At 71.8% G+C, this 57,107-nt stretch carries 51 protein-coding genes (1 of these 51 running past the window's edge); 9 read left to right on the top strand and 42 right to left on the bottom strand.

Annotated elements, in window-relative coordinates; all coding sequences use genetic code 11:
- From ACXJKB_RS01040 to ligD (ACXJKB_RS01135), 20 genes are all read right to left on the bottom strand, one after another.
- Positions 1–270: hypothetical protein (locus ACXJKB_RS01040; RefSeq protein ID WP_457184645.1), on the bottom strand; the 270-nt coding region annotated here is incomplete at its 3' end.
- Positions 267–1,316 carry a hypothetical protein gene (locus ACXJKB_RS01045; protein WP_457184646.1) on the bottom strand — a complete coding sequence of 350 codons (1,050 nt, stop codon included), beginning with the start codon at positions 1,314–1,316 and terminating at the stop codon, positions 267–269. The genes ACXJKB_RS01040 and ACXJKB_RS01045, both read right to left, overlap by 4 nt.
- The gene (locus ACXJKB_RS01050; protein ID WP_457184647.1) at positions 1,316–1,618 is read right to left on the bottom strand and encodes a hypothetical protein; all 303 of its coding nucleotides are present in this window, start codon (positions 1,616–1,618) and stop codon (positions 1,316–1,318) included. Before ACXJKB_RS01050 ends, ACXJKB_RS01045 begins: the two co-directional genes overlap by 1 nt.
- Before the next feature lie 65 nt (positions 1,619–1,683).
- Positions 1,684–2,799, bottom strand: a complete 1,116-nt coding sequence (prfB, locus tag ACXJKB_RS01055) for a peptide chain release factor 2 (protein WP_457184648.1) — start codon at positions 2,797–2,799, stop codon at positions 1,684–1,686.
- Positions 2,800–2,920: 121 nt separating this feature from the next.
- Positions 2,921–3,712 (bottom strand): hypothetical protein, encoded by a 792-nt coding sequence (locus ACXJKB_RS01060; protein ID WP_457184649.1) that lies wholly within the window; start codon positions 3,710–3,712, stop codon positions 2,921–2,923.
- A 60-nt stretch (positions 3,713–3,772) separates the two neighbouring features.
- Positions 3,773–5,539, bottom strand: coding sequence for a malto-oligosyltrehalose trehalohydrolase (gene treZ / locus ACXJKB_RS01065; protein WP_457184650.1), 1,767 nt, complete (start codon positions 5,537–5,539; stop codon positions 3,773–3,775).
- A 12-nt stretch (positions 5,540–5,551) separates the two neighbouring features.
- On the bottom strand, positions 5,552–7,858 hold the full coding sequence (gene treY, locus ACXJKB_RS01070) for a malto-oligosyltrehalose synthase (protein ID WP_457184651.1): 2,307 nt from the start codon (positions 7,856–7,858) through the stop codon (positions 5,552–5,554).
- Positions 7,855–10,035 (bottom strand): glycogen debranching protein GlgX, encoded by a 2,181-nt coding sequence (gene glgX / locus ACXJKB_RS01075; RefSeq protein ID WP_457184652.1) that lies wholly within the window; start codon positions 10,033–10,035, stop codon positions 7,855–7,857. Before glgX ends, treY begins: the two co-directional genes overlap by 4 nt.
- A gap of 88 nt (positions 10,036–10,123) precedes the next feature.
- Entirely contained in the window at positions 10,124–10,534 is a 411-nt protein-coding gene (locus ACXJKB_RS01080) for a pilus assembly protein TadG-related protein (protein ID WP_457184653.1), read from the bottom strand.
- Between the two features lie 23 nt (positions 10,535–10,557).
- Positions 10,558–11,040, bottom strand: a complete 483-nt coding sequence (locus tag ACXJKB_RS01085) for a hypothetical protein (RefSeq protein ID WP_457184654.1) — start codon at positions 11,038–11,040, stop codon at positions 10,558–10,560.
- Complete coding sequence (locus ACXJKB_RS01090) at positions 11,037–11,432, bottom strand: TadE/TadG family type IV pilus assembly protein (protein WP_300046324.1); 396 nt, start codon at positions 11,430–11,432, stop codon at positions 11,037–11,039. Before ACXJKB_RS01090 ends, ACXJKB_RS01085 begins: the two co-directional genes overlap by 4 nt.
- A gap of 226 nt (positions 11,433–11,658) precedes the next feature.
- Complete coding sequence (locus ACXJKB_RS01095) at positions 11,659–12,600, bottom strand: type II secretion system F family protein (RefSeq protein WP_457184655.1); 942 nt, start codon at positions 12,598–12,600, stop codon at positions 11,659–11,661.
- A complete protein-coding gene (locus tag ACXJKB_RS01100) occupies positions 12,597–13,451 on the bottom strand; it encodes a type II secretion system F family protein (RefSeq protein WP_457184656.1) in 855 nt (284 codons plus the stop codon). The genes ACXJKB_RS01095 and ACXJKB_RS01100 overlap by 4 nt, the downstream gene beginning before the upstream one ends.
- Positions 13,451–14,719, bottom strand: a complete 1,269-nt coding sequence (locus ACXJKB_RS01105; protein WP_457184657.1) for a CpaF family protein — start codon at positions 14,717–14,719, stop codon at positions 13,451–13,453. The genes ACXJKB_RS01100 and ACXJKB_RS01105 overlap by 1 nt, the downstream gene beginning before the upstream one ends.
- A gap of 192 nt (positions 14,720–14,911) precedes the next feature.
- Positions 14,912–21,100 carry a carboxypeptidase regulatory-like domain-containing protein gene (locus ACXJKB_RS01110; protein ID WP_457184658.1) on the bottom strand — a complete coding sequence of 2,063 codons (6,189 nt, stop codon included), beginning with the start codon at positions 21,098–21,100 and terminating at the stop codon, positions 14,912–14,914.
- Positions 21,101–21,378: 278 nt separating this feature from the next.
- A complete protein-coding gene (locus ACXJKB_RS01115) occupies positions 21,379–22,569 on the bottom strand; it encodes an FAD-dependent oxidoreductase (RefSeq protein ID WP_457184659.1) in 1,191 nt (396 codons plus the stop codon).
- Between the two features lie 23 nt (positions 22,570–22,592).
- Positions 22,593–23,285 carry a response regulator transcription factor gene (locus tag ACXJKB_RS01120; protein ID WP_191196348.1) on the bottom strand — a complete coding sequence of 231 codons (693 nt, stop codon included), beginning with the start codon at positions 23,283–23,285 and terminating at the stop codon, positions 22,593–22,595.
- 80 nt (positions 23,286–23,365) lie between these two features.
- A complete protein-coding gene (gene ligD / locus ACXJKB_RS01125; protein WP_457184660.1) occupies positions 23,366–24,268 on the bottom strand; it encodes a non-homologous end-joining DNA ligase in 903 nt (300 codons plus the stop codon).
- Between the two features lie 13 nt (positions 24,269–24,281).
- Positions 24,282–24,977, bottom strand: coding sequence for a L,D-transpeptidase family protein (locus tag ACXJKB_RS01130; protein ID WP_457184661.1), 696 nt, complete (start codon positions 24,975–24,977; stop codon positions 24,282–24,284).
- A 62-nt stretch (positions 24,978–25,039) separates the two neighbouring features.
- Positions 25,040–25,954: a non-homologous end-joining DNA ligase gene (gene ligD / locus ACXJKB_RS01135; protein ID WP_191196704.1), complete on the bottom strand. Its 915-nt coding sequence runs from the start codon at positions 25,952–25,954 to the stop codon at positions 25,040–25,042.
- A gap of 94 nt (positions 25,955–26,048) precedes the next feature.
- On the opposite strand from ligD (ACXJKB_RS01135), the gene ku reads away from it, so the two are divergent.
- Positions 26,049–27,008, top strand: coding sequence for a non-homologous end joining protein Ku (gene ku, locus ACXJKB_RS01140; protein WP_457184662.1), 960 nt, complete (start codon positions 26,049–26,051; stop codon positions 27,006–27,008).
- Positions 27,009–27,105: 97 nt separating this feature from the next.
- On the opposite strand, the gene ACXJKB_RS01145 is transcribed toward ku, so the two are convergent.
- Genes ACXJKB_RS01145 through ACXJKB_RS01155 form a run of 3 tightly spaced genes read right to left on the bottom strand, consistent with a single transcriptional unit; the run spans position 27,106 to position 31,093 of the window.
- A complete protein-coding gene (locus ACXJKB_RS01145) occupies positions 27,106–28,569 on the bottom strand; it encodes a carboxyl transferase domain-containing protein (protein ID WP_457184663.1) in 1,464 nt (487 codons plus the stop codon).
- Complete coding sequence (locus ACXJKB_RS01150) at positions 28,566–29,765, bottom strand: CaiB/BaiF CoA transferase family protein (protein ID WP_457184664.1); 1,200 nt, start codon at positions 29,763–29,765, stop codon at positions 28,566–28,568. The genes ACXJKB_RS01145 and ACXJKB_RS01150 overlap by 4 nt, the downstream gene beginning before the upstream one ends.
- 8 nt (positions 29,766–29,773) lie before the next feature.
- Positions 29,774–31,093, bottom strand: a complete 1,320-nt coding sequence (locus tag ACXJKB_RS01155; protein WP_457184665.1) for an SLC13 family permease — start codon at positions 31,091–31,093, stop codon at positions 29,774–29,776.
- A gap of 121 nt (positions 31,094–31,214) precedes the next feature.
- Between ACXJKB_RS01155 and ACXJKB_RS01160 the strand changes: the two genes are divergently transcribed.
- The gene (locus tag ACXJKB_RS01160; protein WP_457184666.1) at positions 31,215–31,922 is read left to right on the top strand and encodes a FadR/GntR family transcriptional regulator; all 708 of its coding nucleotides are present in this window, start codon (positions 31,215–31,217) and stop codon (positions 31,920–31,922) included.
- On the top strand, positions 31,919–32,689 hold the full coding sequence (locus ACXJKB_RS01165; RefSeq protein ID WP_457184667.1) for a sulfite exporter TauE/SafE family protein: 771 nt from the start codon (positions 31,919–31,921) through the stop codon (positions 32,687–32,689). Before ACXJKB_RS01160 ends, ACXJKB_RS01165 begins: the two co-directional genes overlap by 4 nt.
- Before the next feature lie 36 nt (positions 32,690–32,725).
- Here the strand turns inward: ACXJKB_RS01165 and ACXJKB_RS01170 are convergent, their stop codons facing one another.
- The gene (locus ACXJKB_RS01170; RefSeq protein ID WP_457184668.1) at positions 32,726–37,615 is read right to left on the bottom strand and encodes an NAD-glutamate dehydrogenase; all 4,890 of its coding nucleotides are present in this window, start codon (positions 37,613–37,615) and stop codon (positions 32,726–32,728) included.
- Between the two features lie 75 nt (positions 37,616–37,690).
- Between ACXJKB_RS01170 and ACXJKB_RS01175 the strand changes: the two genes are divergently transcribed.
- A complete protein-coding gene (locus ACXJKB_RS01175) occupies positions 37,691–38,272 on the top strand; it encodes a DUF2505 domain-containing protein (protein WP_457184669.1) in 582 nt (193 codons plus the stop codon).
- Between the two features lie 54 nt (positions 38,273–38,326).
- On the opposite strand, the gene ACXJKB_RS01180 is transcribed toward ACXJKB_RS01175, so the two are convergent.
- Genes ACXJKB_RS01180 through ACXJKB_RS01195 form a run of 4 tightly spaced genes read right to left on the bottom strand, consistent with a single transcriptional unit; the run spans position 38,327 to position 42,002 of the window.
- A complete protein-coding gene (locus tag ACXJKB_RS01180) occupies positions 38,327–38,485 on the bottom strand; it encodes a hypothetical protein (RefSeq protein WP_300046351.1) in 159 nt (52 codons plus the stop codon).
- Between the two features lie 37 nt (positions 38,486–38,522).
- On the bottom strand, positions 38,523–40,151 hold the full coding sequence (pruA, locus tag ACXJKB_RS01185; RefSeq protein ID WP_457184670.1) for an L-glutamate gamma-semialdehyde dehydrogenase: 1,629 nt from the start codon (positions 40,149–40,151) through the stop codon (positions 38,523–38,525).
- Between the two features lie 58 nt (positions 40,152–40,209).
- Complete coding sequence (locus tag ACXJKB_RS01190) at positions 40,210–40,554, bottom strand: DUF6912 family protein (protein ID WP_457184671.1); 345 nt, start codon at positions 40,552–40,554, stop codon at positions 40,210–40,212.
- Entirely contained in the window at positions 40,551–42,002 is a 1,452-nt protein-coding gene (locus ACXJKB_RS01195) for a WS/DGAT/MGAT family O-acyltransferase (RefSeq protein ID WP_457184672.1), read from the bottom strand. Before ACXJKB_RS01195 ends, ACXJKB_RS01190 begins: the two co-directional genes overlap by 4 nt.
- 86 nt (positions 42,003–42,088) lie before the next feature.
- Between ACXJKB_RS01195 and ACXJKB_RS01200 the strand changes: the two genes are divergently transcribed.
- Both ACXJKB_RS01200 and ACXJKB_RS01205 read left to right on the top strand, forming a co-directional pair.
- Positions 42,089–42,547: a hypothetical protein gene (locus tag ACXJKB_RS01200; RefSeq protein WP_457184673.1), complete on the top strand. Its 459-nt coding sequence runs from the start codon at positions 42,089–42,091 to the stop codon at positions 42,545–42,547.
- Entirely contained in the window at positions 42,544–43,881 is a 1,338-nt protein-coding gene (locus tag ACXJKB_RS01205) for a hypothetical protein (RefSeq protein WP_457184674.1), read from the top strand. The genes ACXJKB_RS01200 and ACXJKB_RS01205 overlap by 4 nt, the downstream gene beginning before the upstream one ends.
- On the opposite strand, the gene ACXJKB_RS01210 is transcribed toward ACXJKB_RS01205, so the two are convergent.
- The 3 genes from ACXJKB_RS01210 to ACXJKB_RS01220 form a co-directional block, all read right to left on the bottom strand.
- Positions 43,844–44,740 carry a calcium-binding protein gene (locus ACXJKB_RS01210; protein ID WP_457184675.1) on the bottom strand — a complete coding sequence of 299 codons (897 nt, stop codon included), beginning with the start codon at positions 44,738–44,740 and terminating at the stop codon, positions 43,844–43,846. The genes ACXJKB_RS01205 and ACXJKB_RS01210 overlap by 38 nt on opposite strands.
- Positions 44,741–44,818: 78 nt before the next feature.
- The gene (locus ACXJKB_RS01215) at positions 44,819–46,123 is read right to left on the bottom strand and encodes an AAA family ATPase (protein WP_457184676.1); all 1,305 of its coding nucleotides are present in this window, start codon (positions 46,121–46,123) and stop codon (positions 44,819–44,821) included.
- A 4-nt stretch (positions 46,124–46,127) separates the two neighbouring features.
- The gene (locus ACXJKB_RS01220) at positions 46,128–46,766 is read right to left on the bottom strand and encodes an SAF domain-containing protein (RefSeq protein ID WP_457184677.1); all 639 of its coding nucleotides are present in this window, start codon (positions 46,764–46,766) and stop codon (positions 46,128–46,130) included.
- A 187-nt stretch (positions 46,767–46,953) separates the two neighbouring features.
- Here ACXJKB_RS01220 and ACXJKB_RS01225 point away from each other — a divergent pair, with 187 nt between their 5' ends.
- Positions 46,954–47,199 (top strand): helix-turn-helix domain-containing protein, encoded by a 246-nt coding sequence (locus ACXJKB_RS01225; protein ID WP_457184678.1) that lies wholly within the window; start codon positions 46,954–46,956, stop codon positions 47,197–47,199.
- Positions 47,200–47,215: 16 nt separating this feature from the next.
- Here the strand turns inward: ACXJKB_RS01225 and ACXJKB_RS01230 are convergent, their stop codons facing one another.
- From ACXJKB_RS01230 to sigE, 3 genes are read right to left on the bottom strand one after another with little or no spacing between them, the layout of a single operon-like run.
- Positions 47,216–48,784, bottom strand: coding sequence for a trypsin-like peptidase domain-containing protein (locus ACXJKB_RS01230; RefSeq protein ID WP_457184679.1), 1,569 nt, complete (start codon positions 48,782–48,784; stop codon positions 47,216–47,218).
- Positions 48,781–49,305, bottom strand: a complete 525-nt coding sequence (locus ACXJKB_RS01235; protein WP_457184680.1) for an anti-sigma factor family protein — start codon at positions 49,303–49,305, stop codon at positions 48,781–48,783. Before ACXJKB_RS01235 ends, ACXJKB_RS01230 begins: the two co-directional genes overlap by 4 nt.
- Complete coding sequence (gene sigE, locus ACXJKB_RS01240; protein WP_457184681.1) at positions 49,305–49,904, bottom strand: RNA polymerase sigma factor SigE; 600 nt, start codon at positions 49,902–49,904, stop codon at positions 49,305–49,307. Before sigE ends, ACXJKB_RS01235 begins: the two co-directional genes overlap by 1 nt.
- 203 nt (positions 49,905–50,107) lie before the next feature.
- Between sigE and ACXJKB_RS01245 the strand changes: the two genes are divergently transcribed.
- Complete coding sequence (locus ACXJKB_RS01245) at positions 50,108–50,767, top strand: O-methyltransferase (protein WP_191196322.1); 660 nt, start codon at positions 50,108–50,110, stop codon at positions 50,765–50,767.
- Positions 50,768–50,786: 19 nt separating this feature from the next.
- Here the strand turns inward: ACXJKB_RS01245 and ACXJKB_RS01250 are convergent, their stop codons facing one another.
- Genes ACXJKB_RS01250 through ACXJKB_RS01260 form a run of 3 tightly spaced genes read right to left on the bottom strand, consistent with a single transcriptional unit; the run spans position 50,787 to position 52,848 of the window.
- Positions 50,787–51,125 (bottom strand): hypothetical protein, encoded by a 339-nt coding sequence (locus ACXJKB_RS01250; RefSeq protein ID WP_457184682.1) that lies wholly within the window; start codon positions 51,123–51,125, stop codon positions 50,787–50,789.
- Positions 51,125–52,678, bottom strand: coding sequence for a leucyl aminopeptidase family protein (locus ACXJKB_RS01255; RefSeq protein ID WP_457184683.1), 1,554 nt, complete (start codon positions 52,676–52,678; stop codon positions 51,125–51,127). Before ACXJKB_RS01255 ends, ACXJKB_RS01250 begins: the two co-directional genes overlap by 1 nt.
- A gap of 2 nt (positions 52,679–52,680) precedes the next feature.
- On the bottom strand, positions 52,681–52,848 hold the full coding sequence (locus ACXJKB_RS01260) for a DUF3117 domain-containing protein (RefSeq protein WP_191196319.1): 168 nt from the start codon (positions 52,846–52,848) through the stop codon (positions 52,681–52,683).
- A gap of 176 nt (positions 52,849–53,024) precedes the next feature.
- Between ACXJKB_RS01260 and ACXJKB_RS01265 the strand changes: the two genes are divergently transcribed.
- Positions 53,025–53,870 carry an enoyl-CoA hydratase/isomerase family protein gene (locus ACXJKB_RS01265; protein ID WP_457184684.1) on the top strand — a complete coding sequence of 282 codons (846 nt, stop codon included), beginning with the start codon at positions 53,025–53,027 and terminating at the stop codon, positions 53,868–53,870.
- A gap of 30 nt (positions 53,871–53,900) precedes the next feature.
- Here ACXJKB_RS01265 and ACXJKB_RS01270 read toward each other — a convergent pair whose 3' ends face one another.
- The 5 genes in view from ACXJKB_RS01270 to dapE are tightly spaced (at most 16 nt apart) and all read right to left on the bottom strand, a layout consistent with a single transcriptional unit that may run on beyond the window.
- Positions 53,901–54,689, bottom strand: a complete 789-nt coding sequence (locus ACXJKB_RS01270) for a M14 family zinc carboxypeptidase (protein WP_457184685.1) — start codon at positions 54,687–54,689, stop codon at positions 53,901–53,903.
- Positions 54,689–55,111, bottom strand: coding sequence for a hypothetical protein (locus ACXJKB_RS01275; RefSeq protein WP_457184686.1), 423 nt, complete (start codon positions 55,109–55,111; stop codon positions 54,689–54,691). Before ACXJKB_RS01275 ends, ACXJKB_RS01270 begins: the two co-directional genes overlap by 1 nt.
- 16 nt (positions 55,112–55,127) lie before the next feature.
- Complete coding sequence (locus ACXJKB_RS01280) at positions 55,128–55,427, bottom strand: DivIVA domain-containing protein (RefSeq protein ID WP_457184687.1); 300 nt, start codon at positions 55,425–55,427, stop codon at positions 55,128–55,130.
- Positions 55,424–56,206 (bottom strand): LOG family protein, encoded by a 783-nt coding sequence (locus tag ACXJKB_RS01285; protein WP_457184688.1) that lies wholly within the window; start codon positions 56,204–56,206, stop codon positions 55,424–55,426. The genes ACXJKB_RS01280 and ACXJKB_RS01285 overlap by 4 nt, the downstream gene beginning before the upstream one ends.
- On the bottom strand, positions 56,203–57,107 hold the 3' portion of the coding sequence (gene dapE / locus ACXJKB_RS01290) for a succinyl-diaminopimelate desuccinylase (RefSeq protein WP_457184689.1). The gene runs 154 nt beyond the window's last position; only the last 905 of its 1,059 coding nucleotides appear in the window; its start codon lies off the right edge, out of view — the gene reads right to left on this strand; its stop codon occupies positions 56,203–56,205. Before dapE ends, ACXJKB_RS01285 begins: the two co-directional genes overlap by 4 nt.

Here is a 57,107-nt window from a genome sequence, read left to right on the forward strand (position 1 = left end):
GTCCTCGCGGCCGGTGCGCCGCAACGCGGCGGCCAGCATCGCGTGGGCGGCCGGGCTGAGCAGCGACCCGGGCATGCTCGCCTCGAGCGCCGCGACCGCGTCGGCGTGGCGCCCCTCGCGGATCAGGACGTCGGCATGCTTGCGCACCCGCAGCTCCGGGTCGAACCCGGGGGCGGCGCGCACGGCGTCGCGCAGGGGCTCGAGCGTCTCGGCGCTCGGGTCGGCGAGGTGGGCGTCGACCAGGTCGGCGTACGTCGTCACGGGTGTCATTGCTGTCCTTCCTCGAGGAGCCGCTCGAGCTCTTCCTCGGTCATGTCCTCGAGCTCCTGCTTGCCGGTGCGACGTGCGTCGACCTCGACCGGTTGCTCGAAGTACTCCTCGTAGGTGTCACCGTTGGACGTGGACTTGTAGTCGTCGAAGTTCTCGTCCCACTCCTCGGCCTGCTCCTCGGTGATCCCGTCATCCTGGTGCATGTCGAACGGGTCGTCCTGCCACGGCCAGCGCCACGCGTCCTGGTCGTCGATGGCCTCGAACTGGCGGGCGTGCCGCATCTCGTGGGCGGCGGTGTTGAGGATGAACGGGTCGTCGAGGATGCCCTCGTTGAGCGCGATCTCCGACCCTCCGCCGCGCGCCTGGCCCCAGAGGTCCCACGTCTCGGGCTCCCACGTGATGGTCGGGGTCGGGATGCCGGCCTCGGCCGCCTGCTCCTCGATCATCTCCTCCACCACCGCGCGCCGCTCGTCGTCGGTCATCGAGGCCCACCGCTCGGCGACCTCCGGGTCGGCGACGCCGTAGTCGTCGACGGAGTCCACGTGGCCCGGTGGTACGCCGCCCGCGATGGTCGCGTCGGCGGCGGCCGCCCGGCCGAGGATGGTGGAGACGTCGTCGGCCAGCTCCTGTGCGGTCTGCTGGCGGATGCGGGACCACTCGTCGGCCTCGTAGCGGTTCGGGAAGGTCGGCGGGTCGCTGACGTCGCTGACCGTGCCGTCGGAGCTGATCGAGAAGTCCTTGGCGCGGGCCTCCCCCTCGACCTCGGTGACCAGGCGCTCGACCTCCGCGACGATGGTCTCGGCGTCGTAGAGGGCGCGCTGCATCTGGCGCTTGCCGTCGATGTGGCGGTCGAGCCACTTGACCAGCAGTGTGCGGCGCGCGACGGCGAACGTCACGGCCAGCCCGGTCCACGACTCGGGCACGCCCTGCGTCTCGAGCTGGTCGCGGGCGCCCTCGAGGGCGTCGAGGTCCTTCTTGAGGCTGTCGCCGGCGGTGCCGAGCGGCTCGGACTGCCAGCGCTTTGCGTCGCCGTAGGTGACCGTCATCAGCCACCGCCCAGCAGGCCGCCGAACAGGCCACCCGTGGTCTGGTCGACCGAGCGGTAGTCCTCGCCGGCGGCAGCGAGGTCGGCGCCGAAGTCGTCGGCCGCCGTCACCCACGCGGCGACCTCGTCGTCCCAGCTCGTGCCGAGCTCACGCAGGTGGCCGACCGAGGAGGCACCCGGGATCCCGCCTCCTGCCCAGGTCAGCGCGTCGGCGGACCCGTGTCCCTTGGCGTCGGCCGCCGCGCCCTGCGCGGCGTTGGCGGCGTCCTGCAACGCGGCGAAGCCGACCTGCAGCTGCGACATGTGTCCCCCCGGTGCTCAGCGTGTCAGTGACCCACGTCTACCCCGGGTGGCGGCTGCGAAACACCTCAGGCGTCGACCTTGTCCGCACCCCGGCGCCAGCGGATGCCGGCCTCCATGAAGTCGTCGAGGTCGCCGTCGAAGACGGCGCTGGGGTTGCCGGACTCGTGGCCGGTGCGCAGGTCCTTGACGACCTGGTAGGGGTTGAGGACGTAGTTGCGCATCTGGTCGCCCCAGCTGGCCTGGACATCGCCCTTGAGGTCCTTCTTGAGCGCGGCCTCCTCGGCCTTCTTCCTGGCGAGCAGCTTGGCCTTGAGGACGACCATTGCCGAGGCCTTGTTCTGCAGCTGCGACTTCTCGTTCTGGCAGGACACGACGATGCCGGTCGGGATGTGGGTCAGGCGCACCGCGGAGTCCGTCGTGTTGACCGACTGACCGCCGGGACCGCCGGACCGGAAGACGTCGGTGCGGATCTCGTTCTCGTCGACCTCGATCTCGTCGGTCTGCTCGAGCATCGGCACCACCTCGACGGCAGCGAAGGAGGTCTGGCGGCGGCCCTGGTTGTCGAAGGGGCTGATCCGCACCAGGCGGTGGGTCCCGGCCTCGACCGAGAGCGTGCCGTAGGCGTAGGGCGCGTGGATGGCGAACTCGGCGGACTTGATGCCCGCCTCCTCGGCGTAGGACACCTCATAGACCTCGACGCCGTACTTGTGCTGCTCGGCCCAGCGCGTGTACATCCGCATCAGCATCTCGGCGAAGTCGGCGGCGTCGACGCCACCGGCGCCCGAGCGGATCGTCACGATGGCCTCGCGCTCGTCGTACTCACCTGCGAGCAGCGTGCGGATCTCGAGCGACTCGACGGACTTCTTGATCCGTCCGAGCTCCCGCTCCGAGTCGGCGAGCGTGTCGGCGTCGCCCTCCTCCTGGGCCATCTCGACCATGAGGGCGAGGTCCTCGATGCGGGTCTCGAGGCTGGTGAAGCGGTCCATCTCGCCCTGCAGGGCGGAGAGCCGACCGGTGATGCGGGTCGCGCTCCCGACGTCGTCCCACAGGTCGGGGGCTGCCACCTGCTCGCCCAGGTCCGCGATCTCCCCACGCATGCGGTCGAGGTTGAGGACCTGGCCGACGGTCTTCATGGTCGCCCGGAGCTGCTTGATCTCTACGTCGAAGTCGATGCCTGCCACAAGGAGCAACAGTACGGCGCACGCGGGAAGGGTGTCGAAAGCACCGGTCGGACAAGCAGCAGCGGCGAGCACTCCCGGCCTGTGATTCCGGTCGTGCCCGCCGCTGCGGATCGGGTGCGCGTCAGCGCGTGCAGAGCACCTCGGGCGTCGCGACGGCGGCGACGGCGGCGTCGGTCGGCGTGACCGTGTTGGTGATCAGGTCGACCTTGAGGCGGAAGACGTCCGAGACGTCGAGGACCTCGTCGGCGACGACCGTGCCGATGGCCAGCGGGTGCGCGGCCAGGACCTTGTCGTCGGCGCTGACCGTCACTGAGCCGGTGGCGCCGGTGGTCGAGCTGTCGGTGAGGGCATAGGTCGCCCGAAGGTCGGTGCACTTGCGACCCAGGGTGTACTCGACCGACGACGGCGTGCGGGCGTTGGTGGTCGCCAGGCTCTGGCCGAAGTACTCGGCGCCGATCAGGACGCCGGTGGGCTCGACGTTGACGCGGGGGCCGCTGGGCCGGTAGACCAGCTTCTCCCACTTGTAGACCTCGACGGCCAGGGCCTTGCTGTAGCCCTTCTTGAGGCCCTTCGAGGCCGGCTTGAGGACGCGGTACTCGCGCGGGCCCTGGGTCGAGGGCTTGTCCTTGAGGACGTAGGTGCCGTTCTTCTTGATCTTGGCGTCGCCCGTGGACTTCCACGACTTCTTGTTGCCCACGCGCTGCTGCAGGACGACCTTCTCGCCGGCGGCCTTGGGCGTCACGCGCCCCTTGACCTTGACGGTGTCCTCCTTGGCGACGGCGACCTCGAGGTTGGCCTTGGCGGTGATCTTGTAGGCCTGGGCCTTGGCAGGCGCGGCCTGCGTCGGCGCGGTGAGCGCCAGCGAGCCGGCGGCGAGGGCCACGGTGGCGGCCAGTGCGGTCAAGCGGTTCATGGTTCTATCCCCGTCGTGTGGGCCCGGGAACGGGCCGTTCAACGAGGGAGACGCCGCCGGTCAGGAGAAAGTTGTGATCGGTCCGAGAAGAGTTCCGGCGTGCGCCGGCACCGACAGCACCCCGTCGCGTACGTCGACCCCGGCAGGGGTCTCGAAGAGGACCTCGCGCTCCCCGACCCGGGTCGTCGCGGTCGTGTCGCCGGCGTTGACGACGACGAGCAGGTCGCCGCGGCGCATGGTGAACAGCCGGCCCTCGACGGTGCACGAGACCGAGCCGAATGCCGGGTCGGTCAGCTGCGGCAGCTCGCGGCGCAGCCGGCCGAGTCGCCGGTAGCACTCCAGCACCACCGCATGGCGACCTCCGGACAGCTCGTCCCAGTCCAGCTTCGAGCGGCGGAACGTCTCGGGGTCCTGGGGATCGAGGACCTCGTCGGGGTCCCAGCCCATCCTCTCGAACTCGGCGATGCGGCCGTCCGCCGTCGCCTTCCCGAGCTCGGGCTCGGGGTGGGAGGTGAAGAACGCGAACGGCGTCGAGGCCGCCCACTCCTCCCCCATGAACAGCATCGGGGTGAACGGCCCGGCGAGCGTCAGCAGGGCGGCGCAGGCGAGCTGGTCGTCGTCGAGGTGCTCGGCGAGCCGGTCGCCGCGGGCGCGGTTGCCGATCTGGTCGTGGTTCTGGTTGGCCACCACGAGCCGCCAGGTCGGCATGTGCTCGGTGTCGACGGCCGTGCCGTGGTCGCGCTCGCGGAACGACGAGAACGTCCCGTCGTGGAAGAACCCCTTCTCGCACACCTTGGCCAGCGCCTCGAGCGGCTCGAAGTCGGCGTAGTAGCCGGAGGTCTCGCCGCTCAGCGCGACGTGGACGGCGTGGTGGAAGTCGTCGCTCCACTGCGCGTCGAGGCCGTAGCCGCCGGCCTCCCGCGGGCGTACGAGGAGCGTGTCGTTGAGGTCGGACTCGGCGATCAGGGTGAGCGGGCGCCGCAGGTGGGCCGACAGCGCGGCGGTCTCGACCGCCATCTCCTCGAGGAGGTGGACCTGCGAGGTGTCCTGCAGCGCGTGCACGGCGTCGAGCCGCAGGGCGTCGACGTGGTAGTCCTCGAACCACATCCGGACGTTGTCGAGGATGTAGCGGCGCACCTCCGCCGAGTCCTCGCCGTCGAGGTTGACCAGGTCGCCCCACGTGTTGCGCCCGGCCTTGAGGTAGGGGCCGAACAGCGGGAGGTAGTTGCCCGAGGGGCCGAAGTGGTTGTGCACCACGTCCTGGACCACCCCGAGGCCCCTCGCGTGGCAGGCGTCGACGAAGCGGCGGTAGGCGTCGGGGCCGCCGTACTGCTCGTGGACGGCGAACCAGCCGACGCCGTCGTAGCCCCAGTTGTGGGTGCCGTTGAAGGAGTTGACCGGGAGCAGCTCGACGAGGTCGACGCCGAGGTCGACGAGGTGGTCGAGCCGCTCGACGGCGGAGTCGAGGGTGCCGTCCGGGGTGAAGGTGCCGATGTGCAGCTCGTAGACGACCGACCCCGCCAGCTGGCGGCCGGTCCAGGCGGCGTCGCCCCACTCGTACGTCGTCCGGTCCCGCCGCGAGAGCTCGTGCACGCCGCCGGGCTGCCGGCGCGAGCGCGGGTCGGGACGCGGGTCGGGGTCGTCGTCGACGAGGTAGCCGTAGTCGACCGACTCGTCCGTCGGCACCGGTCCTGCCGGCGCCCACCAACCGTCGGCGTCGCGGGTCATCTCCACGACGCTCTGCCCATCGGGGGCGGCCATGCTCAGCCGCACCCGCCGCGGGCGCGGTGCCCAGACGTCAAAGGGTCCCCGAGAGGGCGTGGTCATGTCAGTCCTTCCTCAGTCCTTCTTGACCAGCAGGGCGACGGGGTGGACGGCGAGCAGGGTCGCGAGCCGGCCGTCGGTGTCGAGGCCGGTGAGCACGTCGTGCCACCGACCCTCGGGCAGGTCGAGGGCGGTGTCGTTCCAGCCGCCGGCCGCGGCCAGCCCCACGGGGAGGCGGGTGGCGACGGCGATCGCGCCACCGCGGTCGAAGGCGACCGCGTGCGCCGCGGCGGACCCGGAGGCGGTGACCGGCGTGTAGCCGGTGAACAGCTCCGGCCGCTCGCGCCGCAGGGTCAGGGCGGTGCAGGTGACGTGCAGCTTGGTCGCGGCGTCGTCCTCGGCGGTGCCGGCGAGCACCGCGGCGCGGTGGTCGAAGTCGACGGGGCGGCGGTTGTCCGGGTCGACCAGCGAGGTCTCCCAGAGCTCGCTGCCCTGGTAGACGTCGGGCACGCCCGGCATCGTGATCGCGAGCAGCTTGGCCACGAGCGAGTTGGCCTGGGCGGGCTCGTCGATGCGCGCGGCGAGGTCGACCAGCACGGCGCGCACGCCGCCTGCGTCGAAGACCGCGTCGACCGCGGCGTGCACCTGCGACTCGTACGCCTCGTCGGGCTCGGTCCACGTCGTCCGGTCGCCGGCCTCCCGCATCGCCTTCTCGGCATAGCCGTGCAGCCGGTCGCGGAGGTCGGGCAGGTGGTCGGGCGTCCAGGCGCCGAGCACGGCCTGCCACAGCAGCGAGCCGAAGCCCTCGTCGGGGACGGGTGCGAGGCGGAGCAGCTCGTCGAGCGCCCGCTCCCAGTGGCCGGGCTCCTCGGCGAGCACGGTGATCCGGGCGCGGACGTCCTCGCCGCGCTTGGTGTCGTGCGTGGAGAGGGTGACCATCGCGTCGGGCCAGTCGCGCTGGCGCGCGGCCATCGCCTCGTGCCAGTCGTCGACGTCGATCGCGAAGATCGACGGGTCGCCGCCGACCTCGTTGAGCGACGTCAGCCGCGACCAGCGGTAGAACGAGCAGTCCTCGACGCCCTTGGCCATGACCATGCCCGAGGTCTGCTGGAGGCGCCGGGCCGGCTGGCTCCACTCGTCGTGCAGCAGGGGCTCGAGGACGTCGTACGTCGCTGAGAGGTCCGGGCGGTGCGTGCGCGCGGCGGCGAAGGCCTGGTCGAGGTGGTCGCGGCCCTCGGGGAGGTAGGAGCGGTAGACGGGGAAGCAGGCCAGCAGCTCGCCGATGGCGTCGGCGACGGCGTCCTCGTCGGCGCTCTCCTCCCGCGAGTCCAGGACCCGCTCGACCTCACGCGTGATGCGGAGGACCTCGGAGTGCAGGATGCCGTCGGCGACGGCGCGCTTGTTGTCGTGGACCATCTGCTCCCAGTCGACCGACGCGCCGCGGAGCCGGTCCTCCAGCGCGGTGAGCGGGGCCTCCCCGGCCGGATCGGTGAGCAGCCGGTCGATGAGCGCGAGCGCGTCGTAGCCGGTGGTGCCGTCGGTCGCCCACTCCCCGGGCAGGTGCTCGCCGGGCTCGAGGATCTTCTCGACGAGCACGTAGGCGCCGCCGGTGAGGGCGGCGAGGTCGTCGAGGTAGCGCTTGGGGTCGCGCAGGCCGTCGGGGTGGTCGACCCGCAGCCCGTCGACGAGGCCCTCGTCGAACCACCGCTTGATCTCGACGTGGGTCTCGGCGAAGACCTCGGGGTCCTCGACGCGCACGGCGGCCAGGGTGTTGACGGCGAAGAAGCGGCGATAGTTGAGGTCCTCGTCGGCCGCGCGCCAGTTGACCAGCTCGTAGTGCTGCTCCTCCAGCGTCGAGGTGTCGGGAGCCAGCGGGAAGCGCTGGTCGTGGTAGCGGACCTCGTCCTTCCCGACCTCGATGGCGCCCTCGTCGTCGTCGCCGATGACCGGGATGACGATGCGGCCGTCGCCGGCCGCCCAGTCGACGTCGAAGGCCGACGCGTGCTCCGACTCGCGGCCGAGCTTGAGCACGTCCCACCACCACGGGTCCTCCGAGGGGGTGGCGACGCCGACGTGGTTGGGCACGATGTCGACCAGCACGCCCATCCCGAGGCGCCTCGCCTCGGCCGACAGCGCGGCCAGGCCCTCCTCGCCGCCCCGCTCGGGGTCGACGTGGTCGAAGGCGACGACGTCGTAGCCGTGGGTGCTGCCGGGCTCGGAGGCCAGGAGCGGCGAGAGGTAGACCCAGTCCACGCCGAGGTCGTGCAGGTAGGGCAGCACCTGCGCGGCGTCGTACAACGTGAAGTCGGGGCTGACCTGCAGGCGATAGGTGCTGTGCGGCGTACGACGCTCGGGCCGGGCGGGCGGGTGTGCGTCGCTCACGTGAGGTCCGTGCCCGAGCGGGCCGCGAGTGATGCCGCCACCGAGTGGTCCGGGCTGGCCTCGGGCTCGGAGTGCTCGCGGAGCACGACGAGGCTGTGCGTGTTGAGGTCGAACGTTTCCCCGGCCTCGTGCGTCGGGCCGGCGTCGGCGTTGCCGCCGGTGTCGATCACCACGTCCCACGCGGCGGCGTACTCCTCCGCCGGCAGGGTCACCGTCGCCGGGCCGTCGGCGTTGAAGTAGAGCAGGAAGTGGTCGTCGGTGATGGTGGCTCCGCGGGCGTCCTTGCCGGCGATGCCGTTGCCATTGAGGTACATGCCGATCGCCTTGCTGCCCTCCCAGTCGCCGTCCTCCATCGGCTCCCCGTCGAGGCCGAGCCAGACGATGTCGTTGAGGCGCTCGCCGTCGCCGGTGCGCACCGTGCTGCCGGTGAAGAACCGCTTGCGGTGGAAGGTCGGGTGGTCGGCGCGCAGCTTGGCGACCGCCGCGGTGAACTCGATGAGCGGCTTGTCGGCGTCGTCCCAGTGCAGCCAGCTGATCTCGCTGTCCTGGGCGTACGTGTTGTTGTTGCCGTCCTGGGTGCGGCTCAGCTCGTCGCCGTGCAGGAGCATCGGCACCCCCTGGCTGAGCAGCAGCGTGGCGATGAAGTTGCGCTGCTCGCGGGCCCGCGCCTCGAGGATCTCGGCGTCGTCGGTCGGGCCCTCGACGCCGTGGTTCCACGAGCGGTTGTGGCTCTCGCCGTCGTTGTTGTCCTCGCCGTTGGCCTCGTTGTGCTTCTCGTTGTAGGAGACGAGGTCGCGCAGCGTGAAGCCGTCGTGGGCGGTGACGAAGTTGATGCTGGCGAAGGGCCGGCGACCGGAGTGCTCGTAGAGGTCGGAGGAGCCGGACAGCCGGGAGGCGAACTCGCCCAGCGACGGCTCGCCGCGCCAGAAGTCGCGCACGGTGTCGCGGTAGGCGCCGTTCCACTCGGTCCACTGCGGCGGGAAGCCGCCGACCTGGTAGCCGCCGGGGCCGATGTCCCACGGCTCGGCGATCAGCTTGACCTGGCTGACGACCGGGTCCTGCTGCACCATCTCGAAGAAGGTGGAGAGCTTGTCGACGTCGTAGAACTCGCGGGCCAGGGTGGCGGCGAGGTCGAAGCGGAAGCCGTCGACGTGCATCTCGGTGACCCAGTAGCGCAGCGAGTCCATGATCAGCTGCACCGAGTGGGGGTGGCGCACGTTGAGGGTGTTGCCGGTGCCGGTGTAGTCCATGTAGTAGCGCTGGTCGTCCTCGACGAGGCGGTAGTAGGCCGCGTTGTCGATGCCCTTGAAGCTCAGCGTCGGGCCGAGGTGGTTGCCCTCGGCGGTGTGGTTGTAGACCACGTCGAGGATGACCTCGATGCCGGCGGCGTGCATCGCCTTGACCATCGCCTTGAACTCCTGGACCTGCTGGCCCTGCTGGCTCGAGGCGTAGTCGGCGTGCGGAGCGAGGAAGGCGAGGGTGTTGTAGCCCCAGTAGTTGCGCAGGCCCTGGTCCAACAGGGTCGAGTCCTGCACGAACTGGTGGACCGGCATCAGCTCGATCGCCGTGACGCCGAGCTTCTTGAGGTGGGCGGTGACCGAGGGGTGCGCCAGCCCGGCGTACGTCCCACGCTGCTCCTCCGGCACGTCGGGGTGCAGCTGGGTGAGGCCCTTGACGTGCGCCTCGTAGATGAAGGACTCGTTGTAGGGGATGGAGAGGCGGCGGTCACCCTCCCAGTCGAAGAACGGGTTGATGACCACGCCGTGCGTCATGTGCGCCGCGGAGTCGTCGTCGTTGCGCGAGTCCTCGTCACCGAAGTTGTAGGCGAACAGCGACTGGTCCCAGTCGATGTCGCCGGCCGTGGCCTTGGCGTAGGGGTCGAGGAGCAGCTTGTTGGGGTTGCAGCGCTGGCCCTGGGTGGGGTCCCACGGGCCGTGGACGCGATAGCCGTAGCGCTGACCGGGCTGCACGGTCGGGATGTAGCAGTGCCAGACGTAGGCGTCGACCTCGGTGACCTCGAGCCGCGTCTCGGTGAAGGAGCCGAGGTTGTCGGGGTCGGGGTCGAACAGGCACAGCTCGACGCGCTCGGCGACCTCGCTGAACAGGGCGAAGTTCGTGCCGGTGCCGTCGAAGGTGGCACCCAGGGGGTAGGCAGTGCCGGGCCAGGTCTCGGTCATGCCTTGAAACTACCGGCGACCCGCCGCGAGTCCCGCCACGGACCATCTGATGGGGTGGGCAGCGTGACGGCCGTTACGCGGACCTCGGTCACGGCACCACCGTCACCGCTGCGGTGCTGCTCGCGCCGACCGTCGGGCTGCTCGGTGAGCCGGGGATGGTGAGCGGCAGGTCGAGCGGCGCGCTCAGCCGGACCGTGACGGAGCGGCCGACCGGGTCGACGCGTACGCCGACGTCGATGCCGGGGTACGTCGAGCCGGCGTCGGCGCGGGCGAGGTAGTCGCGCACCGCGGCCTCGACCGCGGCCTCCTGCTGGGTGAGGCGCTCGCCGTCGAGGCCCTGCTCGTAGATGCCGGCGGACCCGAGGTCGGCGCCGTAGAGCGCCGCACCGTCGGCGAGGTTGTCGAGGCCCTGCCGCTGGAGGTAGGCGGCCGACGCGTCGATCACGACCACGATGGCCATCAGCAGGATGCTCGCGAACCCGATGATCAGCAGCGTCACCTGTCCCTCCTCGTCGCGGCACCTCATCGCTCGTCGTCCTGGCCGTCGTCGGACCCGCTCTCGACGTACTGCCCGATCGGGACCGTGTGGGTCGCGTCGAGCGAGAAGACCGCGGCGCCCTTGCCGAGGATCGCCGGGAAGAACGGCAGCTCCACCCCGGAGTCGACGCGGACGGTGATGACCGACGTGCCGACGTGGCAGTTGCCTGCGGGGGCGTCGCACGTGACGGTCACCCGGGCGCGCTGGCCGGGGGTGCCCTGGTCGGCCAGCACCTGGCGTACGACGGCGTCGACGCGGGCCGCTCCCGTGGCGTCGTCCGGCGCCAGGGCGTAGGCCCGCCCGGCAGCGCGGGCGGCGGCGCTGGTGGCGAACGCCCCCTGCTGCACCTCGAAGACCGAGATGACGATCCAGACGAGCGGGACCAGCAGGATGATCGCGAGCCAGGTGAGCTCGACGAGGGCGGAGCCCTGCTCGTCTCGCCGCGCGTTCAGTCGCGTCCGGGTCACGGTGGTGCCACCTCGGCGATGGCGTGTCCCGAGACGCGGACGGGCACGCCTGCCCCTCCGAAGCCGAGCAGGCCCACGTCGGCGGTCACGACGGCCTCGTAGCCCGGAGCTCCCCCGACGAGGGCCGGGCGGACGGTCACCGTGCGGACGAAGTCCGCGGACAGGGCACCGCTGACCAGCTCCTGCACCTTGGCCCGGCCGGCGGGGGCCGACGAGCCGGCGACCGCTGCGTGGCGGGCGCCCTCCGCTGCGGCGGAGGCGAGGGTGTTGCGCACGTGGAGCACCAGCGCGAGCTGCAGGATGCCGATGACCAGCGGGAGGAGGACGAGCAGGACGAGGACGAAGTCGACGACCGCAGCCCCGCGCTCGCTGGTGCGGGCGCGGCGAGGCACCGGGCCCCTAGCCGCTGACCATCGCGAAGGCCCGAGCCAGCAGGGCGCGCAGCTCGTCGCTGACGAACGGCGTCAGCGCGGCGACGACGATGGCGGTCATCAGCGTGACCATCACCCAGCCGGGCACATCGCCACGGTCGTCACGAGCGTCAGGAGGTCGTGTCGTGAGGTGGAGGAGGAGTCCCGAGACGGACGGATGCATGGCGTGTCCTTTCGTTGGAAGGCGTCATGGCGTGGTGAGCCGCAGGCCCAGCACCCCGGGGTAGAAGGCGAACAGGATCGTCACCGGCAGCACGAAGAACACGACGGGCGCCATCATCGCGATCTCCTTGCGGGCGGCGGTCTCGATGAGCAGGCGCCGACCTGCTTCTCGTACGTCGGCGGCCTGGGCGTGGAGGACGTCGGCCAGCGGGGTGCCGCGCTCCATCGCCACGGTGATGCCGGTGGCGAACCGGGCCACGATCGGCAGCCCGGTGGAGCGGGCGAGCGACTCGAAGGCGGCCCCGACGGGCTCGCCCGTGCGGATCCGGGCGAGCACCTGCGCGAGGTCGTCGGAGAGCGCGCCGTGGCTGCGGCGTACGACGCGGTCGAGCGCCGACACCGGGCTCTCACCGGCGGCGACCGACAGGGCCAGCAGCTCGGCGACCGTCGGGAACTCGACGAGGACCTGTCGCTCGCGGTTCTTGACCTGGGTGCTGAGCCGGTTGTCGCGGAGGAAGACGCCGCACACGAAGCCGAGCACGCAGAAGACCGCGCCGGTGCCGACGCTCCCGACGCCACCGAGCGCCCGCAGCAGGACGACGGCGGCCGCGGCCGCGAAGCCCACCAGCCCCCAGACGACCTGCTCGATCCGGAAGTCCTGGACGGTGCGGTCGAGGCCGGCGCGCTGGAGCCGACGGCGTACGGACGCKGTGCCGCCGAGCACCCGCTCGACCAGGTCGGCGGCCCGGCGCAGCGGCGGGCCGAAGATCCCCGCGACGGCCGAGGTGGGCGCGGGCGTCAGCGGTCGCAGCAGCCCGCCCTCGTCGAGGCGGGGCACGTCGCGGAGGTAGGGCAGCACGCGGACCGACAGCTGCGGCCGGCGCAGCACCGCGATCCGCAGGCCGAGGAGGAGCAGGCCCGCGCCGGCGACGGCACCGAGGAGCGCACCCCACACCGTGGTGCTCACGACAGGATCCGCTTCTCGGTCGGCAGCCGGCCGATGCGCATCATCGCCCAGTAGGCGAGCACGCAGACGCCGAACCCGATGCCCAGCACGAGGACGCCACCCGGCGAGGCGTACTGCCGGATCGCCGTGGTCTGGAACGACATCAGCAGCAGGACGATCCACGGCGCGGCGACGGCCAGCCGAGCGCCGTTGACGGTCCAGGCCTGCCGTGACTCGAGCTCGGACCGCGTGCGCGCGTCGTCGCGGAGGAAACCGGAGAGGTTGCGCAGCAGGCGGCCGAGATCGCCGCCGCCGACCTCGCGCGCCAGCCGCAGCCCCTCGATCACGCGGTCGCCGACGGGGTCGGCGAGCCGGTCCTTGAGCCGGTCGAGGCACTCGCCGAACCGGCCGGTGACCTGGTAGTCGAGGGCGAACTGGGCGAAGTCGGCGCGCAGGGCCTCGGGCCCGTTGGTGCCGAGCGCGGCGACGGCGTCGGGGAGGGAGAGCCCGGCGCGCACGGCGCTCGCGAGGTTGTCGACCGCCTCGGGCCACACCTCGGCGAAGTCACGCAGCCGGCGGGCCGCCCGCTGGCGCAGCACGGCGATCGGGAGGTAGGCGGCCATGGCGGCGAACACGACCGCCACCGGAACGGTCCTCGACACCGCCTGCACGAGCGCAAAGGCCACGGCGAACAGGACGAGGCACAACGTCAGCACGCTCGCCGGCGTGACGTCCGCAAGGCCGGCGCGGCCGAGGAGGCGACCCAGCGCCGTCGAGGTCGGTGTCGTAGACCGCGGCTTGCGCGGCAGGGCGAAGGCGGACCAGATCAGCAGCAGGCCGATGCCCACCCCCAGCCCGACGAGCGCACCCATCAGCGAGCGACCTCCTCGGAGGCGAGCAGCTGGTGGACGTCGATGCCGACCCGCTCGTAGCGCTCGACGCGCGCGGGCACTCCCCCGCTGCGCCGAAGCTCGGCTCCGTGCCGGACGAAGATCGGCTCAACCTCGATGACGTCGGCCTCCACCCGCCCCGGAACGGAGACGATCTCGTTGACGCGGCGTACGCCGTCGGCGCCGAGGCCGAGGTGCACCACGAGGTCGACGCTGGTGGCGACCGTGGGCACCACGAAGCGCGCCGAGATGTTGTCACCGGCCAGCAGCGGCAGGGTGCACATCTTGACCAACGCCTCGCGGGCGCTGTTGGCGTGGAGGGTGGCCATGCCCGGCAGGCCGGAGTTGAGGGCGAGCAGGAGGTCGAGGCACTCGGCCGCGCGGACCTCGCCGACCAGGATCCGGCTCGGTCGCATCCGGAGCGCCTCCTTCACGAGGTCGCGCAGCACGATCTCGCCGGTCTGCTCGAGCCCGGCCTGCCGGGTCTGCATCGCGACCCAGTCGGGGTGGGAGAAGCGCAGCTCGAAGACCTCCTCCGCGCTCACCACGCGCTCACCACCGGGCACCGCGGCCGCGAGGCAGTTGAGCATCGTCGTCTTGCCGGCCTGGGTGCCGCCCGCGACGAGGATGTTGAGGCCGGCGCGCACCGATGCCTCGAGGAAGCGCGCCGCCTCGGGCGTCAGGCTGCCCAGCGACACCAGGTCGGACAGTCGGTGGGCGCGGAGCAGGAACTTGCGGATGTTGACCGCGGTGAAGCCGCGGGTGATGCCTTCGAGCACGACGTGGAGGCGGTGCCCCTCGGGCAGCATCGCGTCGACGAACGGGGTTGAGATGTCGATCCGGCGTCCGCTCGACTTCAGCATCCGCTCGACGAGCTCGTTGACCTGCGCCGCGTCGAGCCGGAGGTTGGTCAGCTCGTGGCGCCCGCGGCGAGCGATGAAGACCCGGCTGGGGTCGTTGATCCAGACCTCCTCGACCTCCGGGTCGTCGAGGAAGGGCTGCAGCGGCCCGAAGCCCGACACGCGGGCGACGAGCTCACCCACCATCGCGCTGTCGTCGGCGACGGGCGCGACCGCTCCGGTGAGGCTGAGGTCGTCGTGGTCGCGGACGACGTCCTCGGCGATGCGGCGTACGACGAGGGCCTCGCGCTGCGGGTCGACGCCCTCGCGTCGCACGCGCTCGCGCACCTGCAGGTCGAGGCGCTCGACGAGGTCGTCGGCGTGCGGTCGCGTGACGCGATCAACGGCCATCGTGCGGCACCTGCTTCCCCGAGAACGTGCACCGTCACGCTACCCAGCGCGAGCCGTGCAGAAACAGGGGCAAGGCAAAGGTTGTGGAGAACCTCGTCGGACGCGGCCGAGGCCGACCGTCGCGGTCGACCTCGACGAGTATGAGTCGGTGGCGTGGCCACCGAACGCCGACGACGGCGTCCTCCATGTGACCTACCCCTTCACCGACAGTGTCTTCTTGCTCGTCTCGCTCGTCTTGGCATAGCCGGCGAGCGTCGCACTGACGGTCACCGTGATGCGCTTGCCCTTGGCAGCAGCAGGGATCACCAGGGTCTTCTTCGTGGCGCCCTTGAGCTTCTTCCCGTCCGCCTTCCACTGGTACGTCAGCGTGACTCCCGCCGGCTGCCAGGCCCCGGGTACCGCCTTCAGCTTCTGGCCGACCTTGGGCGTGCCCTTGATCTTCGGCGTGGAGCCGTCGATCTCGCCGAGCACGACGGCCGCGGTCTGGGCGCTCGTGACCGTGGCGGACGTGAAGCCGGGCTGGGACCCGGTGACACGCACCGAGAACCTCTTGCCCACAGCGCCGGGCGCCACGTAGATCACCGAGGTGGTGGCACCTGGGAGGACGGTTCCGTTGACCAGCCACTGGTAGGTGAACTGGGCTCCCGCGGGAGCCCAGACGCCCGGGACAGCCGTGAGCTTCTCCCCCACCTGCGCGATGCCGCTCACCTGCGGCACCGGTGTCGAGCTGAAGGTCGAGACGGCCGTCGCCACGGTCTGCGTGGGTGCACTCGTGGCCGACGACGGGTCGAACCCCTTCTTCGTGCCGGTCACCCTGACGGAGACTGTCGCACCCGCGTCGCCGGCACCCAGGACGTACGTCACCCCTGTGGCGCCGGAGATGGCAGACCCGTTGCGCAGCCACTGGTAGGTCAGGTCCACGGCGCCGGGCCCCCACGCGCCCGGGGCCGCGGTCAGGGTCTCGCCCACCTTCGCCGTACCGGACACCGACGGAGTGCCCGCCGACAACGTGCCCGGCGCGACCGCCGCCGTCTCCCCCGAGACGACCGTCTCGGCGGCATAACCGGTCTTCGTACCCGTCACCGCGACGGAGATCTTCTTCCCGACCATGCCGGCCGTCACCGCGAGGGACGATGACGTCGCGCCGCCGATCGCCGCTCCGTCCGCCCGCCACTGGTAGGCAAGGTCGACCGGAGAGGGACCCCACGTGCCCGGGGCCGCGGTCAGCGTCTCGCCCACCTTCGCCGTTCCCGACACCGTCGGCGTGCCGGGGGTCAGGGCAGGCAGCGCACTCGGCGCGACCGCAGCAGTCTCACCCGAGACCACCGTCTCTGCGGCATACCCGGTCTTCGTACCCGTCACCGCGACCGACAGCTTCTTGTCGACCATGCCGGCCGTCACCGCGAGGGACGATGACGTCGCGCCGCCGATCGCCGCTCCGTCCGCCCGCCACTGGTAGGCCAAGTCGACCGGAGAAGGCCCCCACGTGCCCGGGGCCGCGGTCAGGGTCTCCCCCACCTTCGCCGTACCGGACACCGACGGAGTGCCCGCCGACAACGTGCCCGGCGCGACCGCGGCCGTCTCCCCCGAGACGACCGTCGCTGCGGCATACCCGGTCTTCGTACCCGTCACCGCGACGGAGATCTTCTTCCCGACCATGCCGGCCGTCACCGCGAGGGACGATGACGTCGCGCCGCCGATCGCCGCTCCGTCCGCCCGCCACTGGTAGGCCAGGTTCACCGGGTCCGGACCCCACGTGCCCGGGGCCGCGGTCAGGGTCTCCCCCACCTTCGGCGTTCCGCTCACAGAAGGCGTGCCGGTGGAGAGCGCTCCAAGAGTGACTGCAGCCGTCGGACTCGAGACCACCGTGGCTGCGGCATAGCCGGTCTTCGTGCCCGTCACGGCGACCGAGATCACCTTCCCGACCGCATCGGCCGGTACGGCGAACGACGCCGTGGTCGCACCCGCGACCGGTGTCCCGTCCGCACGCCACTGGTAGGCCAGGTTCACCGGGACCGGGCCCCACGTGCCGGGGGTCGCGGTGAGCGTTTCACCCACCTTCGGCGTTCCCGACACCGTCGGGGTGCCGGTCGAGAGCACACCCGCCCCCACGACGGTGCCCGCGCTGGTTGCCGCCGCAGTCGCGTAGCCGGTCCTGGTGCCGGTGATGGACACCGTCAAGGTCTTGCCCAGGTCGCCTGGGTCGGGCAGGTAGGTCGAGTCGGTGGCGCCCGAGACCGGCACGCCGTCGATCCGCCACTGGTAGGAGAACTCTTCCGGCACCGGTGACCAGGTTCCCGTGGAGGCCGTGACGGGCTGGCCCACCCGCACTGGCGCGGACAGGGTCGGCGTAGCGGTCGTGAGGGTGCCCGCCGCGACGTCTGCGGTGGGGTCACTCGTGCGGGTGCTGCTGGCATAGCCGTCCGTGGCTCCGGTCACCGAGACCGTGATCGCCTTGCCGACCTGGTTGGGGCCCGGCACGAAGGTGACACCGCTGGCACCGGCAACCGCAAGCCCGTCAGCCTTCCACACGTAGCTGAGTGTGACGCCGGACGGCTGCCATTCGCCGGGGACCGCAGTGAGCGTGCTGCCGAGTGCCGGGGTGCCGGTGATGGTCGGCTTCGGTCCCGTCACGGCGGGGCCGTCCGGGATGTCGATGCCAGCGCTGGTGTGGGACACCGACTGGTAGCCGGGCTTGCTACCGGTCAGCTTGACCGTGATGGTCGTGCCGACGTGGTCGCGGGTCACCGAGAACGTGGGGCCGGTGGCTCCTGGCACGTCGATGCCGTCGACCGCCCACTGGTACGCCAGGTCGACCGGGTCAGGCGCCCAGCTGCCCGGCTCCGCGGTGAGGGTGGCACCGACTGCGTTGCCGCCCGAGATGACGGGAGTCGGGCCGCTGATCGGGACGACCGGGTCCACCGACGACGAGCACTGTCCCCCGGAGCCGAACCTGAAGGAGTCGATGAAGACCGCCGAGTCGTACGCGCTGTCCCCGATGTCCTGGACCGACAGCACGACGGGGGTCGATTGGCCGACTGCGACCGGGACCGAAGCGACGAGGAGCGGGGTCGCTCCGTCCAACACGGTGCCCGGCTTCGAGGCCAGGCCGATGACGGTGTTGATCGACACCATGTTGCCCGCGCTGTCCACCGCCACGTTGTTCGGCGCGGAGATGGCGCCGTTCACCTTCGTCACGCTGTACGACGGCGTCTCCACGGTGAAGACATCGTTGAAGGAGGACCCGACATACTCGGGGAACTCCTCGGAGGCGAAGACGAAGTCGAAGAGCAGGCAGGTCGACCCCGCAGGAGGCGTCACCTGCAGCACCAGCTGCGTCAGGTCGTTACCGTCCGCTCCGGCCGAGCCTTCCAGGTTGGTGCTGATGAACGTCCCCGGGTCGCCCACCGCGGCTGCTTCGTTCGCGTCGCCGCTGGAGATCACCACGTGATCGGCGCCGCTGCGCGGGAACCCGAGCACCGGAGTGGAGGAGATCGCCACACCAGAGGGATCAGCATTGACCTGGCTGACCGTGACCGTGCCGGCGGGAGCGCTCAGGGCAGGTGGGATGTCACTCGCCTTCCACGACGGAATCGTGAGCGGGTTGCTGGTCTGCGGGATCTGCGGGAAGCCGGCCTTCACGCCGTACACCGTCACGGTCACCTTCTGTCCCTTGGCCGACGCGGGCACCGTGAACGTCGACGTCGTTGCGCCCGCGACGTCAGCACCGCCGACGGCCCACTGGTAGTGGAACGACGTGGGGGCCGGGGACCACGTGCCGGGCACGGCGGTCAGCACCGCTCCCACCTCGGCCAGGCCAGTGATGGTGGGGGTCGAGATCTCCTCCCAGTCAGAACCGGGAACGGAGAGATAGGCATCGATCCCGGTGAGGTGTGAGCCGGGCTGGATGCCGACCTGGCTCGCGCCGAGCGCCGTCTGTGAGCCGTAGTACCACTGCGTCGCGTACGTCGCCGCGCTGAACTTCACCAGGTAGTTGCCGGCGGGCAGGTCCACGAAGGAGTACGACCCGTTCGGTGCCGTGGTGGTCGTCGCGACGGGCGTGACGGTGTCACCCGGCGAGTAGACGCTCACCGTGGCCTCGTTCACCGGGTTGTCGGGGGCGCCGTGGTTGACCGTTCCAGCCAGCGAGGTCGAGGTATCGCTCAGGTAGGCGTCCACCCACGTGAGGTGTGTTCCGGCCGTCACCTCGAGCTCGCTGCTGTTCTCGGCGGTCGAGCTACCGCCGTACCAGACGGAGCCGTAGTCGGAGGCGGCCGGCGGGACGAACTGGACCTTGTAGGAGCCGGCGGCCAGACCGGCGAACTGGTAGCTGCCGTTGCCACCGGTCGTGGTCGTGGCCGTCGGAGGCCCACCCGTGGCTGCCGCGGGGAACACCTTCACAGTCACGCCCGAGAGCGTGGTCTGCTCGCCTGAGGGATAGGCGGTCGCGTAGACAGTGCCGCCCAGCGAGGTGCTCGCGTCGTCAAGGGCGAGGTCCACCTGGAGATGGTCGCCCGCGGCCAGCACGAACTGCGTTGCCTCAGCCGCGGACGTCGCGTAGTAGGCCCATCGCGTCACGTAGCCGGGGGCACTGGCGCGGATGAGGTAGGTCCCGGCGTCGATACCGGCGAAGGCGTAGCTTCCGCCCGCGCCGGCGGCGACAGTTGCAAGCGGAACGCTGGTGTTGGCCTGCGTGAACAGGGCGACCTGGGCACCCGGCAGCGCGACACCCTCGGACGCATCGAACGGCCACCCGGTGATCGTGCCGCTGATACCGATGCTCGCGTCGGCCAGCCAGACACTGATCCCGGTGTAGTGGACGCCGGGCGAGACCGCGATCGGCGTGGCCTGGCCTGCTGTGGTGCCGTAGTAGTACCACTGGCGCTGCCAGCCGTCCTTGGTGAACCTGATCTTGTACTCGCCGGCGGCGACACCGTCGAAGGCGTAGGAGCCGTCGGCTGTGGTGGTGTCGGTGGCGATCGGGGTGTCGGTGTTGTCGACGGTGAACAGCTCCACCGTGGCGCCGACGAGCTCGGTCTGCTGGTAGTCGGGCCATGGTGTGCCGAACACCTGCCCCTCGATGCTGGTGGTGGCATCGGGCAGGTGCCAGCTGACCTGCGTGTAGTGATCTCCGGGCGTGACGGCCATCGCCGTGGCGTCCGCGCGCAGGGGCGTGCCGGAGTACCACATCGTCTGGAACTGGTCCTTGGACGCGCGCAGCTCATAGGTCCCGGGAGCCACGTTGGGGAACGTGTAGTCGCCCTGGGCGTCGGTGACCGTGGTCGCCGTCGGGGTCGCCCCCGACCCCTGGGTGAACAACGCAACCGAGGCCCCCGCCTGCGGGCTGGACTGGTTGGCGCCGTACGGCGTGCCGTTGATCTGTCCGGAGATCTCAGTCGTGGCGTCGGCGAGGTTCCAGCTGATGCCGGTGTAGTGGTCGCCCTCGTTGATCGGGAGCACCGTTGCGTCCGTGGGGTTGAAGTAGCCGGAGTACCACGTCGTCTTGAAGCCGGCCTTGGATGCTCGCACCTTGTAGCTGCCCGCCGCGAGGGCCGGGAAGGAGTACTCGCCGGCCACGCTCGTCGTGGTGGCGATGGGGCTGGCGTACTCGCCCTCGACGAAGAGGTCAACGGTCGCGGCGTCCACCGGCGTCGCTTGGTTGGCGCCGTACGCCGTGCCGGTGATGGACCCGGAGATCTCGGTCGTCGCGTCGCCCAGGTTCCAGGAGATGCCGGTGTAGTGGTCGCCGGGGTTGATCGGCAGTGTGGTGGCGTCGGTGGGGTTGAAGTARCCGGAGTACCACGTCGTCTTGAACTGCACCTTCGAGGCGCGCACCTTGTAGGAGCCCGGCGCGACGCCGGGGAAGGCGTACGCGCCCAGCGCRTCGGTGGTGTCAGTRGCGATGGGCGCGGCGTAGTCCCCTTCGAYGTACAGACCGACCGTTGCGCCCGGCAGCGGATCCGCCGTGCCCGCGCCGAACGGAGTGCCGGTGATCGTCCCCGAGAYCTCCGTGGTCGCGTCGGCGAGGTTCCAGGAGATGCCSGTGWRGTGRKCACCCKCGTYGASGGTCAGMAKTGTCGCGTCYTGRGGGTTGAAGTAACCGGAGTACCACGTCGTCTTCAACTCCGCCTTGACCGCACGGAGCTTGAAGGACCCCGGCTCCAGGTCCGCGAACGCGTAGGCGCCCTCCGCATCCGTCGTGTCGGTCGCGATCGGCGCTGCGTAGCTCCCCTCCAGGAAGAGCCCGACCGTGACGCCCTGCTGTGGATCCGCGGTGCCGGCGCCGTACGGCGTGCCGGTGATCGTGCCGGAGATCGAGATGTCCGCCGCATGAGCGGCGCCGGGAAGCAGCGCCACCGGACTCAGACCCAGTGCGACCACGAGGAGGAGGCGGAGAAGGCGGGGCCAAGCCAGCGAAGCGCACATCAGGAGACCTCCACATGGACGGTCCGAGACTTGGTCGCACCGTAGGAGCGCCGACGTCGGCCCAACTCTGAAACGAACCCGTGCTACCGCATGATGGGTACTGCGCGTGCGCCTCCGCTCGAGACAGCCCACCCCTTCGGATGAGGGCGAGGTCCGAACCCGCGTGCAGAGCGAGTTCACGGGCCTTGTTGCTCACCTGCACCCGCTCGCCGAGTCGTTCCGCCGACGGGATGCTAGACGCGGCCGCGCAGGATCCGTCGCCAGTAGACCTGCGGCAGCACGTAGCGGTCCACCCACCACGTCACCGCCCGCGGCTTCGTCAGGTCCGGGAACGGCACCGTCGGCTGCGGCCGGCCGTCGCGGTCGACCTCGACGAGCATCAGGCGGTGGCGGGCGGTGGTGATCGGCATGACGGTGTAGCCGTCGTAGTGCGCGAGCGGACGGCCGAGGCGGGCGGCGAGGAGGTTGAGCGCCAGGACCGCGACCTGCTTGCGCAGGGCCCCTCCGGACGGCCGGGTCCGCAGGTCGGCGACGTCGCCGAGGGACCACACGTCAGGGAAGCGGCGGTGGCGCATCGTCAGCGGGTCGACGTCGACCAGTCCGGCCGGGCGCTCGCCCGCCAGCCCGGCGTCGACCACCCACCGGGGCGCGCGGTAGTGCGGCACGACGTGCGCGAGGGCGACGTCGGCGACCACCTCCTCCCCCGCCGGCGTGGCCAGCGTGACGCTGCGGCCCTCGAGCCGGGAGACGGTCGACTCGCGGTGCACGCGGACGTCGTACGACGCCAGCGCCTCCTCCAGCAGCGCGTCCGGGCCGTCGAGACCGAGCGGCGAGGCGCCGGGGAGCACCAGGTGCACGTCGATGTCGTCCAGCACACCGGCGCGGCGCCAGTGGTCGCAGGCCATGAAGAGGGGCTTGAGCGCGGTCGCGCCGCAGGGCGCCGGCTCGGGCGGCAGGGTGAAGACCACCCGCCCGGACTGCAGCCCGCCCAGCGCTGGCCACACCCGCGCGGCGGTGTCGTCGTCGAAGGTCGACGCGGCCCACCCGGCGTCGTACGCCTCGCGCAGGCCGGGGGTGGCGTCCCAGTCCTCGTCGAGGCCGGGGCACACGACCAACGTCCGGCAGGTGAAGCGGCGCCCGGACCGGGTGTCGACGGACATCGCGGAGGGGTCGACCGAGACGACCTCGTCACGCAGCGTCGTGCAGCCGTCCGGCACCACACGATCGGCCGGGCGCGAGAGGGACGACATCGTGGCCTCGCCGCCGCCGACGTAGCTCAGCAGCGGGCGGTAGCGGTGCACCGGTCGCGACTCGATCACGGCGACGTCGGGCGCGCCGTCGCGCAGCAGCCGGGCCGCGAGGGAGGTGCCGGCGTTGCCGCCACCGACGATCAGGACGTCGTGGTGCTGCGGGGTGTCGGGCACCCGTCCAAACTAGCCGTCGGGCCTCAGGTGCCGGTCTCGAGCCGGAAGCCGACGCCGCGGATCGCGACGACCTTCTCGCCGGCCGCGGCGGCCTCGAGCTTGCTGCGGAGGCGGCCGATGGTGACGTCGAGGGTCTTGGTCGAGCCGTACCAGTTCTGGTCCCAGACCTCGTTCATCAGCGTCTCGCGCGGCACGACCTTGTCGTGACTGTTGGCGAGGACGGCCAGGACGTCGAACTCCTTGGCGGTCAGCGCGATCTCGCGGTCGCCGAGGTGCACCCGGCGCGAGGCGGCGTCGATCTTGAGGCCCGAGGAGGTGGTGACCGTGGTGTCGTCCGGAGCCGGCGTGCTGCCGCTGCGGCGCAGGAGGGCGCGCACGCGGGCGAGGAGCTCGGCGAGGCCGAACGGCTTCGCGAGGTAGTCGTCGGCGCCGACGTCGAGGCCGACGACCCGGTCGAGCTCGCCGGCGCGGGCGGTCACCATGATGATGCCGCCGAGGTAGCCGCCCGAGCGCATCTGGCGGCACACGTCGATGCCGTCCATGTCGGGCAGGCCGAGGTCGAGGATCACGACCGCCGGACCCTCTCCCACGGCGAAGGCGACGGCGTCGGCGCCCACGGACACGCGGTTGACCTCGTAGCCCTCACGCTCGAGGGTGCGCATGAGGGGGACGGCGATGTCTTCCTCGTCCTCAACCACCAGCACGTCGTGAGCCATGGCGAGAGCATAGATGCAGGTCCCGACGCACATGGGGCGAATCCAGCGGACATCTGCGCGGAACACCCGCACGGAGGGGGTCAGGCCTCGAAGACGTCACCCAGCCGAGCCACCCGCTCCAGCACCTGGTCCATGGTGAGCTGCTCGAGCGCCAGGTCGTCCTCGGCGCCCTCCTCGACCTCGTCCCACGTCAGCGGCGCGGCGGCGGTCGGACGCTCGCGCCCGCGCAGGGAGTAGGGCGAGATCGTGGTCTTGGAACCGGAGTTCTGCGACCAGTCGAGGAACACCTTGCCGGGCCGCTTGGCCTTCGTCATCACGCTCGTCACCAGGTCGGGGTGCTCCTTCATGAGCTCCTCGGCGACCGCCTTCGCAAGCGCGGTCGTGCCGTCGCTGTCCAGGCTGCCTCGGCCGTCCGGCAGCGGGGCGTACAGGTGCAGGCCCTTGCTGCCACTGAGCACCGGGGTGCAGGTGAGGTCGCGCTCGGCCAGCGCGTCGCGCACCATCAGCGCCACCTGGGCACACTCGTGGAGCCCGGCCGGCTCGCCGGGGTCGAGGTCGATGACGAGGCGGTTGGGGTGGCGGGGCCGGCCCTTGGCGTCGACGGTCCACTGGTGCACGTGCAGCTCGAGCGAGGCGAGGTTGGCCAGCCAGGTCAGGGTGGCGAGGTCGTCGCAGATCGGGAAGCGGATCGTGCCGTCCCCCTTGCCGGAGCGCGAGCCCGTGGTCGACACCTCGTGCGTACGCACCCACGACGGCGTGCCGCCCGGCGCGTTCTTCTCGAAGAAGCTCCCCTTCTCCACCCCGTGCGGCCAGCGGATCCGGGTGACCGCGCGGTCCTTCAGGTGCGGGAGGAGCGCCGGCGAGACCTGCGCGTAGTAGTTGAGCACCTCGCCCTTGGTCGTGCCGGTGCGTGGGTAGAGCACCTTGTCGAGGTTGCTGATGGTCAGGGTGCGGCCGTCGACGTCGACCTGGAGCTCGCTCATCGGCCGATGCCGATCACCGGCACGCGGGCGGGGTCGAGGAGCCGCACCAGCGAGCGGATGAACCGACGCGGCGCGCTGACGCAGCCGGCTGTGGCGCCGTGCCCGTTGACGTGGAGGAAGATCCCCGAGCCGCGGTGGCGCACCTGCTCGATGTTGAAGTCGGTGACGATCGACCACTCGTACTGCCGGGGTAGTCGGTCAGCCGCTCCGAGGAGTCCGGGTCGGACTTCGGCAGCCACCACCGGAAGCCGCCGTCGCGCTGGTTGCGCAGCTGGTTGTAGAAGTCTGAGGCGTTGTCCTGCACCCAGTGGTCCCCCTTGCGGATCCGGTGGTGCGGCAGCGACGCGCGCGGGTCGGCGGCGTGGGTGCCGAAGGTGGAGATCAGTCCGTAGGTGCCCAGCGGCGTCGTCCCCGATCCCTGCCGTCGTCGGTCGCCGTCGACGAGGCCGCCGTAGCCGGTGCGACCGTCGGACGTGGTCAGCTGCCGCTCCCACCCGTCGGCGGTCAGCCGCCACAGCGAGACCCGGGCGCGCACGCCGCGGTTGTGGTCGACGGTGACGACCTGCGTGGTGCCGGCGCGGAGCTCGACGCGTACGCCGTCGAGGCGGACGACGTCGGCCTGCCGGGCCTCGGCTCCTGCGCCGGTCGGCGCGAGCAGGTCAGTGGCCACGAGCGTCGCCACCACCGTCGACAGCAGCAGTCTCCTCATCCCGGGGTCCCCGCGGCGTTGTTCGGAGGAGCGGAGCGGAGGAGAAGAACGTCGTGGGGTGGTCATGCGAGGTCCTCGGGCGAGAGGTCGTCGCGGACGCCCTGGAACGACGGCTGCCGCAACCGCTCGTAGCCCAGGCCGTGGGTGTCGATGTCGACCACGACCCGCGGCTCGACCCAGAAGGTGCCGGCGGCGTCGATGCGGGGCACCTCGTCGGCGAACGGCGACGCCCCGGCCGCCAGCGGTGCCATCAGGGCGCCGAGCCGGGTGCTGGTCGCTCCGGCGATGCCGCTGCCCACGCGGCCGCGGTAGAGCAGGCCGTCGGGGGTCTGCTCGCCGACGAGCAGCGACGCCAGCCGGTCCGTCGTACCCGTCTGCGGGCGCCACCCGCCGACGACGAACGACCCGCGGTGGCGGTGGGCCAGCTTGCGCCAGTCCTCGCTGCGGGCGTCGAAGCGGTAGCGCGAGCCGCGACGCTTGCTCACCACGCCCTCGAGCCCCTGCTGCAGGGTGGCGTCGAACAGCATGTCGCCGTCGTCGTACGCCGCCGGGACCTGCCACTTCGAGTCGCCCAGCGGAAGCCCCTCGAGCAGCGCGCGCCGCTCCTCCAGCGGGCGGGCGGTGAGGTCCTCGCCGTCGAGGCGGAGCAGGTCGAAGACCATGAGGGTCGCGGGCACGGACGTGACCAGGCGCGCGACCTCGCGAGCGTTGCGGACGTGCATGCGGTGCTGCAGCACCCGGAAGTCGGGGACGCCGCGCTCGTTGAGGGCGATCACCTCGCCGTCGACCATCAGGTCGCGGTCGCCGAGCGGCGGCGCGGCGAGGTCGGGCCAGGCGGGGGTGACGTCGTTGTCGTTGCGGCTGGTCATGCGTACGACGCCGTCGCGTGCGTCGACGAGCACGCGCACGCCGTCCCACTTGACCTCGTGCAGCCACTGCGCGCCGGTCGGGACGCGGTCGGTCTTGCTGGCGAGCATCGGGCGCACGCGAGCAGTCTGGCACCCGCCGCTCCGCAGCCGCGGCACCCGCCGAGGGGAGACGGCTGTCGGCGGCGACGGCTATCGTCGGCTCATGCGTGCGATCTGGAAGGGTGCCGTCTCCTTCGGCCTGGTCAGTGTCCCGGTCAAGCTCTATGCCGCCACCGAGAGCCACGACGTGTCGTTCCGTCAGGTGCACGCCAAGGACGGCGGCCGCATCAAGTACCAGCGCGTCTGCTCGCTCGACGGCGAGGAGGTGGCCTACGCCGACATCGCGAAGGGCTACGAGACCGAGGACGGCGAGATGGTCATCCTCACCGACGACGACATGTCGCAGCTGCCGTCGACGTCGTCGCGGGAGATCGCGGTGGAGAAGTTCGTGCCCCGCGAGCAGATCGACCCGCTGCTCTTCGAGAAGTCCTACTACCTCGAGCCCGAGGGCGCCGGCGCCAAGCCCTACGCACTCCTGCGCCAGGCGCTGAAGGACGCCGACCGGATGGCGGTGGTCACCGTCGCGCTGCGCCAGCGCACCACGATCGCGGTGCTGCGGGTCCGCGAGACCGAGGCCGGCGAGGTCATCGTGCTCCAGACGATGATGTGGCCCGACGAGGTGCGCATGCCCGACTTCAAGGTCGAGGTCGACGACGCCAAGCCGCAAGAGGTCAAGATGGCCCACATGCTCGTCGAGACGCTGGCCGGCGACTTCGACGCGAGCGAGTTCGAGGACGACTACGCCGGTGCGGTCGACGAGCTCGTGAAGTCCAAGATCGAGGGCGGCGAGATCAAGCGCACCGAGACCTCCACCAAGACCTCCGGCGAGGTCGTCGACCTGCTCGCCGCGCTCCAGAAGTCGGTGGCGGCCGCGAAGACCGCGCGGGGCGAGGCCGACGCGGACGACGACTCCGACGACGAGAAGCCGGCGAAGAAGACCACCGCCAAGAAGTCCGCGGCGAAGAAGGCCCCCGCTAAGAAGACGGCTGCCAAGAAGTCGACGGCCAAGAAGACCGCGACCAAGAAGACCGCTGCGAAGAAGCAGGCCAAGAAGGCCAGCTGAGCCTCGTCCGCAGCCCGCGAGCGGTGCGCCACCCACCTTTCCGTCGCGCGGAAGGTGGCTGGGGCACCGCCGCAGCGGCGCCCTGAGTTCAGGCCCGTCAGGAGGCGTGGGCGACCGGCGTACGACCCGTGAGCTCGCGCAGCCGGGCGCCGACCTCGGCGGCGACCGCGACCGCGAGGTCCCTCCGCGACTCGTCGTCGACCTCGGGCACCACGTGCTGGACCACGCCGTCGGCGAGGAGGTCCGCGGCCCGCACCCGCTGGCGCGCGGCCATCTCGGCCGCGTGGGCGGTGTCGCCGTGCACGATCAGGCTCGCGCCCTCCGGCGGGAGCGGGGAGAGCCAGGCGTGCTCGGTTGCGATGACCGTCCGCGCAGGCAGGAACGCCAGCGCCCCTCCCCCGCAGCCCTGCCCGAGGATCACCGAGACCGTCGGCACCGTCATGGTGGTGAGGGTCGCGATGCAGCGGGCGATCTCGCCGGCGATGGCGCGCTCCTCCGCCTCGGGCGACAGCTCCGCACCGGGGGTGTCGATGACGCTGACCAGCGGCAGCCCGAGCTCCTGGGCCAGCCGCATCCCGCGCCGCGCCTCGCGCAGCGCGCCGGGTCCCATGGCGTGCCCGGGCACCTGCCGGGAGCGGTCCTGGCCGATGACGACGCACGGCTGGTCGTCGAGCCGGGTCAGCGCGACGAGGACGGTCGAGTCGCGCTCGCCCTCGTCGGTGCCGCGCAGCTGCAACGTGCCGGTGGCGCCGTGGGCGAGCAGGTCGCGCACGCCCACCCGGTCCGTACGACGCGTCCGCTCCACGCTGTCCCAGGCGGTGTGGTCGCCGATCGGGCGCGAGGCGCGCAGCGGCAACCGGCCCGAGCCGGGTCCGTCGACCAGCACCGCGAGGGCGCTGTCGACCATGGCGGGCAGGTCCTCGGCGGCCACGACCCCGTCGATGACACCGGCGGCGGCGAGGTTCTCCGCGACTTGGACGCCCGGTCGGAACGGCCGCCCGTTGAGGCCGGCGTAGACCTTGGGGCCGAGGAAGCCCACCAGCGCGCCGGGCTCCGCGACGGTCACGTGGCCGAGCGAGCCCCACGAGGCGTACACGCCGCCGGTCGTGGGGTGGCGCAGGTGGACGAGGTAGGGCAGGCCGGCGGCGCGGTGGTCCATCAGCGCGCGGGAGATCTCGACCATCCGCACGAAGGCGGGCGTGCCCTCCTGCATGCGGGTGCCGCCCGACGCGGTGCTGGCCAGCAGCGGCAGCCCCTCGGCGGTCGCCCGTCGCACGGCCGCGGTGATGCGGTCCGCGGCGGCGCGTCCGATGGAGCCGGCGAGGAAGCGGAACTCGTTGACGACGACCGCTACCGGCCGACCGCGGACCTCGCCACGCCCGGTCAGCACCGACTCGTCGGTGCCTGCCTTCGCTGCCGCGCCCTCGAGAGCGGCGCGGTAGTCGGCGTCGGCGTAGGACAGGTCGATGGGCTCGTCCCACGAGGCGAAGGTGCCCTCGTCGAGCACCAGGTCGAGCAGCTCGTGCGCGGTCCAGCGCTTCGGCGTCGTCTGCTGGGTCACGCTCCGCCACCTCCGACCCAAGCGCGGATCTCGTCGGCGTGCTGGTCGAGCAGCGGCGGCGCGACGTGGTCGCGGCGGGTCACCTCGGTGCCCTCGGCGTCGAAGAACCGCAGCGGCGGGCCGGGGAGCGTGATGCCGCCGAGCGTCGGGTGCTCGACGTCGACCAGCAGTCCCTGGCTGGCGACCTGGTCCCACTCGTAGACCTCGTCGAGGGTGCGCACCTTGCCCGCCGGCACGCCCACCTCGGCGAGCCGGGCCAGCAGCGGCTCGGCGTCCCAGTCGGCGAACGCCTGCTCGACGACCTCGATGACCTGCTCGCGGCGGCCGACCCGCTCGCCGTTGGTGGCCATGCCCTCGGCATCGGGGTCGAGCCCGAAGCCGGCGCAGAACTTCTTCCACAGGCCCTCGCTGCCGAGGGCGATCTGCACGGCACCGTCGCGGCAGTGGAACAGCCCGTAGGGCGCGATCGACGGGTGGTGGTTGCCCTGCGCGCGCCCGACCTCGCCGGCCACGGTCCAGCGGGTGCCCTGGAAGGCGTGGACGCCGACGACCGACGCCAGCAGCGACGTACGCACGACCGTGCCCGTGCCGGTGCGCTCCCGCTCGTGGAGCGCGGCAAGCACGCCGTAGGCGCCGTACATGCCGGACAGCAGGTCCGCGATGGGTACGCCGACCCGCTGCGGGTCGTCGGGTCCGGATCCCGTCAGCGACATCAGGCCGGCCTCGCCCTGCGCGATCTGGTCATACCCGGCGCGGCCACCCTCGGGGCCATCGTGGCCGAACCCGGTGATCGACAGGACGACGAGGCGCGGGTTGCGGCGCATCAGCTCCTCGATGCCGAGGCCGAGCCGCTCGAGGACGCCCGTGCGGAAGTTCTCGACGAGCACGTCGGCGCGCTCGACCAGCCCGACCAGCACGTCCTTGTCGGTCTGTTCCTTGAGGTCGAGGGCGATCGACTCCTTGTTGCGGTTGGTGCACAGGAAGTACGTCGACTGGCGGGCGTCGGGCTCGCCGACGAACGGCGGGCCCCAGCCGCGGGTGTCGTCGCCGCTGCCCGGCGCCTCCACCTTGATCACGCGGGCGCCGAGGTCACCCAGCATCTGGGTGGCGTGCGGCCCCGCGAGCGCGCGGGTCAGGTCGACGACGAGGAGGTCGGCGAGGGGTCCGGTCGCGGATCCGGTCGTGAATTCGGTCATGTCGGTGTTCACCATCCGGGGAGGACGAGGGCGGCCCAGACGAGCAGCGGCCCGGCCAGGGTGACGATCACGGCGTAGGTCAGGATCTGCTTGTAGTAGACCGGCTCCTCGATCGTGTCGGGCTTGTTGGCGAGCATCAGCGCACCGTTGGTGGAGAAGGGGCTGACGTCGACGATGGTCGAGGAGACGGCGAGGGCTGCGACGAACATCGCCGCGTTGATGCCGCCGTCGGCGATGAGCGGGACGGCGATCGGGATGATCACCGGCAGCAGCGCGGTCGACGAGGCGAACGCGGAGACGACACCGCCGACGTAGCAGAGGACCAGCGCGCCGATGGCGGCGACTCCGAGGCCGGCGGCCCAGTTGCCGACGAACTCCGGCGACCCGGCGGTCGTCAGGATCGTCGCGTAGGTGCTGACACCCGCGACCAGCAGCACGGTGGGCCAGGCAATCTGCTTGACCGCGTCCTTGTGCTCGTTGGGCGCGAGCATCGCCAGGATGACGGCGGCGGTGATGGAGACGAAACCGATGTTCTTGTCGAAGATCAGTGCCACGAGCGCGACGGCCACGAACGCGACCAGGGTCAGGATCTGGTCGTGACGGACGCCGACGGCCCGGGTGCCGGTCGTCGTCGAGGCTCCGGTGCCGCGGGCCGGCACGGTGGCGCCGCCGCGGTGCAGGTCCTCGTCGAGGGTGTCGGGGTCGTCGGGGTCGATCCGCATCGCCATCAACTTGCGGCCACCGAGGACGACGAAGAGGATCGCCGCCATGATGGTGTTGACGATCAGGCTGGCGAGGAAGACGGTGATCTCGCTCGACGGCAGCCCGGCGTCCTCCATGACGGAGTTGGTGATGACGCCGTAGATGCTGATCGGCGAGAAGCCGCCGGCCTGGGCGCCGTGCACCACGAACATGCCCATCATCAGCGGGCTGATGCCGTAGCGACCGGCGAAGCCGAGGGCGATGGGGCCGATGATTGCGCAGGCGGCCGGGCTGACCGCGCCGATGCCCGTCAGCACTGCGGTCACCGCGAACATCACCCAGGGGATCAGAGCCACGCGTCCGCCGACGGCCCTGACCGCCGTGCGCACGATGAGGTCGACCGTGCCGTTGTTGCGCGCGATGGCGAACAGGTAGGTGACACCGATCAGCGTGAGGATCAGGTCGCCGCTGACTCCGGCGATGATCTCCTTCTCGTCGAGGTCGAGGGAGTACATGCCCACGAACCACGCGGCCACGTAGGCCAGCGCTCCCATGTTGATCGGCAGCACGGTGCCGACCACGAACAGCGCGACGAGCGCGATGATCGCAATCCATTCCGGACCCATAACGGTCACCTTCCGAGTGAAGTGCCGGCACGGCGGGGTCGCGGGGGGTGGCCCTCGTCACAATGCTGGCTCAGTGGCCTAGCCAATAGGACAATGAGCCGATCGTCAATAGGCTGGTGCCATGTCCGAGTCGTCGTCCTTCCCGCCGCGGTTGCTCCGCACGCGTCTCTACGAGCAGGTGGCCGGGCAGATCTCGGCGTGGATCGACGACAACGGCCTGCGGGCCGGCGACAAGCTCCCGCCCGAGCGCGAGCTCGCGCAGCGCCTCGGCGTCAGCCGCGCCACCCTGAGCCAGGCGCTCGTGGCGCTCGAGGTGGTCGGCGTGGTCGAGGTACGCCACGGCGACGGCACCGTCGTGACCGCGCGCCACCAGAAGTCGAGCCGCATCGTCGAGGCGATCCGCAGCCACGCCGACCGGCTGCCCGAGGTGATCGAGACCCGCGACGCGCTCGAGACCAAGATCGCCTCGCTCGCCGCCGCCCGACGCACCGACGACGACCTCGCCCGCATCGACGACGCCCTCGCCTTCATGGCCGCCGACATCGAGGCCGGCGGCCGCGGCGTGGAGGGCGACGAGCGCTTCCACGGCGCCGTCACCGCCGCCTCCCACTCCCTCCTGCTCGCCCGGCTGATGGACGAGATCGGCGACCTGATCAAGGAGACCCGGCTCGAGTCGCTCGGCCAGCCCGGCCGACCGCAGGACTCCCTGGCCGGGCACCGCGCGATCGCCGAGGCGATCCGCGCCGGCGACCCGGCCGCGGCCGCGGAGGCGATGCACGCCCACGTCGCGATGGTCAGCGACGTCGCCATCATCCGCGAGGCGCAGTGACCTCACTCGAGGCGCTCCTGGTGCTCGCCACCGGGTTCGGCGCCGGCGTGCTCTCGTCCACGGTCGGGGTGGCGTCTCTGCTGAGCTTCCCCGTGCTGGTCGCCATCGGCCTCCCGCCCGTCGTGGCCAACGTGTCCAACACCCTGGGCCTGATCCCGGGCGGCCTGAGTGGCGTCCTCGGCTACCGCACCGAGGTCCGCGAGGCGGGCCCGATCGCCCGGACGATCGTCCTCGTCTGCGCCCTCGGGGCCGTCGTCGGCGCGGCCCTGCTGCTCGGGCTGCCGCCGGGCGTGTTCGAGGCGATCGTCCCCTACCTCATCCTCTTCACCTGCCTGCTCGTCGGCGTGCAGCCCCGCATCGCGAGGTGGCTGCGGGCTCGCCACGAGGCGCGGCACGGCGTCGCGCTGGCCGAGCGTCGGCACATGTCCCCCGCGACCACCGCGTTCGCCACGATCACGGGCGTCTACGGCGGCTACTTCGGGGCGGGCGCGGGCGTGATGATGGTGGCCGTCCTCGGCATCGGCACCGACCTCGAGCTGCGCATCGTCAACGGCCTCAAGACCCTGTCGCTGATGGTCGGCAACGTCGTCGCCGGCCTGATCTTCATCGTGGTGGCCGACCCCCGCTGGGACGTCGTGGTGCTGCTCGCGGCCGGCTCGCTGGTGGGTGGCTACGTCGGCGCCCGCATCGGCCGCAAGCTCCCGGACGCGGTCTTCCGGTGGGCGGTCGTGGCGGCCGGTGTCGTCGCCGCGCTACTGCTCTTCTGACCGGTCGGGCTCCAGGAGGGTCCTAGCCCACAGGTCTCAGGACAGCAGGCCGCGCACCACCCGCAGACCGACGGACAGGCGGGCCAGCTCGGCGGTCTCCTCGCGGCAGATCTCCTCGAGCGTCGACGCCGCGCGGCCCACCAGCTCCTCGTCGGCGTCCTCCCAGGCGGCCACGCGAGCGGGCGCCGAGTCGGCGGCGTCGGTGGAGCCGAGGACCTGGGCGGTCAGCTGCTGGTGGACGCCGTAGAGGTCGTCGCGCACCGCGGCCCGCGCCATGGTCTGCCACCGGTCGTCGCGGGGCAGGGCGAAGATCCGCTCCACGAGCGCCGGCAGGCCGAGCCGCTCCCCCAGCGCGAAGTGGACCCGGGCCACGTCGACGGGGTCGAGGCCGAGCCGGTCGGCGGTCTCGACGATGCCGAGCAGGGCGTAGGCGGACGCCAGGACCGCGATGCGGGAGGCGAGGTCACCGGGCACGCCCTGGTCGCTGAGCCGCTTCTCGCGGCCGCGGTAGTCGTCGAGCTCGCGCCCGCTCATGATGCCGGGCAGCTCGGCCATGACCCGCTGGACGGGACCGCGGAAGAACTCGACCGTCGCGCCCGAGTCGAGCGGCGGTCGCCGGTTGGTGACCAGCCAGCGCGACGCGCGCTCCACCAAGGTGCGCATCTCGATGCGCATCCGGGTCTGGCGCTCGGCCGGCACCTGGTTGTCGAGCGCCGAGATCTCGTGCCGCAGCGGCAGCGATCCGAAGATCTCGCGGGCGACGAAGTTGGCCCGCGTCAGGTCGGCCGGGGAGGCTCCGGTCTCGCCCTGCAGGCGGGGCCAGAACGTCATGCCGGCACCGTTGACGAGGTCGTTGACCACCTGGGTCACGATGATCTCGCGCCGCAGCGGGTGGTCCTCGATGGCTGCCTCGAGGTCGGGCTTCATGCGGCTCGGGAAGTAGGCGAGCAGGTCCTCGCGCAGGTAGGGGTCGTCGGGCAGGTCGGACTCGACGAGCTCCTCGGCGAGCACGATCTTGGTCCAGGCCAGCAGCACCGAGAGCTCGGGGGTCGACAGCGCCTGCTTGCGGTCCAGGCGGCGCCGTACCTGGCGGGTGCTGGGCAGTCCCTCCAGCTCGCGGTTGAGCACGCCGCGCTTCTCCAGCGCGCGCATCCAGTCCTCGTGCACGTGCAGCAGCGACGGCGCGTGGGCCTGGGCGTTGGCGAGCGCGAGGTTCTGCTCGTAGTTGTCGCGCAGGACGAGCAGGCCGACCTCCTCGGTCATCTCGGCCAGGAGCTCGTTGCGGGCGTCCTCACCCATCGCGCCCGACCGCACGACGCGGTCGAGCAGGATCTTGATGTTGACCTCGTGGTCGGAGGTGTCGACACCGGCGGAGTTGTCGATGAAGTCGGTGTTGATCCGGCCGCCGTCGCCGCCAGCACCGAACCGGGCGTACTCGACCCGCCCGAGCTGGGTGAAGCCGAGGTTGCCGCCCTCGCCGACGCACCGGGCGCGCAGGTCCTCGCCATTGACGCGGATCGCGTCGTTGGCCTTGTCGCCGGCGTCGGCGTTGGTCTCCTCCGACGACTTCACGTAGGTGCCGATGCCGCCGTTCCAGAGCAGGTCGACCGGCGCGACCAGGATCGCCTTCATCAGCTCGGCGGGCGTCAGCGAGGTGACGCTGGTGGCGAGCCCGAGGACCTCACGCACCTGGGCCGACACCTGGATCGACTTGGCCGAGCGCGACCAGACCCCTCCGCCCTCGGAGATGAGGGAGGAGTCGTAGTCCTTCCAGCTCGACCTCGGCAGGTCGAAGAGCCGGCGCCGCTCGGCGTACGACGACGCGGCGTCGGGCGAGGGGTCGATGAAGATGTCGCGGTGGTCGAAGGCCGCCACCAGCCGGGTGTGCTCGGAGCAGAGCAGGCCGTTGCCGAAGACGTCGCCGGACATGTCGCCGATGCCGACCGCGGTGAAGTCCTCGGCCTGGCAGTCGATGCCCATCTCGCGGAAGTGCCGCTGCACCGAGACCCAGGCGCCCTTGGCGGTGATGCCCATCGCCTTGTGGTCGTAGCCGACCGAGCCGCCGGAGGCGAACGCGTCGCCCAGCCAGAAGCCGTAGTCCTTGGCCACGCCGTTCGCGATGTCGGAGAACGTCGCGGTGCCCTTGTCGGCGGCTACGACGAGGTAGGTGTCGTCACCGTCGTGCCGCACGACCTCGCGCGCCGGCACCGTGACGCCGTCGACGAGGTTGTCGGTGATGTCGAGCAGGCCGGAGATGAAGGTCTTGTAGCAGGCGACACCCTCGGCCAGCCACGCGTCGCGGTCGGAGGGGTCGGGGAGCTGCTTGCAGAAGAACGCGCCCTTCGCGCCGACCGGCACGATGACGGTGTTCTTCACCATCTGCGCCTTGACCAGTCCGAGCACCTCGGTGCGGAAGTCGTCGCGACGGTCCGACCAGCGCAGGCCGCCGCGCGCCACCGCGCCGAAGCGCAGGTGGGAGCCCTCGACGCGGGGGCTGTAGACGAAGATCTCGAAGCGCGGGCGAGGCTCGGGCAGGTCGGGGATGGCCGACGGCTCGAGCTTGAAGGAGATGTAGGGGTGCACCTCGCCGTCGGCAGAGCGCTGGAAGAAGTTGGTGCGCAGCGTCGCCCGGACCAGCGTGCGGTAGGAGCGCAGGATGCGGTCGTGGTCGAGGCTGACGACGTCGTCGAGGGCCTTGGCGAGCCGCTCCTCGACCGCCTCCACCTTGGCCACCCGCGCCTCGGCGTCGTGCTCCAGCGAGCGGTCGTCGCGACCGGGGTCGAAGCGCGACTCGAAGAGCTCCACCAGCAGCCGGGTGATGTCGACGTTGCTGCGGAGCGCCTCCTCGATGTAGTCGAGGGCGAAGGGCGAGTTGCCCTGCTTGAGGTACTTGGCGTATGCCCGCAGCACGGTGGCCTGGCGCCAGGTCAGCCCGGCGGCGAGGACCAGCTGGTTGAAGCCGTCGATCTCGTTGTAGCCGTCCCACACCGCGCGCAGCGCCTCGGCGAACAGGGTGCGCTCGCGGGGCGCGAGCGTCCGGCCGTGGCGCAGGCCGAACTCGTAGATGAAGGAGGGTCGGGCGAGCCCGGTGAGCTCGTACGGGCGCTCGTCGACGACCTCGACGCCCATCGACGTGAGCATCGGCAGCATCGCGCTCAGCGACAACGGCTCACCGACGCGGAAGACCTTGAGCCGCGACTCGCCGCGTCGGTAGTGGCCGCCGCGCTCGTCCTGGTCGAACAGCGCGAGGTCGATGCCCACCTCGCCCGGGATGGCCTCGATCCGGCCGAGGTCGGCCGATCCGCGCTGCGGCTGGTAGTCCTCCTTGTAGGCCTCGGGGAAGGCATTGGCCCAGGCCCGCGCCAGCCTCGACCCCTCGTCGACCCCGTGCTCGCTCACGACGGCGGCCACGAAGTCGTCGCGCCACGACCGCGACGCCTCCGTGAGCCGTCGCTCGAGCTCGGCGACGTCGATCTCGGCGATCTGGCCGCCCTTGGGCGGGTGGACCACGAAGTGCACGTGGGCGGTCGTGGACTCGTTGACCCGAGCGGTGAACTCGACGTGCTCGCCGCCGAGGTCCTCGGTGAGGATGGCAGCGAACCGCTCGCGCACCGCGGTGCTGTAGCGATCGCGGGGCAGGTAGACGAGGACGGAGACGTAGCGGCCGTAGGTGTCGCGGCGCACGAACGCCCGCAGCTGGCGACGCTCACGGGCGCTCATCACGTCCTGCGCGACCGGCGCCAGCTCGTCGGGCGAGGTGTGGAACAGCTCGTCGCGCGGGTAGTTCTCCAGCGTGTCCATCAGCGCCTTGCCGGCGTGGCTGCGCGCGTCGAAGCCCGCGTGGCGCATGACCTCGGTGACCTTCTCGCGCAGCACCGGGATGCGGGTGACCGACTCGGTGTAGGCGGCGCTGGAGAACAGGCCGAGGAAGCGGCGCTCGCCGACGACCTCGCCGTCGGGGCCGAACGTCTTGACGCCGACGTAGTCGAGGTACGCCGGGCGGTGCACGGTGGAGCGCGAGTTGGCCTTCGCCAGCACCAGGAGCTTCTTCTCGCGGGCCTTGGCCTTCACCAGCGGGGGCAGCTTGGCGAAGGAGGCGGACAGGTCCTGGTCGTGGCGCAGGATCCCGAGGCCGGAGCCCGGGAGGGCGCGCAGGCCGCACTCCTCGGGCGCTCCTTCCTCCGCCTCGAGCTGGTACTCGCGGTAGCCGAGGAAGGTGAAGTGGTCGTCGGCCAGCCAGGTGAGGAAGTCACGGCCCTGGCGCAGCTCCTCGGCCGCGAGCGGCGGCGGGTCCTGGTCGAGCTCGTCGACCACGGCGAGGGCCTGGGCGTGCATCTTCTCCCAGTCCTCGACGGACTCGCGCACGTCGCGCAGCACCCGCTGGAGAGCGTCGGTGATCTCGGCCGCCTCGTCGTCGTCGGTCCGGTCGATCTCGACGTGCATCCACGACTCGGCGCCCTCCGGGGCCGACGGTTGGGTCTCGGACTGGACGGCGGCCCAGGCGCCTCCCCGCGCCTCGTGGGCGTGCACGTGCTGGAGCTCGCCGGTGATGTCGCGCTCGACGGCGAACTGCGGGTGGATGATCGCGTGCACGTTGTGCCCGAGCCGGTTGAGCTCCATCGTGACCGAGTCGACGAGGAACGGCATGTCGTCGGTGACCACCTCGACGACCGATCGACCCGACGCCGACCAGCCCGCGTCGGCGATCGTCGGGGTCACGACGCGGACGGCAGCGGTGCCCTGCGGGCGTGAGGAGGCGAGCTCGCGGTGGGAGGCGACGGCACCCAGCAGGTCCTCCGGGGACCGCTCGGCGACCTCCTCGGGAGCGACGTGGCGGTAGTAGGCGCGCACGAGGTCGCCCCACTCCGGACGTTCCGCCGTCGCTGCGTCGAGCTGCTGGTCCTTGGTCTCCTCGAGCGTCGCCACACTCCGACACTAGGACCCCCACTGTGACCGTCACAACACGGGTCGGTACCCGGCGGTCACCTCGCCCGTCGGGGCGTGGGAGGGGTGCCGGTCCTCGCCCCCGGCGACCCCGTCGGCCATGATGTCGGCACCGGTCGGGGCGTCCGCCCCGGCCGCTCGGACGAGCACCCCGGAGGACCCTGGATGGGCAAGCGCGTGGTCAAGGACCTCACCTACGACGCCTCGCTCGAGGAGGTGGCGGCGATGCTCACCGACCGGACCTTCCGCGAGCTCGTGCTCGAGCGGATGCGCGTCGTGCGCGGCAGTGCCACCGTCGAGGGCGGCGTCGTCACGATCGAGCAGGTGCAGTCGTCCTCCGGCCTGCCGTCGTTCGCGACCAAGCTCGTCGGCGACGAGATCAGGATCGTGCAGGTCGAGTCGTGGCGCACGACCGAGCACGCCGACGTCGAGATCGCCATCCCCGGCAAGCCGGGCGAGATGTCCGGCACCGCGACGCTGGTCGAGGCGGGCGGGCGCACCACCGAGCGCGTCGACCTCGAGGTGACCGTCCGGCTGCCGCTGGTCGGCGGCAAGATCGAGGGCCTCGTCGCCGACATGCTGGGCAAGGCGCTCGACACCGAGCACCGCACCGGCGTGGAGTGGCTCGCCTCTCGATGACCGCGCTGCTCGCGGAGTCCTATGACGCGCTCGTGGGACTGGACGTGCCCGTCTTCAGCTGAGGTGCTCGTCGTCCTCGCCGCGCCGGCGCCAGATCACCAGGCCGAGCACCACGAAGGGACCGAACGCCAGCAGCAGCGTGAGCGCCTGCTCGTAGGGGTGCAGCGCACCCATGTGCCACAGGGGGCGGAGCGGGAGGACGGGGGCGAGCACGCCCCCATCCTCCCCCATCAGCTCGGGCGTCCGGACGTCAGCCCTGGTGCGGGTAGTGGTGGTCCTTCGGAGGCACGAAGGTCTCCTTGATCGACCGCGGCGAGGTCCAGCGCAGCAGGTTGACCGCGGCACCGGCCTTGTCGTTGGTGCCGGACGCACGACCGCCGCCGAAGGGCTGCTGGCCGACGACGGCACCGGTGGGCTTGTCGTTGATGTAGAAGTTGCCCGCGGCGAAGCGCAGCGTCTTGCGCGCCCACGCGATGGCCGCACGGTCCTGCGAGATGATCGCGCCGGTCAGGGCGTAGGGGGCGAACGACTCCATCTGCTCCACGACCTTCTCGAAGCGCGCGTCGTCGTAGACGTGCACGGCCAGGATCGGGCCGAAGTACTCGTCGGCGAAGATCTGGTCGGTCGGGTCCGTGGACTCGATGATCGTCGGCCGGACGAAGTAGCCGACCGAGTCGTCGGTCTGGCCGCCGGCGATCACGGTGAGGTGCTTCTGCCGCTTGGCGCGCGCGATCGCGGCCTTGTGCTTGGCGAACGCCCGGTCGTCGATCACGGCGCCCATGAAGTTCGTGAAGTCGGTGACGTCACCCATCGCGAGCGCCTCGGTGTCGGCGATCAGCTGGTCCTTGATCTTCGCCCACACCGACTTCGGCACGTAGGCACGCGAGGCGGCCGAGCACTTCTGGCCCTGGAACTCGAAGGCACCACGGATCATCGCCGTGCGCAGCACGTCGGGGTCGGCCGACGGGTGGGCGACGATGAAGTCCTTGCCACCGGTCTCGCCCACGATGCGCGGGTAGGAGCGGTAGCCGGTGATGTTCTCCCCCACCGTGCGCCACAGGTGCTGGAACGTCGGGGTCGAGCCGGTGAAGTGGATGCCCGCGAGGTCCCGGTGACCCAGCGCCACCTTCGACACCTCGATCCCGTCACCGGGGAGCATGTTGATGACGCCGGGCGGCATGCCGGCCTCCTCCAGCAGCTCCATCGTCAGCGACGCGGCGAGCTGCTGGGTCGGCGACGGCTTCCAGATCACCGTGTTGCCCATCAACGCCGGAGCGGTGGGCAGGTTGCCCGCGATCGCGGTGAAGTTGAACGGCGTGATCGCGTAGACGAAGCCCTCGAGCGGGCGGTGGTCGGTGCGGTTCCAGATGCCCGGGCTGTTGGCGATCGGCTGGTCGGTGAGGATCTGCTTGGCGTAGTGGACGTTGAAGCGCCAGAAGTCGATCAGCTCGCACGCGGCGTCGATCTCGGCCTGGAACGCCGTCTTCGACTGGCCCAGCATCGTCGCGGCGTTCAGCGTCTGGCGCCACGGGCCGGCGAGCAGGTCGGCGGCCTTGAGGATGATCGCGCAGCGCTCGTCGAAGGGCATCGCCCGCCAGGCCGGCGCGGCGTCGTTGGCGGCCTTCACCGCGGCCTCGGCGTCCTTGACCGTGGAGTTCTTCAAGGTGCCGAGCACGTGGGCGTGGTCGTGCGGCTGGACGACCTTCATCTCCGCGCCACCGCCGTTGCGACGCTTGCCGCCGATCACGGCACGGAACGACTGCTGCTTCTTCTCCAGCCGGGCCAGCTCGGTGACGAGGGTCTCCCGCTCCGCGCTGCCAGGGGCGTACGTCAGGTTCGGCTCGTTGGTGGGAGCCGGAGGAAAGGTGATCGCGTCCATGCGGCTGATGGTGTCAGACCCGCCTGCACGCCTCAAAGTGCCGGATCAGGGGACACGATCACGGGGAGTCGAGAAGGTCACCGATCTCCTGGGTGGCCCACCACGCCAGGTCGTCGTCGGCGTCCGCGTCGTCCTCGCTGTCGACGTGCACCGCGACCACGTCTCGCCAGCGGACCGGGCCGTCGGCCGCGGAGGTCTCGGCGACCACGACGACACGACGGCGCCGACCGTCGGGCAGGCCGGCCACCAGCTCGGCGGACGCGTCCGCGGCGGTCATCAGCGCGACGTACTCGCTCTCCTCGCCGTCGTCCGGGGCGAGGACCGGGTCGACGACGCGCGGGCCGTCGGCCGCCCAGTCCTCGGCCAGGGTCGGCAGGGACGACGGGAGGTAGCGGCGGGTCACGTCTTCTCCTTCGCGGCTGCGCCCTTGCGTCCGCGCGGGGCGCGCGGCCGGGTGTCGGAGGCCGAGTCCTTCAGCTCGTCGAGCGCCTCGAGCAGGCACTGGCGGAGCACGTCGGCGTCGGGCACGGCGTCGCGATCGGTCGTGATGCCGTAGAACACCCCGCCGTCGTACGACGTCACGCCGATGGCGAGCGGGTGGTCGGGCAGCAGCGGGTGGACGGGGTAGGACTCGAGCATCCGGGCGCCGTCGGCGTAGAGCGGGAACTGCGGCCCCGGCACGTTGGTGACGGACACGTGGAAGCCGCGGCGCAGCTCGGCCGTGGCCAGCCGCGCCCCCAGGGCGTGGAACGTCGTCGGGGCGAACCCGGCGATCCCGGAGAGCCGACGGGCCGAGACGTTGCGGCCGTTGTCGCGGTGCGCGCGCAGGTCGTAGCTGACCTGGTGCAGGCGTACGACCGGGCTGGGCTCGCCGATCGGCAGGTGCACGAGGTGCCCGGTGATCTGGCTGCCGAGCGACGTCGGCTCGAGCTCGTCGTCGATGACCGACATCGGCACGATCGCCTTGATGGTCCGCAGCCCGCCCAGCGACTCGGCACGCGCCATCAGCCAGCCGCGGAGCCCGCCGGCGATCGTGGCGAGGATGACGTCGTTGACCGTGCCACCGTGCACCTCGCGGATCGCGCGGTAGTCGGAGAGCTCGGTGTGCGCCGTGACGAACCGCCGCTGCTGCGAGAGCCGGCGGTGCACCGGCGTGGAGTGCACCGGGCCGCGTCCGGCGAGGGCGTTGGCGACCTCGGCGACCCGGGCGCCCGAGGCCGAGGCGGCACGGCCGAGCGACTCGGCGTTGGCGCGGGTGGTCATCCAGAGCGTGCGGGGGCTCTCGAGGCTGTCCGTGACCGCGGTGAGGGCCGCCGCGACGGGCCCGGACGGGCGGCCCGGGCGCCAGTCGTCGTCGTGCCCGAGGGTCGACCGGTCCGGGGAGGTGTCGAGCAGCACCTGGCCGATGTCGACGGTCTCGCGGCCGTCGACCAGGATCTGGTGGCTCTTGGTCAGCAGCGCGATGTGGCCGTGCTCGAGGCCCTCCACGAAGTAGCACTCCCACAGCGGACGGCTCCGGTCGAGCGGCCGGGACGCGATGCGCGCGACGAGCTCGCGCAGCTGGTCCATCGAACCCGGACGCGGCAGCGCGGAGCGTCGTACGTGGTAGCCGAGGTCGAACCCCTCGTCGTCCACCCAGGCCGGGTTGGCCAGCCGCCCCGGCACCAGCTGCAGGCGCTGCCGGTAGCGCGGGACGAAGGCGATCCGGTCGGCGATCAGCTGCACGAGCCGGTCGTGGTCGAAGCCGGACTCCCCCGGGTCGAAGATCTCCACCGTCGCGTTGTGCATGGGCGTCGTGGGGGACTCTGCGGCCAGGATGGCCAGGTCCCGCGGCCGGAGCCGCTCGCTCATCTGATGCCCTCTCGTCGACGATCTTGTCCCGCATGGGATTCTGGCAGAGGTAGTGACCCGGCGGGTGCCGTGGCTGCTGCCTGCCCGTGCAGCTGCAGAAGGAGATCCTCGTGTCCGGTCGCGTCGTCACGCGCCTCGCCCCCCTCGTCCTCGTCCTGGCCGCCTCGCTCAGCGCCTGCGGAGGAGACGGGGACACCGACCCGCCGGCCACCGACCAGAGCTCCAGCTCCTCCCCCTCCGACTCCCCCTCCGACTCCGCCTCGGGGTCGAGCAGCACGGGCGGCGGCGCTGCTGTCACCGTGACGCGCGAGGGCGACTCGTTCACCCCCAACGGGGAGCGCGTCGAGCTGGGGGTCGACCAGACCCTGGTGCTGACGATCGAGGCCGACGAGGCCGGTGAGCTCCACGTGCACAGCACGCCCGAGCAGGAGATCGCCTACGACGCGGGCACCTCGGAGCACGAGATCGTCATCGACCGCCCGGGCGTCGTCGAGGTGGAGAGCCACGAGCCTGACGTGATCCTGCTCCAGCTCGAAGTCCGGTGACGCCGCTCGCCGTCGGCGGCTCGATCTCGGCCCACGGCCTCGGCRGCGCCAAGGACCTGCCGATCCCGTCGGAGCTGGCGATCGCAGGTGCCGTCGCCGCCCTTGTCGTCTCTTTCACCGTGCTGGCGGTGGCGTGGCGCGAGCCGCGCTACGACGCGGCGACCAGCGGTCGTTCGGCCCCTGGGTGGCTGGACCGCATCGTGTCGTCGCGCGCGCTGGCGATCGCCGCCCGCGTGCTGGGGATGGCGTTCTTCCTCTACGTCGCCGCGGCCGCGGTGTTCGGCGAGGACACGCTGATCAACCCGTTCCTCGGCACCTTCTACGTGATCCTGTGGGTCGGCCTCGTGCCGGCGTCGCTGCTGCTCGGGCCGGTGTTCCGCGCGATCAGCCCGGCACGCACGATCAGCATGCTGTTCGCGAAGATCTCCGGCGTCCCCGAGGGCGAGGGCCTGTACGTCTACCCCGCCCGCCTCGGCTACTGGCCCGCCGCGGCCGGTCTGTTCGCCTTCGTCTGGCTCGAGCTGGTCTACCCCTACTCCACCGACGTCGGGCCCGTCCGGCTCTGGTGCGCGGCCTACCTCGGCATCATGTTCATCGGATCCGCCCTGTGGGGTACGACGTTCCTGGCCCGCGCCGACCCGTTCGAGGTCTACTCCTCGCTGGTCGCCAAGCTGTCCATCTGGGGGCGCCGCGACGGGGTGCTGGTGCTCCGCAGCCCGCTCGCCAACCTCGACACCGTGGTCCCGCGTCCCGGGCTCGTCATGGTGGTCGGCGTGCTCTTCGGCAGCACCGCGTTCGACTCCTTCCGGGAGTCGACGCCCTGGCTCAAGCTCGTGCAGTCGATGTCGACGTCACGGGTGTGGCCCGACACCCTCGCCCTCATCGGCTTCTCTGCCGGCGTCGCGCTGGTGCTGACCGTCGCCACCATGGCGACAGGCGTCAGGAGCGACATCCCGCGCCGGACGCTGCCCAACCAGTTCGCGCACTCGGTGATCCCGATCATCGTGGGCTACATCGTGGCCCACTACCTGACCTACTTCGTCGAGTACGGCCAGCAGACGCTCATCCAGCTCAGCGACCCGTTCAGCCGGGGCGACAACTACCTCGGCACGGCGGACCTGCAGGTCAACTACTGGCTCTCGGCGCACCCGACGTTCCTCGCCGTGAGCAAGGTCGCTGCGGTCACGCTGGGCCACGTCGTCGGCGTGGTGGCGGCCCACGACCGTGCGATCAAGCTGCTGCCGCGACGGCACCAGCTCACCGGTCAGCTGCCGCTGCTGGTGGCGATGGTCTTCTTCACCGTGGGAGGTCTGTACCTGCTGTTCGCCGCATGACGGAGCGCTGGGACGGGACCAGCCCGTAGGGCCACCCGGCCGGCAGCTCGGCGGTGACCTCGATGATGTCGCAAGAGCCGCGGTAGTCGATCACGTCGGCAGGGTCGCGCCAGCCGACGAAGATGACCCGGTCGGCGTTGCCGTTGTCGCCCTGCGTCGGGTCGTCGCAGTGGATCTTGTCCACCTGGCCGTCGGGGAGGACGTAGATCGTGTCGTTGCCCTGCTCGGTGAAGACCTTGTCGGCACCGGGGCCGAGGAAGACGATGTCGTCGCCCTCGTCGCCCTTGATCTTGACGTCGTTGCCCTCGCCGTCGATCAGCACGTCGTTGCCGGGACCGCCCTGGATCGCACCGTCGTCCCCGGGGCCGGCGTCGATGTAGTCGTTGCCGTCGTTGCCGATGTGCTTGTCGATGCCGTCCCCGCCGAAGAGCCGGTCGTCGCCCTCACCGCCGCCGACGAGGTCGTTGCCGCCCTCGCCGTAGACGATGTCGTTGCCGGCGCCGGCGGTCAGCTTGTCGTTGCCCTCGCCGCCGTACATCACGTCGTCGCCCTGGCCGCCGTCGATGGAGTCGTTGCCGAGCCCGCCCGAGCCCCAGTCGTTGCCGGGCTGCAGGGTGATCCAGTCGTCGCCGTCGTCGCCGCTGACGGTGTCGTGGCCGTTGCCGGCGTAGACCTTGTCGTTGCCGCCCCGGGCCGTCACCTTGTCCTGCCCACCGATGGCCATGATCTTGTCGGCGCGGTTCTTGCCCATGATGGTGTCGTCGCCGGTGGTGCCCTGGAACAGCTTGGCCGACGCCGGCGAAGCGGCCAGGACGACGGCCAGGCTGGAGATGGCGGCGATGCGGTAGTGACGTGACATTCAGGTTCTCCCTCGGAATCAGAACCCAAACTACGCAGAATCTTGATGATTTTCAGAATTTTGACATCTTGACTTGCCTCATCTCGAGCGGGCGGAGCGGCGTCCCCCGCCGCGACCGGTCGAGGCGCTGCCCCGCCGCAGCCGGGTCCGGACGGACGGGCCGTCGGCGCCCCCGCGGGCGTGGGCCGGGAACACCGCGTCGGCGAGGGCGGCGAGGGCGTTCACGAGTGGCGAGACGCCCAGATCGGCGACCGGGCGACCGCTCACCAGCGCCTGGTCGAGCCCGGCGCGGTCGTCGGGCAGGAAGTGCAGGCCGGCGACCCGGCTGAATCCCTCGACCATGCCAGCGATCTCCTTCTCCGACCATCCGATCGAGGACCGCATCCGGTTGACCGCCACGCGCACCGGCGTGCCGGGAGCGCGGTCGCGCAGGTCGACCAGACCGCGGGCGAGCCGGGTGAGTCCCACGGGGTCGGCCGAGCCCACGACGACCACCTCGTCGGCCTGCTCGAGGGCGGCGAGGGTCAGGGCGTTGCGACCGGGGCGGCCGCCGAGGTCGGAGCCGGTGTCGTCCTCCAGGCTGAACCCGGTGTCGACCACGACCTGACCGTGGGTGCGCGCCCGCTCGAGCAGCTGGTCGACCTGTGCTGCGCGCACCTCCCGCCACCGGTCGGCGCGCGGCAGGCCGGTGACCACGGCCAGGTGGTCCCCGACGCCTCGACAGACCGAGGGGAAGCGGTCGTCGAGCTGGCCGGCCGCCGCGAGACGGGAGGCGGACAGCAGTCCGGACACCTCGTCCAGGATGCCGAGCTGCTGGGCGACGGCACCGCCGTAGGGGTCCAGGTCGGCGAGCACCACCCCCACCTCGCGCCGGGCGAGCTCCCACGCCAGGTTGGTCGCGACCGTCGTGCGCCCGGGGGCGCCGGCCGGACCCCACACGGCCACGAGGCGTCCGGGCTCGGCCGCGGGCACGCGGTCGACCTCGACGTCGTGGACGGGCACGTCGACGCGCACGCGGGTGTCGGCGACGTCCTCGACGGTGGTGACCACCCGGGGCAACGACGCCAGCTCCCCCCGGCCCACCAGGGCCGTGATGCCCAGGCGTGCGGCGTGCTCACGGGCGTCGAGGTCCTCGGGGAGCGCCGAGGTCACGGCGACGGGGCGCACGGCATGGCGCCGCAGGTGGGCGACGCTCGCCGGGTCGAGGCCCGGGGCGTCGAGGGAGACGACGGCGACGTCGGCCTGTCCGCTCGCCACGGCCGCGAGCAGGTCGTCGACGTCGACGCAGCGCTTGAGGACCACCACTCCCGGGTGGGCCTCGAGGTCGGTCAGGGCCGGCGACTCCCACGCCTCGCCCGCCGCGAGCAGCAGCACGCAGATCACGCCGTCACCCCCTGCCGACGACCCGGACCCGGTCGTCGCCGACGGCGGCCAGGACCTCGCCGAGCTGCTCCTCGTCGGCCTCCGGGACGGCGAGTACGAGCTGCCGGCTGGTCGCCGATGCGAAGGCGTCGGACACCACCGGGGCGTCGAGGACCGCGACGTCGCCGAGGACGAGCTCGGCGGCCGCACCGCCGCGACGCTGCGCGAGGGTCCGGTCGGCCACGACCCACACGTCGACCCGCGACCCGCGGACCAGGTCGGTGGGGACGTGCTCGGGGGCGACCGCGATCGACAGCGACACCGTGTCGTCGGCCGCCTGCTCCCCCAGCGCGGCGGCAGGCACCAGCTCGCCCGCCGACAGCGGCCGGGTGAGGGTGAGCGCTGCCGGGAGCTCCTCGTCGACGCCGAGGTAGCGGTCGTGGTCCGCCGCCTCGTCGAAGCGCACCCGGGTGGCCTCGAGGTCGTCGGCGGTGAGCGTCTGCCCCGCCACCAGGTCGGACGAGGCGGCCCACACCGAGGTCATGTCGTCGGCACCGGCCAGGATGCGCGCACCCGCCACCACCGACCCCGTCACCAGGACCACCCCGATCCACAGGCGCGGGTCGCGCCACCCGGGCGACGTGGCCCGGGTGGCGGGCGGCACGTCGGTGGCACGGGCGGACGACGGGGCTGGCGACGGGGCGTGACGGGAGGAGCCGCGCGAAAAGGTCCGAGAGGTGGTCCGAGGCACGAGGCCATCATTGCCGCACCGGCCGGACTTCACACCTGTCTCTCCACAGGGACTGGCCGGGCGGCGACGGGCGCCGGGCACGCGGTGGCACGATGGCCCCATGGCCGACGACCCCCGCTTCCTGACGCTCGCCGACGTCGCGGAGGTGCTCAACACCTCCGGCGCGCAGGTCTACGCGCTGGTCCGTCGCGGCGAGCTGCCGGCGATCAAGATCGGCGGACGGGGCCAGTGGCGCGTCGAGCGGGTGCAGCTCGAGGAGTTCATCCAACGGATGTACGCCGACACGCGCACCTTCGTCGACCAGCACCCGTTCGTGGACGCCGACGCCGAATCGTCCGACAACTAGGCGCGTCGTGGGGTGACTATCCGACCTTGCCGTCGAGCTCGACCTCCACGACCCGCTCCTCGCCGCCGCGGACCACCGACATCTCGACGGTGTCGCCGGGCAGGTGGGTGCGGATGGCCACGATCAGGGCAATCCCGTCGTTGACCGGCTGGTCGTCGACCGCCGTGATGACGTCGTCCTTCTCCAGGCCGGCGCGCTCGGCCGGGGTGTCGGGCATGACCTCGGTGATCGTGGCTCCGTCGGCGTCGGGCTCGGCGCCGGTGCGCACCTGGGCTCCGATGACGGGGTACTCCGCCTTGCCGGTGCGCAGGATCTGGTCGACCGTGGTGCGCACCTGCTCGATCGGGATCGCGAAGCCGACGCCGATGTTGCCCGCCTCGCCGGACGCACCGCCGTTGGTGGCGATCGCGGAGTTCACCCCGACGACCTCCCCGGCGAGGTTGACCAGCGGACCGCCGGAGTTGCCCGGGTTGATCGCGGCGTCGGTCTGCACGGCGTTGATGTAGGACGAGTCGTCCTCGGACTGCCCCGACGTGGTCACCGGCCGGTTGAGGGCGCTGACGATGCCCGACGTGACGGTCTGGCTCAGGCCGAGCGGGGCACCGAAGGCGATCACGGGGTCACCGACGCGCAGGACCTGCGAGGCACCCAGCGCCGCGGGCTCGAGCTTGCCGCCTCCCTCGACGGCCAGCACGGCGAGGTCGTAGACCGAGCTGCGACCCACGACCGTCGCCTCGAGCCGCTGGCCCTGGTGGTCGATGACGACGATCGGGCCGTCGTCCTCCGCCGCGGAGGCGACGACGTGGTTGTTGGTCACGACGTGGCCGTCTCGGTCGAGGACGAACCCGGAGCCGGTGGCTCCGCCGGCCTGCCCGTCGAGCTCGGCCACGATCTGGACGGTGCTGGGGAGCAGCGCCTGCGCCACCGCGGCGACCGAGCCGTTGTCGGCCTCCAGCGGGGCGGCTGTCTGCGTCCGCACCCCGTTGATGCCGTTGTCGTTGGTGCCCGGCCGGGCGGCGAGCTCGTCCTGGATCGCACCGCCGGCGAGGCCGCCGAGCATGCCGACGACCAGGGCGAGGCAGGCGACCGCGGGCCAGACCCACAGCGGGATCTTGCGGGAGACCGTCGTCGGGCCGGCGTACATCGGGCGCGTCTGGGGGCCCGGGCCGAACCAGGGCTGACCGGGCTGCTGGCCCGGCTGCTGGGGGTAGGGACCCTGGGTCGGGTACGGCACGGTCGGGGCCGCGGGTTCGGGGTCGGCGCCCGGCTGCTGCTGGGACGGGGCCTGCGGCTCGCCGAACGCCGTGCGGTGCGGCGGCGGGCCGTCGAGCATCCCGTCCTGGGGCGCAGCGGCGTCGTCGGGGCCGGGACCGTCAGGACTGGCCTGCTCGGGGGCGGCCTGCTCGGGGGCGGCGGGAGCGCCGTAGACACGACCCTCCGGCTGCACGGCGGGGGCGGGCTCGGGCTCGGTGGGGCGCCAGCCGGCCAGGGGCTGGGTGGGCTCCTCGTCGTGCGCGCGCGGGAGCGACTGGTCGGTGACCTGCTCGTCCGGGGTCTGCTCGTCGGGCCTGTGCTCGTCGCTCACGGAGCAATCTTCTCCCGGATCGCCACAAGGCGCTCGGCCAGGGGCGTCCGGGAGGGTGAGACAGGTCCACGGGCGGCGCGGTCGTCACCGGTGACGGCCGGRCTCGCGGGACCGGTCGGCCGGCTCAGGTCCGTGACCGGCGGCCGGGGGTCGACGCGCGGGGCACCGGCCACGCCGAGGGCGAGCACGCCCACGACGCAGGCGCTCGCTGCGCCCCCGCCGATGGCGACGATGCCGCGGCGCGGGCGGTGGCGCGACGTCGGGAACTGCGGGGCGACCAGGCCGTGGCCGGCGCCGGGCTGCATCGACGAGCAGCGGCCCACCAGCTCCGACTTGAAGTCGTGGGACGGCTGGCCGGGACCGAAGGACAGCTGGGCGAGCTGGGTCTTGACCCATCCCTCCTGCTCGACGAGGTCACGGCAGGCGTGGCAGGAGTGGACGTGGCTCCAGCAGCGCTCCTCCTCCTCCGGCGCGAGGCGACCGTCGAGGAGTGCGCTGACCCGTGATCCGAGGTGGCTCATCACGACACCGGCCCACGCGCGCGGGGGGCGACGGGACCCGAGTAGCGCGAGCGTCCCGCGGCCGGCTCGCGGTGCGCGAGGGCCTTGCGGAGCATCGTGCGACCGCGGTGGATGCGCGAGCGCACGGTGCCGAGCTTGGCGTCCATGATCTCGGCGATCTCCTCGTAGCTGAGGCCCTCGACGTCGCAGAGCACGACCGCGGCACGGAAGTCGGGCGGCAGGGTCGCCAGCGCCGTCTCGATGTCGTCGTCGAAGGTCCGGTCCGCCACCGCGAGCTCGGGCGCCGGGGCCGGGCTGGTCAGCCGGGCGGCGCGCTCGTCGGACAGCGGGTCGAAGCGGATGCGCTGCTTGCGGCGCGCACCGTCGAGGAAGAGGTTGGTGGTGATGCGGTGCAGCCACCCCTCGAACGTGCCCGGCGTGTAGGTGTCGAGGGACCGGAAGACCCGCACGAAGACCTCCTGGGTGAGGTCCTCGGCGTCGTGCCGGTTGCCCGTCAGGCGGTAGGCCAGCCGGAACACGCGGTCGGAGTGCTGCTCCACTACCTCGTCCCACGTGGGCACGTCGACGGCATCGCTTGCGGCGTCGACGTGATCACCCACGGGCGCTCCCTGGCTCGTCTTCCTCGACCGCAGCTGCAACGGTTCGATGTCCTTCCTGACGCTAGGTATGCCGCCTGAGAGTTCCCTGTGAACCACATGCGGACCGACCAAGAACTTCTGGCCGGGTCACCGCCTCCAACGACCGAGGCGGTCCGTGTGTTCCCGGCCACGTCCGGCGGTTGCTGCGCGATAGAGTCGCCCGCGTGCCGAACAACACCGCGCCGATCAAGCCCGCGAGCTGGACCTACGCCGAGACGTTCGTGGCCGAGGACGAGCTCCTGGCCGCCGCCCGCAGCCGCGCCGAGGAGGTGGGGGTGGCCCCCGTCGGACCCGGCGTCGGCGCCGCCCTGCGCTTCCTCGCCTCCGTGCTCGACGCGCGCGCGGTCGTCGAGATCGGCACCGGCACGGGCGTGTCCGGGCTCTGGCTGCTGCGCGGCATGCGCGCCGACGGCGTGCTGACGACCGTCGACATCGAGGCCGAGCACCAGCGCCTCGCCAAGGAGACGTTCACCGAGGCCGGGATCCCCGGCAACCGCGCCCGCACCATCGCCGGGGCCGGGCTCGACGTGCTGCCCCGCCTCACCGACGGCCACTACGACCTGGTCTTCTGCGACGGCGACAAGCGCGAGTACGCCGCCTACCTCAAGGAGGCGCTGCGACTGCTGCGCCCCGGCGGCGTCGTGGCGTTCGACAACGCGCTCTGGCACGACCGGGTCGCTGACCCCGCCCAGCGCGACGAGGAGACCGTCACCATCCGCGACCTCGGCCGGACGATCCTCGAGCACGAGGCGCTCGTGCCGGTGCTGCTGCCCGTCGGCGACGGCCTGCTCGCCGCGAAGAAGGAGTGGGCCCCCGAGGCCTGACCCGCGCGGCTGGTCGAGGCTAGAGGCGCGGGGCGGCCGTGAAGCCGTCCCAGCCCTCGGCGATCGCGACGACGTCGCACGCCTCGATGAGGATCGGCGGGCTCCCGATGATCCGGGTGCCGGGCGCGTCGTCGGCACCCTCGGTGAAGGTGCGCTGGAAGTCCTCGCGCGCCTGGCTGGTGGCGAAGACGTAGCAGCCCTCGAACCACTCCCCCGGCACCTGGCGCCAGGTCTTGAAGCGCAGCCCGGCCATCCCGGTGAACCGGGCGTGCGAGGTCTCGGCGACGTAGGACGCGAGCTGTTCCTCGACCCCCTCCGGCGCGTCGGCGAGCGACCAGCGGACGGTGAGACCGAGCATCAGACGATCCCGGCCAGCGGGTCGTCGGAGCCGAGCCAGCTCAGCAGCAGGCGCGGACCCCAGCCGCTCGGGCCGGCGGTCCACTCATAGCGGTCGGTCGGCGACTCCGCGGCGGAGGCGAAGTCGATGTGGGCCCACGGCACGTCGCCCGCGAAGTGCTGGAGGAAGAGCGCGGCGGTGATCGCGCCGGCGCCTCCTGCGGCGTTGTCGCCGTCGGCGATGCCGGAGGCCACCTTGTCCTCGTAGTCGGCGACGAGCGGCATCCGCCAGGTGTTCTCGCCCGACGCGGCCGAGGCCGCCCGCACCTGGTCGGCCAGGCCCTCGTGGTTGGCGAAGTAGCCGCCGGTCCACTGGCCGAGCGACACCTTCATCGCACCGGTGAGGGTGGCGATGTCGACGAGGGCGGCCGGCGCGATCTCGCTGACGGCGTACGCCATCGCGTCGGCCAGCACGAGGCGGCCCTCGGCGTCGGTGTTGTTGACCTCGGAGGTGCGACCTCCGAAGTGGGTGATCACGTCGCCGGGGCGCATCGCCGCGCCACTGATGGCGTTCTCCGCGGCCGGCACCAGGCCGACCACGCGGATCGGGCAGTCGACGTCGCGGAGCGCAGCCATCGTGGCGATGACGGCACCGCCGCCGCTCATGTCGCGCTTCATCGTCAGCATGCCCTCGCTGGGCTTGATGTCGAGGCCGCCGGTGTCGAAGGTGATGCCCTTGCCGACGAGGACCACCGTGGGCATGCGCTTGGTGGCCCCGCGGGGGGTGTAGTCCATGCGGATCAGCCGGGGCTCGTTGACGGAGGCGCCGCCGACGGCGCGGATGCCGCCGAAGCCCTCGGCCTCGAGCCGTGCGTCGTCCCAGACCTGCACCTCGAGGCCGGCGTGCTCGCCGACCTCGACGGCCTGCTCGGCCAGCCAGGCCGGGGTCTTCAGGTTCGCCGGGACGGTCGCCAGGGTGCGGGAGCGCCAGCCGGCGCCGCCGTGCGCGATCGCCCGGGCGAGCTCGTCGTCGGCGCCGTCGCCGTCCACGCCCGCGAGGACGATCCGGGAGACCGGTCGTTCCTTGGGCCCGTTGGAGCGCCAGTGGAAGGCGAACGAGCCGAGCATCGCCCCGACGACGAAGGCACCGAGGCCCTCGTCGGGCGCGATCGACGCGAGCGACGTCACGACGTTGCCGCGGTCCTTGGTGGCCCGGGCCAGCGCAGCGCCGGCACGACGGAGGTCGGTCGTGGTGGCCTCGCCGACACCGATGAGCAGCACGAGGCCCGGCCCCTCGGAAGCCCCGTCGGACGTGTCTCCGGTGGCGCGACCGGCGACCGGGACCGTGGTCAGCTCGCCGGTGCGACCGGTGGCCCGCGACGCCTCGAGCGCGGCGAGGAGGTCGACGCCGAGGGCGTCACCGGCCTCGTCGGCACCCGGGCCGAGGAGCGGCCCGTCCTCATCGGGGAGGACCGGGAACGCCCAGACCTCCGCGCCGCCAATCTGGTGCGGCAGCGCGGGGCTCAGTGCGAACTCGGGCGGCGAGACCTGGGGCGGCAGTGCGGTGCTGGGCACGATCAGCCGACGACGTCCTTGAGGGCGTCACCGAGTGCCGAGGCCTCCTCGGCGTTGAGCTCCACCACCAGCCGTCCACCGCCCTCGAGCGGGACGCGCATGACGATGCCGCGTCCTTCCTTGGTGACCTCGAGCGGTCCGTCGCCCGTGCGGGGCTTCATGGCGGCCATCGGCGCACCTCTTCCTGTTCAGCCATCACTGGATGTGGCTCATCACATGCGAATCGAGGCGGCTGAGTCGTTCGGCCACCTCGATCGGCGTCGTACGACGTCCATTATCCCCCATGACCCGCGTGATCGGCACCACAGGGCGGTAACACACCAACTTGGTCAGGCAGACTGCGGCCATGACGACCTCCGAACCCGACCGCGCCGCCGGACCCAGCGCGGGCGACAGCACCGGCACCGCCCCCGTCCTGCTCCACGTGGAGGACGGCGTCGCGACGATCACGCTCAACCGTCCCGAGGCGATGAACGGCCTCGACGTGGCCACCAAGGACCTGCTGCGCGACACCGTCCACCGGGTCGCCGAGGACCCGGATGTGCGGTGCGTCGTGCTCACCGGCAGCGGCCGCGCCTTCTGCGTCGGGCAGGACCTCAAGGAGCACCTCGCCGGGCTGAAGGGCGAGGCCGACATCCCGTTGTCGGAGACCGTCGAGAAGCACTACAACCCGATCGTGCTGGCCCTCGCGACGATGCCCAAGCCCGTCATCGCGGCGGTCAACGGCGTCGCGGCCGGCGCCGGGGCCAGCCTGGCCTTCGCCGCCGACTTCCGGGTCGTCGTCGACTCGGCCGGCTTCAACACCTCCTTCGCCGGCGTCGCGCTCTCCTGCGACACCGGGTCGAGCTGGACGCTGCCCCGCCTCGTGGGCCGCGCCAAGGCGATGGAGCTGCTCTACTTCCCGCGCACCGTGTCGGCCCAGGAGGCCCTCGAGCTGGGGCTGGCCACGCAGGTGGTCACCGCGGAGGAGCTCCCGCAGGCCGTGGGCCAGCTCGCCGCGCGGTTGGCGTCGGGCCCGACGGTGGCGTTCGGCTCGATGCGGCAGGCAGTGGCGTACGCATCCGCGCACCCGCTCGAGGAGTCACTGGCGTTCGAGGCCGACAAGATGGCGCTGACCGGCGGCACCGAGGACCACCTCGCCGCGGTCGACGCGTTCATGGCCAAGGAGAAGCCGGCCTTCCACGGTCGCTGAGCCACGGTCGCTGAGCCACGGTCGGTGCGTTCAGCCGCGGCCCGCCCGGTGGGCGCCGATCACGCCGAGCAGCTGCCGGGGCGCCTGGACGGTCATCCGGTGCCGTGAGGGCCGGCCGCCGTACTCGACGGTGAGCGCCGACCCGCGGAAGCGGTGGTTGAACCACATCGTCATGGTGCCGTGGCACAGCCCGCCGCAGTCGAGGGCGGTGCGGGGCAGCCGCAGGGCACGCGCCAGGCGCCGGGCGAAGCCGGCGTCCTTGGTGTCGGTGTCGACGCCGTGCAGCGGCTGGTGGAAGCTGATCACCCGGCGCGGGTCGACCTCCTCGAGGAAGGCCATGACCGCCCGCGTCTCCGGCTCGCTCGCCGGGCGGGGGCCGGACTCGTAGTTGCCGTCGAGGTCCTTCCACAGGTGCGGGAAGTTGCGGTTGAGGTCGATGCCGCGGGCGTTGCGGCGGGTCCCCCGGGCCAGCCCGTCGGGGTTGTAGGTCGGGATGACCCACAGGTCGATGCCCCGCACCGGTCGCCCGTCGCGCAGGGTCTCGAGGATCCGGCGGGTGTGCGGCTCGTTGCCGTGCATCGTCGACACCAGCACCATGCGTCGCTTGCCCGGCTCACCGAGCCGCCACGCACGGATCGGTCGTCCCTTGACGGAGTGGCCGATCGTGCGGACCTCGACGACGGCGGGGCGGTCGACGGGCGTGGCCGCGTCGACCGCGGCGGCGGCCGGTGCGGGCGCGGGCTGGGTGAGCCCCGCGGCGGTGAGGGCCGCGACCGCCAGCACGGCGGCGTACGCCGACCGGGCGCGGAGCGCAGGCATCACACGGCCGCGGTGAGGTAGGCGTAGGTGAAGACGAGGACGCCGACCACCATGCCGAGGTGCGCCAGCAGGGACAGGCCGGGCCCGTCGCTCCACGAGTCGCCGGAGGCCTCGGGCGCGTGGYGTCCCTTGGCGGGCAGCCAGCGCGCGAGGATCAGCAGCCCGCAGATGGCGGTGAGCCACCAGCAGGCGATCGCGAGGATGCCGACGAGCGGTCCACCGAGCAGGGAGTCCTCCGGTGCGATGAGCACGCCCAGCCACAGGACGAGGGCGACGATGCCGGCCACGAAGTGCGTGAGGGGCACGCGGCTGCTGATGGAGAAGCGGCCCGCCGCTGCGGCTCCGCTCAGGCGGAGCCGGGTCAGCACGATCGCCACGGCAGCGAGGGCCGTGAGGATCCAGACGACGATCGGGAACGACATGACGCGGCAGTCTGCCCTAGACGCCCGGCGCCTCGCCAGACGAGGCGTCGGGCCCGGGCTCGTCGCGGTGCCGCTCCTCCATCTCGGACGCCAGCCGGGCGAGGACCTCGTCGACGTCGGACATCCGGTAGCCGCGGAACGCGAGCGGGAACCGCACCGTGCGCAGGTCCTGCGCCGCGATCGGTCGGTCGTCGGGCAGCGCGAGGTCGGGTCGGTCGTCGTACGCCGGGGCCATCGAGCCGCCGCGGCCGGAGGCCACCATCGCGACGCCACCCATGGCCAGGACGACGAGGACGGCGAAGAACCACATCATCATTCGGGCCGCTCCGGCTCGGGGTCGGGCCAGCGGCCCTCACGTGCGGCCACCATCAGCGACACCGCCTCGTCGACGTCGTCGGTCAGCACCATCATGTCGAGGTCGGCGGCGTTGATCTTGCCCTCGGCCAGCACCGTCGCCCGCAGCCAGTCGACCAGGCCGGCCCAGTAGCTCGTGCCGATGAGCACGATGGGGAACGACGTCACCTTGCGCGTCTGCACCAGCGTCAGCGCCTCGAAGAGCTCGTCGAGGGTGCCGAGGCCGCCGGGCAGGACCACGAAGCCCTGGGAGTACTTGACGAACATCGTCTTGCGGGCGAAGAAGTAGCGGAAGTTGATGCCCTTGTCGACCCACTGGTTGAGCCCGGACTCGAAGGGCAGCTCGATGCCGAGGCCGATGCTCGCGCCGCCGGCCTCGCAGGCGCCCTTGTTGGCCGCCTCCATCGCCCCGGGACCGCCGCCGGTGATGACGGCGAAGCCGGCGTCGACGAGCTTGCGGCCGACCTCCTCGCCGATCGCGTAGGAGGGGTGGTCGACCGACGTGCGCGCGGAGCCGAAGACCGCGATGGCCGGACCGGTCTCGGCGAGCGCGCCGAAGCCCTCGACGAACTCCGCCTGGATCCGCAGGACGCGCCACGGGTCGGTGTGGACCCAGTCGGTCAGGCCACGGGAGTCGAGGAGACGCTGGTCGGTGGTGCTGCCCTCGTGCACCTGGCCGCGACGCTCGATGACGGGACCCGTCACGCGGTCGGCCTGCCGGTCGTTGCGTGAGGTGTTCATGCCAGCCACTCCTTGAGGATCCGCTCGCAGCGCTCGATGTGCTCGGTGGGGACGTGCTCGTCCTGCTTGTGGGCGAACATCGGGTCGCCGGGGCCGAAGTTCACCGCCGGGACGCCGAGCCTGGTGAACTGGGCGACGTCGGTCCAGCCGAACTTCGGGGCGACCTCGCCGCCGACCGCCTCGACGAACGCCTTGGCCGCCGGCCGGTCCAGGCCCGGCATCGCGCCGGCGGCCAGGTCGGTCACCGTGACGTCGTAGCCCTCGAAGAAGTCGCGCACGAACGCCTCGGCGTCCGCCTCGCTGCGGTCGGGGGCGAAGCGGAAGTTGACCTCGACGACGCACTCGTCGGGGATCACGTTGCCGGCGACACCACCCCGGATGCCGGTCGCGTTCAGGCCCTCGTGGAAGGCGAGGCCGTCGATCTCCGGCTGCCGCGCGACGTAGTCGTTGAGCCGGCCGAGCACGGGACCTGCGAGGTGGATGGCGTTGACGCCCTTCCAGCTGCGCGCGCTGTGCGAGCGCTCGCCCGTGGTGCGGACGTCGACGCGCATCGTGCCCTGGCAGCCCGCCTCGATCGCGGCGTTGCTCGGCTCCATGAGGATCGCGAAGTCGGCCTGCAGCAGGTCGGGGTCGCTCTCGGTCAGCTTGCGCAGGCCGTTGTGGACCGAGTCGACCTCCTCGGCCTCGTAGAAGATGAAGGTCAGGTCGCGGTTGGGCGAGGTCACGTCTGCGGCGAGCTTGAGCATCACCGCGTCGCCGCCCTTCATGTCGCAGCTGCCGAGACCGTGCAGGACGCCGTCCTCGAGGCGGGAGGGCAGGTTGTCGTTGAGCGGGACGGTGTCGAGGTGTCCCGCGATCACCACTCGCTCCCCCAGGCCGAGCTCGGTGCGCGCGACGACGG

Source organism: Nocardioides sp. P5_E3 (assembly GCF_054049275.1).

Excerpts from the sequence above, each read along its gene's own strand:
- ACXJKB_RS01225 (WP_457184678.1), top strand. The coding sequence starts at position 46,954 with ATGGCCGACGACCCCCGCTTCCTGACGCTCGCCGACGTCGCGGAGGTG.
- glgX (WP_457184652.1), bottom strand. The coding sequence starts at position 10,035 with ATGACCGAGACCTGGCCCGGCACTGCCTACCCCCTGGGTGCCACCTTC.
- treZ (WP_457184650.1), bottom strand. The coding sequence starts at position 5,539 with ATGACCACGCCCTCTCGGGGACCCTTTGACGTCTGGGCACCGCGCCCG.
- ligD (WP_457184660.1), bottom strand. The coding sequence starts at position 24,268 with ATGAGCGAGCTCCAGGTCGACGTCGACGGCCGCACCCTGACCATCAGC.
- ACXJKB_RS01210 (WP_457184675.1), bottom strand. The coding sequence starts at position 44,740 with ATGTCACGTCACTACCGCATCGCCGCCATCTCCAGCCTGGCCGTCGTC.
- ACXJKB_RS01105 (WP_457184657.1), bottom strand. The coding sequence starts at position 14,719 with ATGGCCGTTGATCGCGTCACGCGACCGCACGCCGACGACCTCGTCGAG.
- pruA (WP_457184670.1), bottom strand. The coding sequence starts at position 40,151 with ATGGACGCGATCACCTTTCCTCCGGCTCCCACCAACGAGCCGAACCTG.
- ACXJKB_RS01195 (WP_457184672.1), bottom strand. The coding sequence starts at position 42,002 with ATGAGCGAGCGGCTCCGGCCGCGGGACCTGGCCATCCTGGCCGCAGAG.
- ACXJKB_RS01265 (WP_457184684.1), top strand. The coding sequence starts at position 53,025 with ATGACGACCTCCGAACCCGACCGCGCCGCCGGACCCAGCGCGGGCGAC.
- ACXJKB_RS01100 (WP_457184656.1), bottom strand. The coding sequence starts at position 13,451 with ATGGGTGCGCTCGTCGGGCTGGGGGTGGGCATCGGCCTGCTGCTGATC.
- ACXJKB_RS01250 (WP_457184682.1), bottom strand. The coding sequence starts at position 51,125 with ATGCTCGGTCTCACCGTCCGCTGGTCGCTCGCCGACGCGCCGGAGGGG.
- ACXJKB_RS01280 (WP_457184687.1), bottom strand. The coding sequence starts at position 55,427 with ATGATGATGTGGTTCTTCGCCGTCCTCGTCGTCCTGGCCATGGGTGGC.
- ACXJKB_RS01155 (WP_457184665.1), bottom strand. The coding sequence starts at position 31,093 with ATGGGTCCGGAATGGATTGCGATCATCGCGCTCGTCGCGCTGTTCGTG.
- ACXJKB_RS01130 (WP_457184661.1), bottom strand. The coding sequence starts at position 24,977 with ATGAGGAGACTGCTGCTGTCGACGGTGGTGGCGACGCTCGTGGCCACT.
- ACXJKB_RS01050 (WP_457184647.1), bottom strand. The coding sequence starts at position 1,618 with ATGTCGCAGCTGCAGGTCGGCTTCGCCGCGTTGCAGGACGCCGCCAAC.
- ku (WP_457184662.1), top strand. The coding sequence starts at position 26,049 with ATGCGTGCGATCTGGAAGGGTGCCGTCTCCTTCGGCCTGGTCAGTGTC.
- ACXJKB_RS01045 (WP_457184646.1), bottom strand. The coding sequence starts at position 1,316 with ATGACGGTCACCTACGGCGACGCAAAGCGCTGGCAGTCCGAGCCGCTC.
- ACXJKB_RS01150 (WP_457184664.1), bottom strand. The coding sequence starts at position 29,765 with ATGACCGAATTCACGACCGGATCCGCGACCGGACCCCTCGCCGACCTC.
- ACXJKB_RS01060 (WP_457184649.1), bottom strand. The coding sequence starts at position 3,712 with ATGAACCGCTTGACCGCACTGGCCGCCACCGTGGCCCTCGCCGCCGGC.
- ligD (WP_191196704.1), bottom strand. The coding sequence starts at position 25,954 with ATGCTCGCCAGCAAGACCGACCGCGTCCCGACCGGCGCGCAGTGGCTG.
- ACXJKB_RS01285 (WP_457184688.1), bottom strand. The coding sequence starts at position 56,206 with ATGAACACCTCACGCAACGACCGGCAGGCCGACCGCGTGACGGGTCCC.
- ACXJKB_RS01270 (WP_457184685.1), bottom strand. The coding sequence starts at position 54,689 with ATGCCTGCGCTCCGCGCCCGGTCGGCGTACGCCGCCGTGCTGGCGGTC.
- ACXJKB_RS01120 (WP_191196348.1), bottom strand. The coding sequence starts at position 23,285 with ATGGCTCACGACGTGCTGGTGGTTGAGGACGAGGAAGACATCGCCGTC.
- ACXJKB_RS01160 (WP_457184666.1), top strand. The coding sequence starts at position 31,215 with ATGTCCGAGTCGTCGTCCTTCCCGCCGCGGTTGCTCCGCACGCGTCTC.
- ACXJKB_RS01260 (WP_191196319.1), bottom strand. The coding sequence starts at position 52,848 with ATGGCCGCCATGAAGCCCCGCACGGGCGACGGACCGCTCGAGGTCACC.